This is a genomic window from Mesorhizobium opportunistum WSM2075 (genome assembly GCF_000176035.2).
GTDB classification, from domain to species: Bacteria; Pseudomonadota; Alphaproteobacteria; order Rhizobiales; family Rhizobiaceae; genus Mesorhizobium; species Mesorhizobium opportunistum.
This window is the reverse complement of record NC_015675.1, coordinates 4,507,988-4,565,658: the sequence shown is the minus strand read 5'-3', so window position 1 is coordinate 4,565,658 and position 57,671 is coordinate 4,507,988. Positions and strand designations below refer to the sequence as shown.

The 57,671-nt window shown below is 59.3% G+C and carries 41 protein-coding genes and 3 pseudogenes; 23 read left to right on the top strand and 21 right to left on the bottom strand.

Features of this window, described 5'->3' with window-relative positions:
* The first annotated feature begins 26 nt into the window (after positions 1–26).
* From MESOP_RS21885 to MESOP_RS36600, 5 genes are all read left to right on the top strand, one after another.
* Positions 27–320 (top strand): hypothetical protein, encoded by a 294-nt coding sequence (locus MESOP_RS21885; RefSeq protein ID WP_041164221.1) that lies wholly within the window; start codon positions 27–29, stop codon positions 318–320.
* Positions 321–335: 15 nt separating this feature from the next.
* Positions 336–2,156 (top strand): ABC transporter ATP-binding protein/permease, encoded by a 1,821-nt coding sequence (locus MESOP_RS21880; protein ID WP_013895525.1) that lies wholly within the window; start codon positions 336–338, stop codon positions 2,154–2,156.
* 292 nt (positions 2,157–2,448) lie between these two features.
* Positions 2,449–3,288 carry an enoyl-CoA hydratase/isomerase family protein gene (locus MESOP_RS21875; RefSeq protein ID WP_013895524.1) on the top strand — a complete coding sequence of 280 codons (840 nt, stop codon included), beginning with the start codon at positions 2,449–2,451 and terminating at the stop codon, positions 3,286–3,288.
* A gap of 48 nt (positions 3,289–3,336) precedes the next feature.
* Positions 3,337–3,729, top strand: a complete 393-nt coding sequence (locus tag MESOP_RS21870; protein WP_013895523.1) for a GlcG/HbpS family heme-binding protein — start codon at positions 3,337–3,339, stop codon at positions 3,727–3,729.
* Positions 3,730–4,694: 965 nt separating this feature from the next.
* On the top strand, positions 4,695–4,820 hold the full coding sequence (locus tag MESOP_RS36600) for a hypothetical protein (protein WP_280739547.1): 126 nt from the start codon (positions 4,695–4,697) through the stop codon (positions 4,818–4,820).
* A 90-nt stretch (positions 4,821–4,910) separates the two neighbouring features.
* Here MESOP_RS36600 and MESOP_RS21865 read toward each other — a convergent pair whose 3' ends face one another.
* The 4 genes from MESOP_RS21865 to MESOP_RS21850 form a co-directional block, all read right to left on the bottom strand.
* Complete coding sequence (locus tag MESOP_RS21865; protein WP_013895522.1) at positions 4,911–5,984, bottom strand: SLAC1 family transporter; 1,074 nt, start codon at positions 5,982–5,984, stop codon at positions 4,911–4,913.
* A gap of 50 nt (positions 5,985–6,034) precedes the next feature.
* Positions 6,035–6,778 (bottom strand): sensor histidine kinase, encoded by a 744-nt coding sequence (locus MESOP_RS21860; protein ID WP_013895521.1) that lies wholly within the window; start codon positions 6,776–6,778, stop codon positions 6,035–6,037.
* A gap of 117 nt (positions 6,779–6,895) precedes the next feature.
* The gene (locus MESOP_RS21855; protein WP_013895520.1) at positions 6,896–7,477 is read right to left on the bottom strand and encodes a HupE/UreJ family protein; all 582 of its coding nucleotides are present in this window, start codon (positions 7,475–7,477) and stop codon (positions 6,896–6,898) included.
* Between the two features lie 85 nt (positions 7,478–7,562).
* Positions 7,563–8,543 carry a DUF4331 family protein gene (locus tag MESOP_RS21850; protein ID WP_013895519.1) on the bottom strand — a complete coding sequence of 327 codons (981 nt, stop codon included), beginning with the start codon at positions 8,541–8,543 and terminating at the stop codon, positions 7,563–7,565.
* Between the two features lie 291 nt (positions 8,544–8,834).
* On the opposite strand from MESOP_RS21850, the gene MESOP_RS33935 reads away from it, so the two are divergent.
* Positions 8,835–10,598, top strand: coding sequence for an MOSC and FAD-binding oxidoreductase domain-containing protein (locus MESOP_RS33935; protein WP_013895518.1), 1,764 nt, complete (start codon positions 8,835–8,837; stop codon positions 10,596–10,598).
* A gap of 28 nt (positions 10,599–10,626) precedes the next feature.
* On the opposite strand, the gene MESOP_RS21835 is transcribed toward MESOP_RS33935, so the two are convergent.
* Together MESOP_RS21835 and MESOP_RS21830 are read right to left on the bottom strand one after the other, a co-directional pair.
* The gene (locus tag MESOP_RS21835) at positions 10,627–11,679 is read right to left on the bottom strand and encodes an alpha/beta fold hydrolase (protein WP_041164934.1); all 1,053 of its coding nucleotides are present in this window, start codon (positions 11,677–11,679) and stop codon (positions 10,627–10,629) included.
* A 139-nt stretch (positions 11,680–11,818) separates the two neighbouring features.
* Complete coding sequence (locus MESOP_RS21830; protein WP_013895516.1) at positions 11,819–13,111, bottom strand: epoxide hydrolase family protein; 1,293 nt, start codon at positions 13,109–13,111, stop codon at positions 11,819–11,821.
* On the opposite strand from MESOP_RS21830, the gene MESOP_RS35785 reads away from it, so the two are divergent.
* Positions 13,071–13,388 carry a hypothetical protein gene (locus tag MESOP_RS35785; RefSeq protein ID WP_167313529.1) on the top strand — a complete coding sequence of 106 codons (318 nt, stop codon included), beginning with the start codon at positions 13,071–13,073 and terminating at the stop codon, positions 13,386–13,388. The genes MESOP_RS21830 and MESOP_RS35785 overlap by 41 nt on opposite strands.
* A 70-nt stretch (positions 13,389–13,458) precedes the next feature.
* Here MESOP_RS35785 and MESOP_RS21825 read toward each other — a convergent pair whose 3' ends face one another.
* On the bottom strand, positions 13,459–14,052 hold the full coding sequence (locus tag MESOP_RS21825) for a VOC family protein (RefSeq protein ID WP_049802472.1): 594 nt from the start codon (positions 14,050–14,052) through the stop codon (positions 13,459–13,461).
* 787 nt (positions 14,053–14,839) lie between these two features.
* Here MESOP_RS21825 and MESOP_RS21820 point away from each other — a divergent pair.
* The 4 genes from MESOP_RS21820 (at position 14,840) to MESOP_RS21805 (ending at position 19,455) form a co-directional block, all read left to right on the top strand.
* Complete coding sequence (locus tag MESOP_RS21820; RefSeq protein WP_013895514.1) at positions 14,840–15,139, top strand: hypothetical protein; 300 nt, start codon at positions 14,840–14,842, stop codon at positions 15,137–15,139.
* A 246-nt stretch (positions 15,140–15,385) separates the two neighbouring features.
* Complete coding sequence (locus MESOP_RS21815) at positions 15,386–16,459, top strand: MBL fold metallo-hydrolase (protein ID WP_013895513.1); 1,074 nt, start codon at positions 15,386–15,388, stop codon at positions 16,457–16,459.
* A gap of 351 nt (positions 16,460–16,810) precedes the next feature.
* The gene (locus tag MESOP_RS21810; RefSeq protein WP_245264933.1) at positions 16,811–17,863 is read left to right on the top strand and encodes an HlyD family secretion protein; all 1,053 of its coding nucleotides are present in this window, start codon (positions 16,811–16,813) and stop codon (positions 17,861–17,863) included.
* Positions 17,860–19,455 carry an MFS transporter gene (locus MESOP_RS21805; RefSeq protein WP_013895511.1) on the top strand — a complete coding sequence of 532 codons (1,596 nt, stop codon included), beginning with the start codon at positions 17,860–17,862 and terminating at the stop codon, positions 19,453–19,455. Before MESOP_RS21810 ends, MESOP_RS21805 begins: the two co-directional genes overlap by 4 nt.
* A gap of 69 nt (positions 19,456–19,524) precedes the next feature.
* Here the strand turns inward: MESOP_RS21805 and MESOP_RS21800 are convergent, their stop codons facing one another.
* The 8 genes from MESOP_RS21800 to MESOP_RS21765 form a co-directional block, all read right to left on the bottom strand.
* On the bottom strand, positions 19,525–20,328 hold the full coding sequence (locus tag MESOP_RS21800; RefSeq protein WP_013895510.1) for an MIP/aquaporin family protein: 804 nt from the start codon (positions 20,326–20,328) through the stop codon (positions 19,525–19,527).
* A 96-nt stretch (positions 20,329–20,424) separates the two neighbouring features.
* The gene (gene fumC, locus MESOP_RS21795) at positions 20,425–21,822 is read right to left on the bottom strand and encodes a class II fumarate hydratase (RefSeq protein ID WP_210160825.1); all 1,398 of its coding nucleotides are present in this window, start codon (positions 21,820–21,822) and stop codon (positions 20,425–20,427) included.
* Positions 21,823–21,889: 67 nt separating this feature from the next.
* Positions 21,890–22,849, bottom strand: a complete 960-nt coding sequence (locus MESOP_RS21790; protein ID WP_013895508.1) for an enoyl-CoA hydratase/isomerase family protein — start codon at positions 22,847–22,849, stop codon at positions 21,890–21,892.
* A gap of 293 nt (positions 22,850–23,142) precedes the next feature.
* Entirely contained in the window at positions 23,143–23,802 is a 660-nt protein-coding gene (locus MESOP_RS21785; RefSeq protein ID WP_013895507.1) for a response regulator transcription factor, read from the bottom strand.
* Between the two features lie 41 nt (positions 23,803–23,843).
* A complete protein-coding gene (locus MESOP_RS21780; protein WP_013895506.1) occupies positions 23,844–24,218 on the bottom strand; it encodes a response regulator in 375 nt (124 codons plus the stop codon).
* The gene (locus MESOP_RS21775) at positions 24,215–27,295 is read right to left on the bottom strand and encodes a PAS domain-containing protein (RefSeq protein ID WP_013895505.1); all 3,081 of its coding nucleotides are present in this window, start codon (positions 27,293–27,295) and stop codon (positions 24,215–24,217) included. The genes MESOP_RS21780 and MESOP_RS21775 overlap by 4 nt, the downstream gene beginning before the upstream one ends.
* Position 27,296: 1 nt before the next feature.
* Positions 27,297–27,953, bottom strand: coding sequence for an MEDS domain-containing protein (locus MESOP_RS21770; protein ID WP_031249958.1), 657 nt, complete (start codon positions 27,951–27,953; stop codon positions 27,297–27,299).
* 293 nt (positions 27,954–28,246) lie between these two features.
* On the bottom strand, positions 28,247–28,537 hold the full coding sequence (locus MESOP_RS21765; protein WP_342447485.1) for a response regulator transcription factor: 291 nt from the start codon (positions 28,535–28,537) through the stop codon (positions 28,247–28,249).
* Between MESOP_RS21765 and MESOP_RS35780 the strand changes: the two genes are divergently transcribed.
* From MESOP_RS35780 to MESOP_RS21755, 3 genes are all read left to right on the top strand, one after another.
* Positions 28,526–28,789, top strand: a complete 264-nt coding sequence (locus MESOP_RS35780) for a hypothetical protein (RefSeq protein WP_013895502.1) — start codon at positions 28,526–28,528, stop codon at positions 28,787–28,789. The genes MESOP_RS21765 and MESOP_RS35780 overlap by 12 nt on opposite strands.
* A gap of 610 nt (positions 28,790–29,399) precedes the next feature.
* Positions 29,400–32,909, top strand: a complete 3,510-nt coding sequence (locus tag MESOP_RS21760; protein WP_167313570.1) for a PAS domain-containing protein — start codon at positions 29,400–29,402, stop codon at positions 32,907–32,909.
* Between the two features lie 482 nt (positions 32,910–33,391).
* Positions 33,392–33,988 (top strand): redoxin domain-containing protein, encoded by a 597-nt coding sequence (locus MESOP_RS21755; protein ID WP_013895499.1) that lies wholly within the window; start codon positions 33,392–33,394, stop codon positions 33,986–33,988.
* A gap of 392 nt (positions 33,989–34,380) precedes the next feature.
* Here the strand turns inward: MESOP_RS21755 and MESOP_RS21750 are convergent, their stop codons facing one another.
* A complete protein-coding gene (locus tag MESOP_RS21750; protein ID WP_013895498.1) occupies positions 34,381–35,679 on the bottom strand; it encodes an epoxide hydrolase family protein in 1,299 nt (432 codons plus the stop codon).
* A 546-nt stretch (positions 35,680–36,225) separates the two neighbouring features.
* On the opposite strand from MESOP_RS21750, the gene MESOP_RS21745 reads away from it, so the two are divergent.
* The 9 genes and pseudogenes from MESOP_RS21745 to MESOP_RS21705 all read left to right on the top strand — a co-directional run bounded on the left by MESOP_RS21745 (position 36,226) and on the right by MESOP_RS21705 (position 52,771).
* Positions 36,226–37,770: an FAD-dependent oxidoreductase gene (locus tag MESOP_RS21745; protein ID WP_013895497.1), complete on the top strand. Its 1,545-nt coding sequence runs from the start codon at positions 36,226–36,228 to the stop codon at positions 37,768–37,770.
* 411 nt (positions 37,771–38,181) lie between these two features.
* A complete protein-coding gene (locus MESOP_RS21740) occupies positions 38,182–38,946 on the top strand; it encodes an alpha/beta fold hydrolase (RefSeq protein WP_041164919.1) in 765 nt (254 codons plus the stop codon).
* Positions 38,947–39,401: 455 nt separating this feature from the next.
* Positions 39,402–40,409, top strand: a complete 1,008-nt coding sequence (locus tag MESOP_RS21735) for a LacI family DNA-binding transcriptional regulator (RefSeq protein ID WP_041164215.1) — start codon at positions 39,402–39,404, stop codon at positions 40,407–40,409.
* Positions 40,410–40,441: 32 nt separating this feature from the next.
* Entirely contained in the window at positions 40,442–41,761 is a 1,320-nt protein-coding gene (locus MESOP_RS21730; protein WP_013895494.1) for an ABC transporter substrate-binding protein, read from the top strand.
* 90 nt (positions 41,762–41,851) lie between these two features.
* The gene (locus tag MESOP_RS21725) at positions 41,852–42,697 is read left to right on the top strand and encodes a carbohydrate ABC transporter permease (RefSeq protein ID WP_013895493.1); all 846 of its coding nucleotides are present in this window, start codon (positions 41,852–41,854) and stop codon (positions 42,695–42,697) included.
* Positions 42,694–43,527: a carbohydrate ABC transporter permease gene (locus MESOP_RS21720; RefSeq protein WP_013895492.1), complete on the top strand. Its 834-nt coding sequence runs from the start codon at positions 42,694–42,696 to the stop codon at positions 43,525–43,527. The genes MESOP_RS21725 and MESOP_RS21720 overlap by 4 nt, the downstream gene beginning before the upstream one ends.
* 26 nt (positions 43,528–43,553) lie before the next feature.
* Entirely contained in the window at positions 43,554–45,662 is a 2,109-nt protein-coding gene (locus tag MESOP_RS21715; RefSeq protein ID WP_013895491.1) for an ADP-ribosylglycohydrolase family protein, read from the top strand.
* A 28-nt stretch (positions 45,663–45,690) separates the two neighbouring features.
* A pseudogene (locus tag MESOP_RS21710) lies at positions 45,691–46,769 on the top strand (ABC transporter ATP-binding protein).
* 473 nt (positions 46,770–47,242) lie between these two features.
* Positions 47,243–52,771: an ATP-binding sensor histidine kinase gene (locus tag MESOP_RS21705; RefSeq protein ID WP_013895490.1), complete on the top strand. Its 5,529-nt coding sequence runs from the start codon at positions 47,243–47,245 to the stop codon at positions 52,769–52,771.
* A gap of 197 nt (positions 52,772–52,968) precedes the next feature.
* Here the strand turns inward: MESOP_RS21705 and MESOP_RS35775 are convergent, their stop codons facing one another.
* The 5 genes and pseudogenes from MESOP_RS35775 to MESOP_RS21690 all read right to left on the bottom strand — a co-directional run bounded on the left by MESOP_RS35775 (position 52,969) and on the right by MESOP_RS21690 (position 57,377).
* On the bottom strand, positions 52,969–53,127 hold the full coding sequence (locus MESOP_RS35775) for a hypothetical protein (RefSeq protein WP_167313569.1): 159 nt from the start codon (positions 53,125–53,127) through the stop codon (positions 52,969–52,971).
* Between the two features lie 487 nt (positions 53,128–53,614).
* Entirely contained in the window at positions 53,615–54,841 is a 1,227-nt protein-coding gene (locus MESOP_RS21700; protein ID WP_013895489.1) for an MFS transporter, read from the bottom strand.
* Positions 54,838–56,225, bottom strand: a pseudogene (locus MESOP_RS21695) (NAD(P)-binding domain-containing protein). The gene MESOP_RS21700 and the pseudogene MESOP_RS21695 overlap by 4 nt, the downstream one beginning before the upstream one ends.
* A gap of 43 nt (positions 56,226–56,268) precedes the next feature.
* Positions 56,269–56,406: pseudogene (locus MESOP_RS36250) on the bottom strand (ArsR/SmtB family transcription factor); the annotation flags it as partial.
* A 149-nt stretch (positions 56,407–56,555) separates the two neighbouring features.
* Positions 56,556–57,377: a DUF4336 domain-containing protein gene (locus MESOP_RS21690; RefSeq protein WP_083833280.1), complete on the bottom strand. Its 822-nt coding sequence runs from the start codon at positions 57,375–57,377 to the stop codon at positions 56,556–56,558.
* Between the last annotated feature and the right edge of the window lie 294 nt (positions 57,378–57,671).

Here is a 57,671-nt window from a genome sequence, read left to right as displayed (position 1 = left end):
GTGTCCCCGAAAAGCTACCGCATTGAATGGTGACGCTGAAGCTGCTTGCCGACACCAAGGTGCTATGGACGGTGTCAGTCAGTACCGGCATCGTGTACGCGTCGTTAAACCGATGTCCAAGTGACGAAGACCTGTCGCCGATAACGCTTGGGGTAAGCATCAGGCGCCGCAGTATCGTCTCGCTCGATGAAGCCCACGTCATCATGATGAAAACTGCGGTTGCGCGGCGTCCCCGGTTTCTCTGCGGCGAGTGTATTCGCGGGCTGTTGGAGCGCCGGATGCCTTCAAGTCCCTTCATCTGGTTTGACCAACGCTGTTGACGCAAGGACAGGGCCATGGCTGACGAACCGGATACAAACGCGGCCGTTCAGCCCGTTGCCGTGGAATCCAGCAGTCTGCGCGACCAGGTGACGACAATCAGAGCGGCGCTGGTCGGCTCGCCGGTCCGCAAATGGTTGCTGTGGACATCGGTCGTCATCATGGCCGTCATCGTCGCGACATCGATAGGCCAGGTGCTGCTCAACAGCTGGAACCAACCCTTCTACGATGCGCTGGCGCGCCGCGACATGGCGGCCTTCCTGCACCAGCTCATGGTGTTTGCGATGATTGCCGGCGGGCTGCTGGTGCTCAACATCGGTCAGACCTGGCTCAACCAGATGTTCCGGCTGAAGCTGCGCCAGGCGCTGACGCTCGACCTGATCGACCAGTGGATGCGCCCGGCGCGCGCCTTCAGGCTGGCCAACGCCGGGGCTATCGGCGTCAATCCCGACCAGCGTATGCAGCAGGACGCCGCGCATCTTTCCGACCTGTCGACCGACCTTGGCTTCGGCCTGCTGCAGTCGTTCGTCCTGCTCGTTTCCTTCGTCGGCGTGCTTTGGCAATTGTCTTCCGGCTTCGTCTTCCACGTCGGCGGCTATTCGCTGGCGATACCGGGTTACATGGTGTGGGCCGCGCTCATCTATGCCGGCATCGCCTCGTGGCTGAGCTGGCTGGTCGGGCGCCCGCTGATCCGGCTCAACAGCGATCGCTACACCCGCGAAGCCGAGCTGCGCTCATCCATTGTGCGCGTCAACGAGAATGTCGATGCCATGGCGCTCTACCATGGCGAAACCGATGCCAAGCGGCGGCTCGAAATCGACCTTGGCACGGTGCTGGTCGCGATGCGCCGCATCTATACCGCGCAGATCACTCTGTCCTGGGTGACCGATACCTATGGCTGGATCACCGTCGTGGCGCCGATCCTGGTTGCCTCTCCGGTCTATTTCGCTGGTGACATCAGTTTTGGCGGGCTGATGATGGCGGTCGGCGCGTTCAACCAGGTTCACTCCTCCTTGCGCTGGTTCGTCAACAACATCGGCAGCATCGCCGACTGGCGCGCCACGCTGATGCGCGTCGCTGACTTTCACATCGCGCTCGATGAAACGGATGTGCTGCACGATCAGGAAAGGCGCATCGAATTCGGCGACAACGCCAATGGCAGCCTGACATTCGAGAAGCTCCAAGTCGCCTCGCCAGAAGGCTGCATCAGGCTCACCGACAAGCATGTCGAAATCCGGCCCGGCGAGCGCGTCATGATCACCGGCGAGCCGAGCGCCGGCAAGACATTGTTCTTCCGCGCCATTGCCGGCCTGTGGCCCTGGGGCGGGGGAAAGATCGGGCTCCCGGGTGGAGAAACCCTCATCTTCGTGCCGCGTGTGCCTTATTTGCCGGCGGGCACCTTGCGCGGGGTCCTTAATCACGCGAATGGGCATGCGCCCGCAAGCGATACCGATATCGCGGCGGTGCTTGCCGAGATTGGTCTTGAACGGCTGGCGTCCTCACTCGACCGGGTCAGGCGATGGGATCATGAATTGGCCGATGACGAACAGCGCTTGCTGGGTGTGGCGAGGCTCGCCTTGCGACAGCCGAAATGGGTGATCATCGACGAGGCGATGGACGCGTTTGAAGGGCCCGTGCTTCGGCGCGTGCTGTCGATGCTGGAAAAGCACCTGAAGGGTGCCACGATCATCAACATCGGGCGCGGCCAGCATCACAACCGGTTCTTTCCGCGTGGCCTGACAATCGTCAAGGATGCCGGTGCCAAGCCGCTGAAACCTGCTCGCGTCAGGGCCGGCGCGATTGATCCGCCGCCGGCTGCCGTCGGCCGCGAGCATTAGACCGATTTCACAATCGCGCCGGCCGGCGCTATCGCCTCTTCGGTTGGCCACCCGCTAGATCCCTCTTTTGCGCGATGACCAAGCGTTCGCTTGAAGCAGCGCTTATCCCGCAGAGGATCTGCAGACCAGAAGTTTGCAGCGCGATTGGGGCGTGCCGTTTGATCACCGAGGGAAAGGCCCTGCCCCGGCAGACCGACACCATGGTCTTGGCGACACGTTCGTCCAATCGCGGGCCAGCAGCCAATGCCTCATCTTCTAGGCACAGAGTAGGTAAACATCCAAGGAGCTTCCAGTGGACACCAAGGTAACTACCTCGCAGATTCGCCTGACACGCCGGACGCCCAGCTATTGGCGTGTCACGTTCGAGAATGCCCCGCTCAACGTCATGGGTCCACAGATGGTGCAAGAATTCACACATCTGATTGACGCCATTGAGGCTGACGAACACGTTCGGGTGGTGGTGTTCGACAGTAGCGTCGATGGATACTTCCTCAACCATTCAGACTTCAAGGCGCGGATCGAGGATATGCTCGCGCTGCCGCCAGGGCCGACAGGTCTGCCGCCATGGCCGGATTTTCTTGTGCGCCTGACGCGCGCGCCGGTGGCATCGATCGCCCTCATCAGAGGTCGCGCTACCGGTAACGGCAGCGAAATCACCCTCGCCTGCGACATGGCTTTCGCTAGCAAGGAAAAGGCCATCATTTCACAGTGGGAGGTCGGCGTGGGTATGGTCGCCGGCGGGGGACCGATGGCCCGCCTGCCTCACCTGATCGGTCGCAATCGCGCCATGGAGGTTCTGCTGACCTCCGAGGACATCCGTGGAGAACAGGCCGAGGCATATGGCTACGTGAACAAAGCCCTGCCCGACGCAGATCTCGATGCGTACGTTGACGCGCTCGCCACTCGGATTTCCAGGTTCGACAAATGGGCGATCGGGCAAACCAAGCGCTTGGTCAACACCAGTCTCACGCCAGATGTGGAGCTAGGCGCCGGCTGGGAAGCCTGCATAGCCTCGCTGGGCCGACCCGCCGCTCAGGAAGGAATAAAAGCGCTGACCGCAAAGGGCTTCCAGGCCCCGGGAGACGTCGAGAATCGGCTGGCTTTCCACCTGGGCGAGTTGCCGGCGCGGTAGACCGCTGTCGATGGTAACGGCGCTCCCTCATAAATAAGGATATCCCCCATGGATCTGCTCACCAAAGCGAAGTCGGTTGCCCAACGTGTGGAGGCAGAGGCGACAAAGGCCGATGTCCCTGTCGCAGTCTGCATCATAGACGTTCACGGCAATCTTGTGCTCCAACACCGGATGAACGGCGCGCCTGTCTTCGCGCTCGAGATCTCCGAGCGCAAGGCGTATACCTCGGCCCTCGTGCGCCTGCGCACCGCGGACATCCTGCCGTTAGTACAGCCGGGGCAATCGCTGTATGCGTTGCCTACGGTCGGCGGCGGGCGCTTTTGCCCCATGGGTGGAGGTATCCCTCTGGTCGACGAGGACGGTAAAATTTATGCAGGTGTCGGCGTCAGCGGCGGCACTGCAGAAGAGGATGTCGCCATCGCCGAGGCTGCTGTCGGTTAGCCACTCTTCGGGCTGGTTCGTCAGAGCCTGGGCGAAAGGTCCCCGGATCACGATCCAGCCCGACGTAGTTTTCTTTTGCGAAAGACAGCTGTCCCGAACTTTCCTTAAGGTGACATACCCCCTGCTGTGCATGAACGCGCTCGCCGTGGTTTGATGGCCAGCATCACCATCGACAAGGGCCACGAGGCATATGGTCCGTTCGAGATGCTTCCTGGCGTCTCGGCCGACGTTTCCGAACGCAAGTGGTGCTCGTCCGCCGCAACGGGTGCGGAAAATCGACGCTGCCAATGATCCCTGGTGTGAAAAACATGACCCGCGGGACGGTGGGCATGGGGGGCGGGCGTTAACGAGCTGCCGCACAAGGTAGCGCGACATCTCCACGGTGTTCCACAACTCCGCGCTCTATCCGTATATGTCGGTGGCCGAGAGCATGGCCTTCTCACTGACGCTGGTCGCTCCCACCGCGTGGCGATGGACCTGTCGATCGTGCCGGACCGAAGGTTTTCCTGTCCGATGAACCGCTCTCCGAAGGCAAAATCTGCGCGTGCCCATGGGCGCCTAAATCAAGAGCTTGCACCGCAGGCTCGCCACCCTCGTCACGTGACCACGACCAGATATCGAAGCCATAGACTGATCGATCAGACTGTGGTTGTGAGCGGGGGCCGTATAGAAAAGCTCGGCCGGCCGCTACATCTCTATCATCACCGCAGAGGATGGTCGTTACCGAATTCATCGGCTCGCCGGCGATGAACCTACTAAACGGCCGCTTCGAAAGCACCGATGGGTGGCCCGTTTTGTCGACCGATCACCGCATCGTGCTGCCGCTGCCCGGCAGCGTTCCAGGCCTTCCGGCACGGACTCGTTCCACAGTGTCGGTCGGAATATTTCGCCATCTCCGGAAGGGTCCAGCATCCCGGCCCAAATCGTGGTCGTCGAGCCGCTCGATTCCGAAATGAAGCTAACGCGTGACCGTAGACGCACAGACAGTGCTGACGATGTTCCACGAGCCGATCAACGGGCAACCTGACGAGGATCTGCTTGCCGTTGTAGGCCATCCCATCCGCCTACTCGAGACCAAGGACGACGCCTAAACGAAGACTCTGTCAAGAAATTTGGGTCATTCCCGCGAACCGCCTTCTGAAGGGTAGCTCCACCGCATCGACGTTACGTCATGCAGCTGGCTACTGCCCCTCTTTCCCCTCTGGGGGAGCTGGCAACAATGAGCCGGTCACTGCCAGAATGATTGTTCTAGCGGCCAGCCAGATGATGAGCAGGTTTGCGGCCGCAAAAATTGGAAGAGCCAAGACGCCAGCCAGGCCCGTGTCGCCGCGGATGGCCAGCTTTTCAACCGTTGTCGCCAATGCCGTGGCGCCGAAGCTGACGCTCCAGAGGCCAGCGGAAAAGCGGCGAACGATCCGGGGAAGCACGCCGCCAAGGACAACTGCCTGCAGCATCGCGTAACCGATGAGACAGTGAACAAAGACGTCTCCAGAGGTACCCGACGCGTTGACATAGGCTAGCGAGCAGACCGCCGGAGGGGCGAGCTGGACCCCAAGGGTCGGCCGGATCTGATTTCTAAGCGGCTCGCCAAAATAGAGCCGGTAGAACAAGACGGAATCGATTGTAAGCCATGAGAAGAGCCCAGCGCCCAGAGCCAATTGGGCCCACTCAGATCGCCCAAGTGCCGATAGCCCGATGCTAAGGACAAACGACGCGGCGGCGACAGGCAGGTACAACGCCGGCGTAGCGTCCGATAGAGCGATTGCCGCTTTCCAGATCATTTGCGAGTGCCAGAACCCGAATCCAACCGCGAACAGCCCACCGATGCCCAGGAGGATGGTGGCCGCTGTCGCGCTGAACGGCAGCACGCTCACCGCGGTTAGCATAATCCCGACACCCGCCAGGCCAGGAAAGCAATTCTGAACGGGATCCGCGAGTTCGGCGCGCAGCGCCAATGGGGCTAGCCAAAACTTGAAGGCGTAGAGGATCAAAAGAGCGACCCATACGCATATGGCCAATATCACCATCGCTACAGCAATTCCTTTGGGAGCCGCCCACAATTGACACGCAACCTGCCACATGACGGCAAAAGAACTTGTCCCGAGGCCGATGGCGAAGAACGAGGCCGGAAACCGGGCTATTAGAGATGGCTCTGTCGGCAGATGGAGCACGGGCTGACGCTCCAATACCGCCATTCCTTCGGCTGGCACTCCACTCACTTGGAGGACGCCGTCAGATTCGAGCAACTTTTTCATAATTGCACCTCACGGATCTGCCCGTAATCGCTGAGCCTTCCAACCAACGTCTAGCGGCCCGAGCCCATCGAGCCGCTACGTATCGCGGGCAATTTCAGCGTCACGACTGTGCCTGACCCGAGGGTGCTTTCAACATCGATGCTCCCTCCCGCTTCTTCAACGAAACGTTTCACCATCGGCAATCCAACGCCGCCAAGGCCGTCGCCTTTTGTCGTGAAGAAGAGATCGAATGCCCGGACCATCGTCTCGCTTGTCATTCCAATTCCATGGTCTTCAACGCAAAGATCCACGTGGCTGGAATTTGCCGATACAGAGGCACGAACTGAGATTAAACCGCCGTCAGGCATGGCATCGCGCGCATTAAACAGAAGGTTGAGGACCGCATTTTGCAAGCCAACCCGATCGCACGTTACCAAAGGAAGGTTGGAGCCGACGCAAATCTCGAGATGAATGTTCTCATTCCAGGCGCTTCGAACCAGGGAATGGACGTCCGCCAAGCAAATGGCCACGTTTGCGTGCGCAATGACGCTTTCGATTTCTCTGGCTGTCCTGATGGTTTGCCTGACAAGGCAACCAGCTCTTTCCAACGCGCTTTTGGCACCGGCAATTACGGTCACCGCTCCCGGAGCCGTTGCAATGTTCGGGTCTCGACCCAGGTGGTTCAACGCCGACGAGGCGACCTGGATGAGATTCCCCAGATCATGAACGATGCCGGCGGTCGACATCTGCAGGGCCAGACGATCCCGGGGAAAATTCGTCCGGCCGGCAGATACATCTATCTCTGTACCCGACATTCCATTCCTCCGTTTGCTCGGTCGACAGTACTCGCGTTACAGGCGCACACGCCGTCTCGACCGTCCTGGTTGAGGGCAGTCTAACTGGATCCAGACGCACTCTTCTCTGGGGCGGGTTCAAAGAACTCCCGCGCACAGTCCGGCCCCGACGGCCACGCAGATCACGCCAGCAATGCGATTGATTGGACCCGGGGCCACGCGTTGCAGACTGACCCCCAAACCGATGCCGACCGCATGCAGGATGGCCGTTGCGAGCAAAAAACCCGCGATATATTCCAGCCCATTCGCGCTATGAGCGACCTCCGCTCCGTGAGCATGTCCATGCAGCAGCGCAAAAACACCAACGATTGCGGCGCCGACCCATACCGGCGGATTGACCACCAACGCCACCATAAGTCCCAGCATGACGACTGAAGCCAGAATGCCGGCCTCAACGAAGGGGACGGCAATCTGCGCCAGGCCAAGCAAGCCGCCGACCAGCATGATTGCGACGAAAGTAGATGGCCACACCCAGAGAGCGCGTCCTCCTTTGACGGTTGCCCATAGGCCGACTGCCGTCATAGCAGCGATATGATCGAGCCCGCTTATCGGGTGTGCGACTCCGGCTGCGAAGGAGGCGCCCAAACCGATGCCCGGATGCGCCGAGGCGGACGTCACGAAGGCTAAGGTTAGAACTATCCAAGTCGAGATCACGCGCATTGTAGTCTCCTTCGGTTGAACAGATGGAAAGTCGTTACGCGTCTCCTTTCAGAAAGGGGCACGTAGACATCACAGGGCACTGCTATTAATCGTGAGCACTGTGAGGGGGACCCAAATAGGGGAACTCAGCTAGCAGATCGCTATGCGGCCCAACCCCGTCTTGCGGCATCTTGCCGTTGGTAAGAATGGCCATAAAAGCATCCGCGGCATCATCCGTAAGGGTCCTGCCATTTTCGGGAAAGGACGCAGGCCGCCTCGGGTCATAGGGCATGATGTCTGGGAGCAATGTTCTTGCCACCCGCTCGGCTTCGTCCGGCACATATCCACCCGTGTGCTCCAGCGCGTGCGCGAATGTTGCGACAAACCGGGCATCATCTGCAGGTTCGCCTGCAAGGTAAGCGCCTTGCTCCTCACCGGGCAGAAACACGGCCTGCTGAGGGCGCGCGCCCCGTTCAACCTGCACCCAGCCCTCACCCTTCTTGTCCAGCGTGCGTGCCCACAGGCCAACCGGTTTGGTTCCCAGCGTGGAGTTGGGCACTTCCAGAACGATGCTGCAGACGTCTTTGTCGGCAAAGAAATCAGCACCACTGAAATGCAGGTCGTTCACGGCACCCAAGGTGTCAAAGAAAAATGGTTCACTTCGCCAGCCCGCGAAAAAACGATAGCCACCGGCCTCGGTCACCTGTGCATCCCTGCCTGTCGACACCAGAGCATCCTGAAAGAGAAGCTCTCCACCGTCGTCTGTCCCAGCGGCCAGTGGGCCATCAACGCGGCGTACCGTGGCGATCTGCATCCGTCCTTGTAAGGAGGAGACGCGGACACGAAACGCAACGTCGGCGACCGCATCACCATTGGTGTCAATCTTGATCTCATAGAGGCCGTCAGGCGAGAACGGTTCGTTGGTCGTAGGCTCCGGATCGATTACCGTAGAGGACGGATGCACATTCATGATCAGGATCGACTTCTCCGGGTCCCCCGGCTTCGTAAAGGCATAGAGATCCGTGAGGTCCAGGCGTGCGTCTGCACTGGGGAACCCGAAATTGGGACCTGAATAGTGATGTGACATCGTGATATCCTCCTCGGGGGAAATCGAGCAACCCAGCCGAGATCCGAAACGACAGTCTTTTGCGTCGTCCAAATTCAGCTGCTTGCACCGATAACAATCAACAGCGTTCAACTAATAGAGTACTGACAGCGGTCAAAGGCCGGATATATTGAACGATGGTATTCCCGATACTTTGGTGTCGATCGCTTCGGTGGCCCGATGTGCTAGTTTCCATTTGGTGGGCGCTGACGCTGAGCATGAGGGCTCGCCGAGCGCAACTGGCTGGTGGTGGCTGGCAGAAAGGACGTAGTGATGGCTCGCTTGTTGTCGGTCAATGTGGGTTTGCCGCGTGGCATTCCTTGGAACGGAAGGACCGTCGACACCGCAGTCTGGAAAACATCAGTTCAGGGCCCACGCCAGGTACGACGGCTCAACGTCGATGGCGACCGGCAGGGAGACATGGCAGGGCACGGCGGCGAGCAGCGGGCCGTTCTGGTCTATCAATCGGAATCCTACCAGTATTGGCAACGCGAGCTGGGCCGCAACAATTTTTCCTACGGACAGTTTGGCGAGAACTTCACAATCGATGGCCTACCGGACCATGATGTGTGCATCGGCGATCGCTACCGGATTGGGAGCGCCTTGTTCGAAGTGACCCAACCGCGCGTCACGTGCTATCGGATCGGCATTCGCATGGATGAGCCGCGTATGGCCGCGCTGCTGGTTGCGCGAGGCAGGCCCGGCTTCTATCTGCGCGTCCTGGAAGAAGGCCAGGTCGAGGCTGGAGACGAAATCGTCCAGGTCGGGAACGGCCCTGAGCAAATGACCGTGTCGGAGGTCAATGCGCTGCTATATTTGCCCAGTCACCCTCGCAGCCAGATCGAGCGAGCATTGCGCATACCCGCGCTCAGCGAAGGCTGGCAGGGATCCTTCCGGGCGTTGCTCGCACAAAACAACGACCGTGATGCCACGACAGCCAATGCCGGGCTTGATCCGATGTCTGAACCACCTCCTGCGTGGACAGGATTTCGCCCGCTGCGTGTGGTGCACAAGATCCGCGAGAGCATCAGTGTGATGTCGCTGGTCCTGGAGTCCGTTGATGGGTCTCGCCTCACAGCAGCGCTTCCTGGACAGTTTGTCGTGCTGCGCCTGCAAGTGACGCCCGACGCCCCGGCCGTTATGCGCAGTTATTCTTTGTCGAGTGAACCTGGTGAGCCCTACTACCGAATAAGCGTAAAACGGGAAGTCCAAGGTGTGGCGAGTGCCTACATTGATGACCGGGTCGAAATGGGAGACGTGCTGGACGTCAGCGCACCACGCGGCAGCTTCACTCTGCGCCCAGGCGATGGTCCAATCGTGCTTCTAAGTGCCGGGGTGGGTGCAACGCCCGTGATTGCGATGCTCCATGCGTTGGCCGCAACGGGTTCGACAAGGGAAGTCTGGTGGCTCCACGGAGCTCGATGTGGCAACGAACATGTTTTCGCTCAAGAGGTTCGAGACTTGCTGAAAGACCTGCCGCACAGCCACAGCCATGTAAGCTACAGCGCGCCCGATCGCGAGGACACGAAAGGTGTCGATTTTGATTCCGCAGGACACCTGAATATCGAGGTGCTTCGAAAACTCGACGTTCCGCGCCATGGGAATTTCTATCTCTGCGGGCCATCTGCGTTTATGGGCGACCTGAGCGCAGCGCTTGCAGCCTGGGGTGTCGCCGCAGACGCAATCCATACGGAGCCGTTCGGCCCAGGTCCTTCGAGTACACCGGGTATTGCTACATCCCCGAGCCGGCGGCCCCATCCACCTGCGGAATCGGCCGGCACGGGACCTCTGGTTTCGTTCGCACGGAGTGGCTTGAGCGTCCATTGGGGGGCAGGATTCCAGAGTCTGCTTGAACTCGCTGAAGCCTGCGACGTCCCCACGCGATGGTCGTGCCGCACGGGCGTTTGTCACATTTGCCAAACTGGCCTTGTGGCTGGAACGGTTGCCTTTCGGCCTGATCCAATCGAGCCGCCGACAAGCGGCACCACCTTGATCTGCTGTTCCCAGCCCAGTGGTGACGTCGTCCTTGATCTCTAAAGGTAGCCAGACAGGACTTGTCGGACAGTCATGTCCCCGCACCGACCTCGATTACTGCCTCGGCGAAGGCCCGCGGCGCTTCCTGCGGTAGATTGTGCCCTATGCCGCCCGTGACCAGGCGGTGAGAGTACCTTCCTGAGAACATCTTCGCGTAGGCGCTGGCTTCCGGGTGAGGCGCACCATTAGCGTCGCCCTCCAGCGTGATTGTAGGCACGGTGATGACGGGCGCCTGCGCAAGCCGCTTCTCCAGGTTCTCATATTGAGGTTCGCCCTCCGCGAGGCCGAGACGCCAACGGTAGTTATGTATCACAATCGCCACATGATCGGGATTGTCGAAGGCGAGCGCGCTACGGTCGAAGGTCGCATCGTCGAAATCCCATCGCGGCGAGGCGAGACGCCAGATCAGCTTTGCGAAATCGCGAGTAAATTTCCCATAGCCAGCCTGCCCCCGATCGGTCGCAAAATAGTACTGATACCACCATTGCAATTCCGCGCTCGGTGGCAGCGGCTGCCTGCCTGCCTGCTGACTGCCTATCAGATAGCCGCTCACCGAGACCATGGCCTTGCACCGTTCTGGCCATAGCGCTGCCACTATGTTGGCCGTTCGGGCGCCCCAGTCACAGCCGGCAATAATTGCCCGTTCAATTCCGAGGGCATCCATCAGCGCAACGACGTCCAGGGCAACTGCCGACTGCTGACCGTTGCGCATCGTATTGTCCGAAAGGAACCGTGTTGTGCCGTATCCGCGCAGATATGGAACGATCACGCGATAGCCTTTGGAGACCAACAAAGGCGCGACACCGGCATAGGTCTGGATGTCGTATGGCCAGCCATGGAGCAGGACCACCGGCGCGGCGGTTCGCGATCCCATATCCGCGTATCCGACGTTAAGCATTCCGGCGTCGATCTGCCTCAAAGAACCCAACAACTCTTGTGCCGCTTTGGTCGCGAGACCTTTGCTTGTGTGATCGACCGAGGATCTCGCCGCCGCAGGCCTCTCTGTCCCGAGCTCGAACGCAGTCATAGCCGCAACGGCCGTGCCGAGTAAGCGGCGGCGATTGTGGTCAATTTGTTGGGGCATGCCATTCATGTTCAAGCCTCCTCAGGGAAATGATCCGTGTCTTCTTGCCTCACCTGCAACTCAAATGCGCGGCCGGGCGGGAGGCGACCCGGCCGCGCTACTGGGCGAAGGCGATGGGGGGAGGATCGCCTCTTTCGCCTCAGATTGATCGGCGTAGCGATCTGAACGCCTCTCTTAGCTCGGCACAGAAAACGTAAGGCTGCTCCCACGCCGCGAAATGCCCGCCTCTATCCACTTCATTCCAGTAAATGAGGTTGCGGAAGCTTCTCTCGCCCCAACTCCGCGGTGCGCGGTAGATCTCGGCCGGATACACGGTGACCGCCACAGGGACCTTCGGGATGTCAAACGCGTCGAACGGGCCACCGCCTGCTTGCGCGCCTTCCCAATACGATCGCGACGATGAGGCTCCCGAGTTGGTAAACCAGTAGAAAGAGATGGCATCCAGCATCTCGTTGTAGGTGAAGATCCGTTCTGGCTCTCCCTCGCTATCCGTCCACTCGGAGAATTTCTCGTAGAAGTAAGCTGCCATTGCGACCGGAGAGTCGCAGAGGGCATAGCCGATGGTCTGCGGGCTCTGGTTCATCATCGCCGCGTAGCCAAAACCGTCGCGATAGAAGTGCAGCAGCCGATCGTAGGCACTCTTCTCCCGGTCCGATAATTCCGCCGGCGCCGGGTCGAAATTGCGGAGATGCCGAATAATGTCGAGAGGTACAGTCCCTGGCATATTAATGTGAATGCCGAGAAGACCTTTCGGAGCCTGAACGGCCAACGACTGCGAGACAATCGCGCCCCAGTCGCCTCCCTGCGAGACGTACCCGGTGTATTCCAGCCTGAGCATCAACTCATGAAACGCGGCAGCCATCCGCGCCGGAGCCCAGCCGGTCGCGGTCGGCTTACCCGAGAAGCCGTAACCCGGCATAGTTGGAAGCACGAGATGGAATGCATCTTCTGCCCGCCCCCCGTGCACAGTCGGATTGGTCAGCGGACCAACGACCTTCAAAAACTCCACAATCGAGCCGGGCCAACCATGGGTCATAAGCAAGGGCATTGCCCCTTCGTGCGGTGAGCGAACGTGCGCGAACTGAACATCCAATCCGTCAACGCAGGTGATGAACTGCGGCAACTTGTTCAGTTTGGCCTCCACCTTGCGCCAGTCGTACCGGCTGCCCCAGTAGTCAACGAGCGTTTGAAGCTTTGCCAGTTGGACGCCTTGCGATCGATCATTGACGGTCTCCCTCTCCGGCCATCGTACCGCTTTGATGCGCCTGCGGAGATCTGCAAGCGCCCAAGTCGGGACATGGATACTGAACGGGCGGATGGATTCTTCTCCGGCCGCTGCCCGCAACGCTTTTGGCACCAGATTGACAGCTCCAACTGCGGTAGCTCCAACAATGACATCGCGCCGAGTTGGTGATAGCGATATCGCTGACATTATTTCTTCCTCGGTCGTGTTTTATACGGACAGCAATTGGAAGATCTATATCCGAGGTGCGCAAGTCTATCGCACCATGGTATCGGCAATACTTTCTGGTCAGTCAGAGAAAATCGTCAAATCCTCTGCAGCCGTGACGATTTCATTCCCGGACGTACGCAGCGTGTATTATTCAGGAAAATACAATCGCTATGCATCGATACCATCTTCCGATGACCATGATGCCGACCGGCGAGGAGCAGCGACTCCATCGCCGGAACACTACAAACTTCGATGATCGTCCCCGCATCCTCAGACGCGTTCGTGGGCATCGTCCCTGTCGCCCGCGTGCGCGGCTACACCACCGCTCAGGTCGGCAGCGGTTTACCGGCCTGTTCCGCTACCATGTACTCGGCGTACCAATCGGGCCAGTTCTCATCCCTTTGTCCTCCGGTCCGCTTCTCATGCTCACCATGGGCTCCCGCCGCGCGTCGGAGCGCGGCTGCAAGTTCGGCCGGCGCGGTAAACCTGGTATCGGCATCGATGCGTCCGGGGAGTCTCGTGGTGATTTCCTGTAACAGCCAGGCATTGCCGTCGGGATCGTTGAACGAAGTGAAAGAGTTGTAGGTTCGCCGCTCCGGATCCTTGCCTTTGATCGCCGGCTGTCCAGGCCCTGTACGGTATGACACTTCGCTCGCGTCGACCCCGCGAGCCACGAGTTCGGCGTGCGCCGCTTCGATATCGGAGACAACGAGATAGAGCCCCTGTACCGAACCGGGCAAGGCGGACGTGAGGCCGATACCGAAGTGGATTGAGCTTGGCGAGCCGGGAGGCGTGAACTGGACGACCCGAAATGTGTCACCGACGGCAAAGTCGGCGTCGAGCCTCCAACCCAAGTTGCCGTAGAACCGCTTCGCCCGGTCGACATCCGAAACAGGAATGACCACGACCTCGAGCTTCATGTCGACTGCCGCCGATTCCTGGCGCTTTTTCGCGGCTTCGGTGCGCACCACATCATTCCTCAGATCGAGCTCCCTCGGTTCGGCGGCAATACCCGCCCAAACGCTAATACGAGAGCAGAGCAGCGCAACCGCATCAATTGCCCGATGGTATCGGTGTGCGGCCTTCCACTGCACAATATGACTGGAGGGAGCAGCCACCTCACCATGGCGCACGCCCGCTCGCGCAGAGTCATCTTCGATCCATATCTTGAGCGTTCCGGGAGGGGCGCCGACGATCCCCACGGTCGCCAATGCCGCAAGGAACTCGCGCTCTGCAGGCAACAATGATCTCCTTGACATGACTCCAGCCTCATCCGATCGATGGAGAACAAAACCGAGATCTGCCGCTGGGGTTACCCGCGTAGATGAAACGATGTCCCGCTCGCACCGGAATTGTGGGTCGCTCGAAGTACGAGGTCCATGACGCTTTGGTATCGGCCGTCAGGCGGCGTGGCATTGGCATTGCGCCAAGGACGTTCCTGCACATGGCGGGACGCAATTGGAGAGCTGAGCAAGAACGGTCGATCGTTGCGAATCCTTTCGCGGCATCCGGCCCGCGCACCTCGGATCAGCATTTCCCGACCGATCGATGCTAAAGTATCGGCAATACCATCGAACAATAGATTTACGACGATCTACAGATACATAACAATTCATCCGGTTAAGTTCTGACCGGGGGAGATTAATAGTAAATCGTCATCGCGGTCGTCGATCCGGCGACTGCCTCATTGAGGAGAAGGAATTCGTCATGAACATTAAAGCTAAATGTCTCGTCACAGCGTTTGCACTCTCAATAATCGGGGGAAGCGCATTTGCCGGCGCACTTGATGTCATCGACCCGATCAACCAGCAGTCGTTTATCTACACCAGTTCGATCAAGGGTCCGACCCATACCGATCCGGTTATGAGGAGCAGGTTCAGAGCAGCCCTGGAAACCCTGCCGATGGCCAAGCGCAAGGCGATGATAAGAGAATGCCAGGACGCGGGGATGACCAAACCTTATGCGGAATTCTGTGCTGATCTGAATGCTCTTGGCCACGGCCATTGAAAGCCGTTCCGACCGGACAGTGGTGGGCTCACTGCCCGCCACTGTTGTTCGAGGTACCAGGTGAATCGGCCTATCGCATCGGTTCGAGCGGATTGCCGGGTCAGTGAGTTTCGCTTTCTCACAATCGTGACGAGTTCGTACGGGAATTTTGAAATCAAAGTATCCGCGATATCCGAGACCAGCAAAACCTTTGATTTACCGACAAATCGTCCCCGACAAACAATATTCAAAAATAGGAGATTTGTTATGCTTCTCTACCGTTCCGCTCTCTCGAGGGCAGCGGCGAACGCCGGTTGCCTTATGCTCACTATTGGATTCGGCTTGGCGCCAATCGGCGGCGCCTGCGCCGACACCTTGCCAGGACAGCCTGGCGCCCCTTACCAAGGCATGCCGTCGTTGGCGCCGATAGGCTCGCGCGTCGATCACTACCTTCCGATCCCCAAGGAAGACGTAACCCCGGCCATCGACCCGAAGAAGGGATACCGGAGCCAAAAGCTGGGTCGTGGCCTCTACATGGTCACCGACAACGGGTACCAGTCGATGTTCCTGGTGTATGAAACGGGTGTGGTTGTGATCGACGCCCCTCCGGGGTACTCGGCTCACATACGCCAGGCGATCGCCGAGGTGACCGATCGGGCTATCACACATGTGGTCTACAGCCATGCGCACGTGGATCATATTGGCGGCGCGAACGATCTCGGCGGCCATCCAATTATCATCGCCCAGGAAGAAACCCTGAGGCTGCTCGAACGGGCGAAAGATCCCAGGCGCCCTCTACCGACCGTCACCTTCAAGGATCACTATACCTTGAAGGTCGGAAGTCAGGTTCTTGAGCTGAGCTATCCCGGCAGCAGTCCCCATGAGCCGGGCAACATCTTCATCTATGCTCCAGAACAGAAGGTGTTGATGGTGGTGGACGTGATCTTTCCCGGCTGGATGCCCTGGCGTCGCTTCGCACTTGCCAAGGACATCCCCGGCTACTTCGACCAGGTGGCCTATATCGACACGTTGCCGTTCGAGACCCTTGTCGGGGGTCATGTCAATCGCGTGGGCACGCATTCCGATGTCCGTACCCAGCTCCAATTCATGAATGATCTGAAGGCCGCGGCCGCTGCTGCGCTGAAGTCAACACCCCCCGGCGAAGAAATGGAAGCAGAAGACAGGGGCAACCTCTGGGCGGTCTACGACAACTATATCGATCGGGTCGTCGTGAAATGCGTCAATGCGGTCACGCCCAAGTGGCAGTCCCGACTGGCCGGGTATGACGTGTTCATCTGGGACCAGTGCTACGCGATGGAGCAGAGCCTTCGTATCGACTGAAGGCTTACAAATCCGAAGGTTAAGGCCGCGTGGTCGTTATGGGCGGTCCCGCCGGGAGGTGGTGCGGGTGGTCCAAGGGATTTACCGGAGCAGCAGCTGACATGGCGACTGGTCGGTGATCCCGGGAACCACCACGCAAACTTGCAAGTCGACTAGCCACATGTTGGAGATTGGATCGTTGAGATGCTCCGAGTTGAAGGCTTTGTACCCGCGCAACCGCCGTTGGAGGGTGATGACCAATCGCAACCAGCGGCATCTCGCGCATTCGGTCCTGTGGCCTCGCCTGCATCAACGCGGGCGCCGATAGGTCGGGCCCGGAAGGTCGCTATCCTGGTGGTCGCGGCTGTAACGATGTCGCTGTCGGCAGCCTGGGCCTGGCAATGGTATTTTCACGGCCGTTTCGAGGAAACCACCGACAACGCTTATCTGCGCGGCGATATAACGAGCATCGCGCCCAAGCTCTCCGGCTATGTGGTGGAAGTCCCGGTTGGAGACAACGCCGGCGTTCGCAAGGGGAATTTGCTGTTTCGCATCGACGACAGTGATTACCGCGCGAAACTTGACCAAGCCATTGCCACTCTGTCCACGCGACAGGCCGATATCGCAAACATTGAAGCAACGCAGAAACTGCAAGATGCATTGATCGGACAAGCGGCGGCACAGGAGCGGTCGGTCTCAGCGGATCTGCTGTTCGCGAGAGCCAATCTTGACCGCTACACCGCGCTCCAAAAGAGCGGAACGGCCAGCGAACAAAAACTCCAGGATGCGCAGACCGGGTTCGCAAAAGCCGAGGCTGCGGATAAAGCCGCGGCGGCCAATACTCTGGCGCAGAAGCTCAGGCTTGGCGTGCTCGAGGCGCAACTTGCCGGCGCCCAGGCAGCGATGGCTCAGGCGAAAGCGTCTGTCAGCCTGGCCCGGATGGATCTTGCCAACACTCTCATCCAGTCGCCAATCGACGGTGTCGTCGGCAACCGGCAAGTTCGCGTCGGGCGGTATGTCACTCCCGGCACCCCGGCGATGGACATCGTTCCGGTACAAGATGTTTGGGTCGTAGCCAATTTCAAGGAGACCCAGCTAGATCGAATGGAAATCGGGCAGCCAGTTCGGGTGATGATTGACGAGTACCCTGGTGTTCAGATTGATGGTGTCGTCGACAGCTTCGCCCCGGGTAGCGGAGCTGCCTTCAGCGTGCTGCCACCGGATAATGCGACCGGTAACTTCATCCGCGTCGTTCAGCGCGTTCCAGTCAAGATAAGACTTACACACAATCCGTTGCCTGGTCGGCTGGTTCCTGGACTTTCAGCTCGCATTGCTGTCCGGGTGGGCCGAGCAACCGATCCCGCAACCACCTCTTCGAACCCGGCCGGCGACGTTGCCGGAAAGCGGCCCGGTGCGGCACAATGAGCCGTCAGGTCGAACCGCGACACTTAGTGGCGAAGCCCGGAGCGCTGGGCGACGCGTTGGTCTTGATCGGAGTTGTGCTGACCGCCGTCATGGATTCGATCGCCAGCACGGCGCTCTCTATCGGGCGCCTGGATATGCTGGGCGACATACATGCCACGAGCGACGAATTCGCGACTTTCGACATCGCCTTTCTCGCGGCCAAGCTGACCGGTTTTTTGGTCGCGCCGCTGTTTGTTGCCGCGCTGAAGCCTACGCCCTGTTTGCGCGCCGGCGCGGTCGCGCTTCTCTTGGCGTCCGCTGCAATGATCTCTTCCGCCGATATTGCCTGGATTGACTTCTGCCGCATCGTTCAGGGTTTTGCCGGCGCGACTGTGCTCGTGGCAGGCCAGACGCTGCTGTTCTTGCGCTTCCCGAGCCGTCAGCAACCGATAGTGCAAGCTGTTTTAGCCCTGGGCTCGGTCATGGCCCCGACAACCGTGACGCCAGCGCTGCAAGGTTGGCTTGTCGACCACTTGTCATGGGACTGGATATTCCTGAGCAACGTGCCGGTGGGTATCGTCGCCCTGGTCATGCTCGCGGCGGACCGCAGGCAAACGTTCCGCGACAAGATCCGCCTCCCCTATCCGCAGGTCGCGCTAGCTGGACTCGCCGCCGCATCCTTGACGTATGTGTCGCAGCAAGGCAGCAGGTTCAATTGGTTCGACGACGGGCACATCACCCTTTTCACCCTGAGCGGCCTGCTGGCGGTCATCCTCCTGCTGCTGTGGGAATTTGAATTTACATCGGACCGTTCGATCCTCCCCACGTCGCCTTTGGGTGATCCCGACTTTCGCTTCGCACTTGTCGTCAGTCTGGTAGCCGGATTCGCCTTGTCCGGCAGCGCCTTTCTCATCCCGGCCTTTGCCCTAAACGTTCTCGCTTTCACGGCTACAGATGCTGGAACACTTCTCTTGCCGAGTGGAGTAATCTTGGGTTGCACACTGCTGGTTGCTGGACTCGGCGTTCAGAAATGCGGAATAAATCCGCTTGCTTTGGCCCCTGTCGGCGTCGTGTTTTTCGCCTCGTCAATGGGGTTCCTGTCGGGGTCGACAAGCGACAGCGGGACTGTGGATCTGGAGTTTCCACTGCTCCTGCGCGGCTTTGGGCTGGGTCTCCTGTTCATCAGCCTGACGCTGTTTGCCTTAATGCGGCTTCCTGCCAAGGCCCTGCCGTTCGGCATCGGTCTTTTCGCTCTTGGCAAACAGGTTGGTGGTCTGACGGGCACCGCTCTGCTGCAAACTTATCTTGATCGACAACTTGCCTATAACAGGACAATCCTGACGTCCCATCTGGCCATTGGCGACGTCTCCCTCGAAGAGCGTCTGAAGGCCGTGGCGGGCCAACTTGCCGCCAGGGGCCTCGACAGTGTTGTCTCTGGTAGGGCCGCGCTATCGCTTCTGCGGCAGGCTGCCGACAGGCAGGCGATCGCCATTTCCTTCAATGAGGCCTTCTTCGCGCTTGTCCTGTTGTTCTTGATCGCGGCGCCTTGCCTGGTCATCGCCAGGAGGGTTCTTGGCCGTCGATCTTCGGCCCAAGGTTTATCGAGGATCTAGGCTGCTATTGCTGGGAAACGCCGGTGAGACATGTGTCCTCAACGGACGAGAAAAAATAGTCGACCTGACTCAGGCCTCGTCCTGCGGCGTTCCCATAGCCGCCTGGGCTTCCTGAGCATTGGCTGGGCCTCGGAGAACCTTGGCAGCCAATACGGCAACAATCATGCCGACGACCGGTCCCACGACGTAGACCCACCACGTGGACAGATCGCCTCGCGCCAGGTCGGGTCCGAAAGCACGGGCAGGGTTCATCGCCGCTCCTTCGTAGGGGCCACCCAGGGTTCCTAGCGACATCACGTACGCACCCACGGCGATAGGGATAAACTGGCCATTGAGCTTCGGGCCGTTTGCCATCGAGATCACCATCAAAACCATTCCAAATGTCAGAATGGCCTCGAAGAACACCGCTTGGATGAGTTGTTCAGGTTGCGGAATCGTGGCCGCGAGATTGCCTTCGATGCCGAAGAATGAACGAGCAAGAAATGATCCCGCCGCCGCGGCAATGAGCTGCACAACGACGTAGGCCGCGCACATCGGCCAACCCATATCGCCGCGCAAGGCAAACGCTAATGTCATGGCGGGATTAAAGTGCGAACTAATGTCGCCGAGAAAATAGATCGCTGCGACCAGCCATAGTGCAGAAATCGCCGACAGAATGAAGGCAGTGACGATGGGCTCAACCTTTATCCCGCCGTGCAAAACCAGAATGGCTGCACCGGCTGACAGCACGAATGTCAATCCTGCAGTACCGATAAATTCTGACAATAGGCGCCGGAACCGATGTCCGGGACTTTTCCAGTCTGCGTTGAACCGAGGCTCGCCGATCTGCAGTGCGAGAGCGGCCTCGCCGAGGCCAACAGGATGGGTGCTCATGGATATCCTCCTGGGAATAACTAACTGAAGGTGATGAACGCCTTGGCCAGGCCGGCAGCGGCCGCCTGTACGTTGTGTGGACGAGCGAACGCTCACCTATGCGGATGTCGCGACGTAGGGTCTCACCATCATTTCTGGTTCAACCACGCGGTCGAACACTGCTTCGGAAACGAGGCCAAGCTTCAGAGCAGCCGCCCTCAGTGTGAGATCGTTGTCCATCGCATAGTGCGCAATCTTTGAAGCTTTGTCATAGCCGACCACAGGCGAGAGTGCGGTAACGAGCATCAGCGAATCGCGGACATCCTGGGCAATCTTCTTCCTGTTGGGCTGCGTACCCTCGACCAGGAACCTACGGAAGTTCGTGCAGCTGTCGGTGACGATCGTGATCGAGTGGGTGATGTTGTGGATGATCAGTGGCTTATAGACGTTCATCTCGAGATATCCGCCGGCACCGCCGAACCCCACTGCAACATCATTGGCCATCACCTGCACGGCAGCCATGGTTAGCGCTTCGGCCTGGGTGGGATTCACTTTGCCGGGCATAATCGAGGAGCCCGGCTCGTTCTGCGGTATTACAAGTTCGGCAAAGCCTGTTCGGGGTCCGCACGACATGAGACGAATGTCGTTGCCTATCTTGTAAAGTGAAGTTGCCAGCGTGCGCATCGTGCCAGAAAACTGTACCAGGGCATCATGTGCGCCCTGGACAGCGAACTTGTTGGGCGCGGTTACAAACGGAAGCTGGGTTTGCCTAGCGATTTCGGACGCGGCGGCTTCTGCGAAACCTGGTGCGGAATTGATCCCGGTGCCAACCGCCGTCCCGCCGAGGGCGAGCCGATAGATGCCGCCCAGTGAACTCTCGAGCCGATCCAGGTTGTCGGTAAGCATTTCGGCATATCCAGACCATTCCTGGCCCAAAGTCAGCGGCGTTGCATCCTGCATATGGGTGCGGCCGATCTTGACGATGTCTTTCCACTTCTCGGACTTGGAGCGGATAGCTTCCGCAAGCTGCTTGACAGCCGGGATCAGGCGCCGTTTGGCGTTGGTCGAGGTCGCGATGTTCATCGCGGACGGAAATGAATCGTTCGACGATTGCGCCATATTGACATGGTCGTTTGGATGAACTGGTGTCTTACTGCCGAGGACGGTCCCGGCCAGCTGGCAGCACCGGTTAGAAATCACCTCATTAACGTTCATGTTGAACTGAGTGCCGCTGCCCGTCATCCACACGTGGAGCGGAAACATGTCCTGATGCTGCCCCGCCAAGATCTCGTCACATGCCTGGACAATCAGTCGATGGACTTGAGGATCGAGCCGTCCGCCTGTATGATTGGCGTTGGCAGCGGCTTTCTTCAGCACCGCATAAGCTGTTATCATTTCGCGCGGGATCAAATCTCTGCCGATGGAAAAATGATGGAGAGACCTCTGCGTCTGGGCTCCCCAAAGCTTGTCGGCTGGGACGTCTACCTCACCCAGACTGTCGGTCTCCTTGCGCATGCGAGTCACGGTCCGTCCTCTTCACAACCCTTGACGTTGCTCCGTCGATTCCCAGTCTCCGCAACCGCTACCGATACTTGGCTGTATATTCGTTGAGGTTTCTCTCGACGTTCCCGGGCCGCTGCAGTCCTTCCTCGACGAGCACCTTCAGACGCGCCTGGGCCGCAGGCCGTTGTACGGAAGTGATGAACGCGTCCCACCCCGGCTGCATCTCAGAATCCGGTGGCAGGCTAGCTTGGTTGATCAGAGTCTTGGCGTCGGCAATCGCCTGCCCGTCGAACGACGCAATTCGCGTCGCCAAGGCGTCGACAAAACTGTCCAATTGTGAATCGGGCAACGCCCGATTCACATAACCGTAGCGCTCGGCAAGTTCGCCATCAAAGCCCTCGGCACCGATCAACATCTCCATGGCGCGGCCGCGGCCGACCAGCCGAGGCAGCCGCGCCATAGGGCCGCCTCCAGGAACAAAGCCGGCGCCGACTTCAAACTGCGACACAACCGCTTTCTCTCGGCTTGCAAAACGCATATCCGCCGCGAGCGCAAGCTCGCTGCCTATGCCACTCGCCCGCCCCCGAATTGAAACAATCGTCGCAGCCTTCAGCCGGCTTATGCGTACCATGACGTCAGGCACGGGATGCATACCCGTTGGCCCGGGCTCCATGCCGGTGGAATCCTTAAGGGGACCTAGTAGGTCGTAGTGAGCGATGAAATAGCCCGGAACCGCGCTGTCAAACACCACGACCTTGACCCTCCCGTCGGCTTCGATCTGACCAACAATTTTTGCAAGCTCGCGGACTTCGGACGGGCCGACGATATTGAGTGGAGGATTGTTGAAAGTGACTTCCCAGTAGGCCTCGCTCTTGCGTGTCAGTCGGATCTTCTCCGTCGTTGTGCTCAGTGTCGCTGCAGGCGGTGCGCCAGCAGCACTGGGCAACTTTGATTCCTCTCCGAAAACATGCGCGGACCCTTGCAGGACGGCGACAACGGAAAACAACAATACCGACTTCTGAATCTTACAATACGTCATAGCCACTCTACCTCGCCAATGTTAAAACCCGCAACATCCGCCATGATCAAACAACGGCGCCATAGGCTGCGTTAAGTCATCCCGATACGTAAAAACCATCCGCCACGGCGTCTCATCGCCAGCCCTAAGTCCGATCTTCAATTAATATTTTAGTCTATCTTGCCCATCAAAATAGATGTACCAAGATCGCGCGCGCGACCATAGTACGATGGTATCGTCAATACCTTGGGATTGATGGGCTTCCCATTGCGCGATGTCGTTTGAATCGAGGCGCCAGGCGCGGTGAAAAGTCTCTACTGAGTGATGCCCAGTCGGGCCGCCATATGCACCAGCTGGGCCAGTGAGCGAGCCTGCATTTTGCGCATAGCTTGGCCACGATGCGCCTTGACTGTGATCTCGCTGATACCGAGCTCAAAGCCGATTTGTTTGTTCAATAGACCCGAGACAACCAGCGTCATAACCTCTTGTTCGCGTCGGCTAAGCGACGTATGGCGATCCTTGAGGGCCTGGAATTCAGAATCGAGAGCAAGCGCGCTCTTGCTTCTTTCAAGTGCCAGCTTGATCGCACTCAAAAGTTCCTCGTCGTCGAATGGTTTGGTCAAAAACTCGATAGCCCCAGCCTTCATCGCCTTGACTGTCATTGGTACGTCGCCGTAGCCGGTTATGAAGATGATGGGCATAGGGGTACGCTCGTTAGCCATCAGACTCTGCAGGTCGAGCCCACTCAGATCCGGCAGATTGACATCCAAGATGAGACAGCTCGAAACCAGGGCCATCTGGGGTCGATCGAGGAAATCTTTTGCTGAACCGAAGGTCTGCGGCCGCCAACCCGACGAGCAGATTAGCAACTCTAACGATTCGCGCACCGAAACGTCGTCGTCTACAATAAACACCACGGATGCTTCGTCCGACATTGCGACGCTGCCCAGTTCAGCTGCTCCACCCGTGTACATGGCAAATTATCCTTCTGGACCGGCATTAACAATCACCACCTTCAAGGCTTACAGACCGCCAGTTGGAGAGCCTCGTGAAGGGCCCTGTCGCTGAACGGCTTGAATAAACACTCGACCGCACCCTGTTCGATGAGACGAAGCCGCATGGCGCTGCTCCGCTGCGCGGTAATGTAGACGATCGGAATCTCTTGCCCGCGACGCGCTAGTTCCTCTTGCAGTTCGGGGCCTGTCATGACGGGCATGGTCACATCGAGAACCAGGCACTTGGTTTCATGGATGCTGTCAGACGCCAGAAACTCCGTTGCCGAAGCGAACGTGTCCACCCTGAAACCCAGCTCCTTGAGCAAATCTGGTAAGGACTCGCGCACCGATTTATCGTCGTCAACAACTGAGACCAGTGCACCCGCAGGCTTCATCTCGCTCCCACCGATCTTCGAACACCACCGACCGCGGACGCCGTACCAACACTCACATCCTGCACAGACGATCGCTCTCTGGAGTATTCGGGCACAGAAAACGTGAACGTCACTCCCGGGCCGTCATTTGCCGCCGCCCATAGACGCCCGCAGTGGCTCTCGATGATGGAACGGCTAACGGACAATCCCATCCCCATGCCTTCATTCTTGGTGGTGTAGAAAGGTTCAAAGAGCCGCTCCGCACTATCTGGGCCGAAACCCGTGCCGGAATCCCGTACAGATAAGCGCACATGATCATCTTCATCGGGCTCGGTCTTGATTATTAACTTCCTGGGGCGATCATCGACCCCGTTCATGGCGTCCACTGCGTTGCGCAGCAGATTCATGATCACCTGCTGAAGCTGGACACGATCTCCCGCAACGAGCGGCAGACCCTCCGCAAATTCAGGCTGAAGAACCACGCGACTGCTCTGAAGGTCACCCGACGACAAGGCGATCACCTCCCTTGCCGCCTCGTTCAAATCCACCGACTGAACGGTAGGAGCTCGCTTGCTGAAGAGAGCGCGCAATCGCGTTATTACATCTGAGGCTAGATTGCCGTCGCGTATGGTTCGCCGGGCGGTTTCGCGTGCGCCGTCAATGTTTGGAGGATCGGCTGCCAACATGCGGAGGCAGGTGCTGGCGTTGGTGATGATCCCCGACAACGGTTGACTGACTTCATGGGCAATCGAAGCGGTCAAGACTCCGAGGCTCGAAACCCTGGTTACATGTGCGAGTTCAGATCGGGCCCTGCCAAGTGCTTCTTCAGCCTGCCGCCGCTCCGTCACGTCCTGAACCGCGGTGAGGCATTCCATGCGGTCATCCTGATGACGAATGACCCTGCCAAACGTGCGTAGATATTTGACCCTGCTATCCGGCATCCGCAGCCGGATCTCATAGCCCAGATAACTCTGCCCGGCGCGAACCCGAGCCATCTGGGCAGACAGCGACTGGAGGTCATCCGCGTGGATTCGCTCACGCAGGCGCTCAAGCGTCACAGGGGAGTTCGGATCGAGTTCGAAGATATGATAGAGTTCCTCGGAAAAGGCGATCTCGTCAGTGTCCAGCCGCCAGGAGAACGCGCCGGTGGAACTTAAGCGTTGTGCTTCCGAAAGCAACGTTTCGCTCCGCCGGAGCGCTGCCTCTATAAGGGAACGTTCGATCGCAATGCTGGCGATCTGTGTGGCGTGCGCGATGAGATCCTGATGGTGCGGCGAAGGGCTCGCAGGCTTCCGTTGGACGATGCAAAAGGTTGCAAGCACCCGCCCCTCTCTGGAACAAATCGGCGTGCTCCACACTGACCTGTATCCGTGCTTCAGAACATGTAGCCGCACAGGCGACGTATACCAGCGGGGATCGGATTCCATGTCCACTGCGACCACCTGCGTTTTTTGATAAGCCGCTATGCCACATGGCAACAGATCGCCGTCGACCGGCATGCCGGCAATCGGCGCGATGTAGTCGGGAGACAAAGAAGGAGCCACGGCATATTCGAATGTCGAGCTGCTCCAATTTATCAGGTGGACGTCACAGAAGCAGTCGGGGGCAGCGTCTTCGACAAAAACGCACAACGCGCTGAGAACATCCCGAAGCAAACTGCCCGACGCGATCATCTCCAGCAAATGCTTTTCGCTGGCGACAAAAGCTTCCGCCCTTTTACGACCCTCAATATCGTGACTGATGCCGTACCATCGGATCACTTTTCCAGCTTTGTCGTGGACCGGCACGCGACGGGCAATGTGCCAGCGATACGTCCCGTCACTTGCACGCACGCGGTACTCATGCTCGAACGGTTCTCCGGACGCGACACATTCGTACCATTTGCGCTCTTCGAGTTCGATGTCATCTGGGTGGATCGTGCTTCTCCAGCCACCACCCGCCAAATCGTCGGTTGAGAGCCCTGTAAATTCACGTCCGCGCTCGTTGATGAAAATACGCGTGCCGTCGGCCGCGAAAGCCCCAATCAGGGCTGGAATGCCGTCGACCGTTCGTTGAAGCTCGCGTTCGGCTTCAATTGCTTTTTCCTCGGCGCGTTTACGTTCATCGATGTCGACGTTCACCCCATACCATTTCACGACGTCGCCGCGTTCATCCCGCGTCGGATTGGCGCGGAGCAGAAACCACCGATAACTCCCATCAGATCCACGCAACCGAGCTTCAGCCTCCCCTCCTTCACCCGAAGTCAAGAAGGTGTTCCACGCTGCGAGCAGACCTGTTACGTCGTCAGGATGGATCGCAGCCGTCCAGCCCCAACCTTGCCCCTGCTCCGCTGAAAGCCCCGCGTAGTCGAGGTAGTGCTGGCTCAGAAACTCGGTATACCCATCTGGGCGAGTCGCCCAAGCCAAGGCCGGAATTGTATTGATAATCAGCTTCAGATCGTGCTGACTTGCCGCCAGGGCTTCCTCGCTTCTGCGCAGTGCTTCTTCCGTCCGGCGCCTGTCCTCGACTTCCTGAGTCAACGTTTGATTGGCCGCGACAAGTTCACCTGTTCGTTCCGTAACACGCCCGTCAAGTTCCGAGGCCAGTCGCTTCTGTTCGCCTAGTTGACGGGCCCCCTGCAGGGCAACGACAGCCTGATTTGCGGCAACTTTCAAGAGAAGCCCGTCGGTCTGGTTCGGAAAGTCGGAGCTCTGCGACCCGGTGACCACGACACCGACCTCTCCTTGCAGGCCGAGCAACGCCAACCCAGCGAAGAACTCGACGCCTCCAATATGGATCTGCCCGCTCGGCGGCCATTTCGACGCGGCATCGCCAAACATCTGATAAAGGGCTCGCCCAATCTCCTCCGGCTTTACTTGGACGATCGAATGAGCGAACCGCGCGATCTCGATCGGCCATTCCGTGTCCGCGTCGAACAGACGCACATAAATAAAATCAACCGGCAACATGGCAACAAGCACGTCAAGCAAGGTCTCAACGATCTGAGGAGGACTTCCTCCGGCCCAAATGGCGGGTAGAGCAAGCAGGCTCACCAAATCGTTCATCGAGCGCTTAAGCCGTTGAATCTCTTCGCCAAGGGTGGCCAGCGCAGGTTCCATGCTAGCTCGTCGTCTTGTCGGGCGACACCTGACCCAGCCGCCGTTGACGGAGCTCGCGAAGGAAGTCCTCAGGCGGCATAAAGAATGGATTCTGTTGCAAGATGCCGCCAATGACGATCATCGGATGGGTCCGCATGATGTCAACGACCGTATCGCCACCAAATTTTGCCAAGTCGTACACGCAGATAACCGCGTCATCGTGACGGGACCATACGTCGTTTACCCGAGCTTCAAACTCCACCAGGTCGTCAATATGCGACCTCACCTCGGAGGCCCAATCCATGTGGCAGACAATGCGACTGAGGGGAAATCCACTCTCGGCATTCCCGCTGGCCAGCGTTTCAAACACCTCCAGCATCCGGTCTTGATCGAACCGACCGTCCCGGAGGTAGGCTTCGGTGTTGGTGCGAAATTCAAGCTGACCGCTTTGCTCCGCAGTTGTCGTGTCGATGCCCGCCATCCTTAGTCGGTGCAAATGCCTGCAGCGCTCGCCTGGATTAACAATGTGAATGATTTTGTCGCCGCATGCGAAACCATCCTGCATGAAGGGAAACAACACACGAAAGGCATCATCGTCGCCGTTGAAAAATGCACAGGCATGACGCATGTCCCCAAGTTGGGATCCCGCAAAAGGAATGGGATGTGGGGTCTTCCTCATGAAGCGTCGCCTAGCGGAACGTGCCTACCTCCGAACCATGAATGCACCCGGCCGACACGAACGTCTATTATGCGTTGGTGTCGATTTTGGATGGGCGAGATCGACACCCTTATCGAAAAAGAGGGCTCCATGCCGTTTGGCGTCAGCGAGGTTCGGGTGCCAGCGCGTTATGATGGAAGCGTCACTGCTTCAGGGCGGCCATCGTGGTCGGGAAGACTATCCGTGGACAAGACCGAAGGCCTGGGATCCGGGCTGGAGGCGGACCGGCTCATGAGCGACGTCCGCTCGGGCGGTCAGCGCATTACAGCGTTGATCGCATCGAGTAGTGCAGTGTCCGTGAATGGCTTCAGCAGGCATTCGATTGTCCCGCTTTGGCGCAGACGACGGCAAAATTGCTCATCTCCATGGGCCGTTATAAAAACAATTGGTATCTGTCGGCCTTGTTGCGTCAGCTCGCGTTGGAGCTCGATCCCCGACATCCCTGGCATTGCGATGTCAAGGACCAAGCACTTGGTGTGATCGACTAGTCTCGAGGCCAGGAACTCTTCCGCGGAGGAGAACGCTTCGGCTCCGTGACCAAACATGCCAATGAGGTCAGGAAGCGCCTCGCGCACGGACTCATCATCATCGACAACAGCGATAATTGCGCGTTCCATCATCATACGCTTCCGATATTCTCCGCCAAACTCGGCGGCATGCCCCTAAAGCTGTTCGACGAAATTCTCACACTGCGCGAAAGAAACGCAAGCCACAAAGAAGAGGCAGAGTGCGTCAAGGCAAAACGCCCCGCCGCCGGCACGCTGATGCTGACTGCGACCGCCGCGCCAGCTTGGTAAGCCGAACGTACCCAGGACCGCTCCGGCAGAAAATGCGCACAATCGGGCCCGCGTCTGGTAAAAATGATTTTGAGAAATAGTGCGGCAACCTGATCGAGTTCGGTATGTAGGCCGCATAGCATGGCCATATTGTTTGCATCTTTGAGGCGGAGTGGAAGCTCTCTGTACTCAGCCAAGAGAGCGCCGGATGTCATCATTATCTCGCAGTTCGCTTAGAGCGCTCATTCATAGCCAGTATCGCCTGCAATGACGTCCTCACCACAGGTTAGGGTGCCCCTGCTTAGCCAGAGAATCCATAGCACTTTGGTATCGACCGGGATCTTTCCATGTTGCTGAGTGCTATTGGTTGGTGAGCCGACACCAAGGCATAATGGACCAGCGCACCGAGTGGGTGCAAACTCGCTCGCGCGTATGTGCCAGCATCTTGGGAGGGCGGGTACATGATACGACGGGGCACCGACACAAACGTCGCCGGCAGGGGTTTTTTCGGAGATCACAGTTTAACATGGGACGTCAACGCGAGGGCGCTAGCGCGGAAACTGAGCGTCTGTATCGGTGCATGAATAACCTAGCCAGGTTGGTTGAGGTTCCCATCTTGTTAAGCGGCGACATGGCTTCCGAAGTCGTTTGCAAATTGCTCGATACGCTCGTCGATATGCTGAGGCTCGATTTTGCTTACATTCGACTGAACCAATCGTCGTACGAGGAACCCGTCGAAGTGGCCCGTGCAGGCCAGCAATTTGCCGTCTCACCCGAAGCGATCATCCGTGAGTTTCACGGACTAAACGAGGTTGATCTGGCTGACTGGCCATTGCTGAACAGCTTTCAAGGAGACGTTCCTATATCGGTCGCGGCCTTGCGGCTGGGGATACTCGCCGACATCGGAGTTTTGTTCACAGGGTCAAGAAGGGTCGATTTTCCACTGCAGACCGACAGCCTTGTTCTGAACGTAGCCGCAAACCAAGCGGGCGTGAGGTTACAGGAGCTGAAACTGTCGAGTGACAGGAGACGTCTGGCCAAGGAATCCTATGAGATCGCGGCTGAAGAGCCATCTGAAGTGGCCGTCCGCGAAAATGAAGACGACGCCAAACTGATAGCGGACAGCATTCCGGCCGGAATTGCTGTTTTGACGCCGACCGGCGAGATCGAAGCCGTAAACAGCTATATCGCTGGATACTTCGGCAAACCTAAGGATGAACTAAAGGGATGGGGAACAGCGGAGACGGTTCACCCCGCGGATATTCAGCGCGTCGTCGAATCTTTCAGATATTCGATAAAGGCGGGGATGCCTTATGAAGTCGAGGCGCGACTTCTCGGCGCCGACAACAAGTACCGTTGGTTTCAGATTAGAGGGCTTCCACTCGAGGATCGAAATGGGCGCATCATGCGCTGGTACTCCCTGCACATTGATATCGACGAGAGGAAGCAAGCCGAAGAGGCACTGCGGGAGAGCGAGGTCAATCTCCGAAAGATCATCAATACGATCCCCACATCCGCATGGTCTACCCTGCCGGACGGGTATTGCGACTTCCTCAACGACCGCTGGCTCGACTATGCGGGGTTCACATCCGACCAGGCCGTGGGATGGGCTTGGGCGGCCGCAATTCATCCGGATGACGCCAGTGGTCTGGCCGAGTATTGGCAATCGTGCCTCGCATCCGGCACACCAGTCTCGACGGAAGCCCGCATTCGTCGATTCGATGGAGAGTATCGATGGTTCCTGTTTCTCGCTAATCCGTTGCGAGATGAGGCTGGTACCATAATCAGATGGTACGGGACGAATGTGGACATAGAAGATCGCAAACGCGCAGACCAGGCGCTGCGGGACAGCGAAGTCAATCTCCGCAAGATCATCAATACGATTCCGACATCCGCATGGTCTACCCTGCCGGACGGGTATTGCGACTTCCTCAATGACCGCTGGCTCGACTATGCGGGATTCACAGAAGACCAGGCGGTGGGATGGGCCTGGGCGGCCGCGATTCATCCAGACGACGCCAGTGGTCTGGCTGAGTATTGGCAATCGTGCCTCGCATCCGGCACACCAGTCTCGACGGAAGCCCGCATTCGTCGATACGATGGAGAGTACCGATGGTTCCTGTTTCTCGCCAACCCGTTGCGAGATGAGGCGGGTACCATAATCAGATGGTACGGGACGAATGTCGACATAGAGGACCGCAAACGAGCGGACCAGGCACTGCGCGAGAGTGAGCGCAACCTGAGACAGATTATCAACACGATTCCGACAGCTATATGGTCTACCCGTCCGGACGGCTACTGCGACTTCCTTCACGATCGCTGGCTTGACTTCACCGGTCTCTCGATGGAGCAGGCGGAGGGATGGGGCTGGCGGGTTGCAATCCATCCAGATGACTTTGACGAGCTTGTGCGATTTTGGAAGGCATCCCTCGCATCAGGCAGTCCAGGTGAAACCGAAGCGCGCATGCGCCGTTTCGATGGCGAGTATCGGTGGTTCCTCTTTCTCGGCGACACTTTGCGCGACGAAGCCGGAAACATCGTCAGGTGGTATGGGACGAACGTTGAGATTGACGATCGAAAACGCGCGGAGCAAGCGCTGGTTGAGAGCGAGCGCCAGTCACGGCTTATCGTCAATACGATTCCGGGTCTCGTGGCTATTTTTGACGAAGATGGCGAACCGGAAAGTCTCAACGAGCAATTTCTCGAGTATCTTGGCCAGACCCTGGAAGAATTCGCGCACTGGGCGACCAACGGCACGGTCCATCCGGATGATCTCAGCCGCCACATTGACGCTCTAACGCAGTCGCTCGGGACTGGTCGGGGGATTGACTTTGAAACCCGGCTTCGACGTTTCGACGGCACCTATCGCTGGTTCCAGCTCCGAGGCCAGCCACTTCGAGCCAGCAATGGATGCATCGTCCGGTGGTATGTGCTGATGACCGACATCGACGATCGTAAACGCGCCGAAGAAGAGCTCCGGCGCAGCGAGGCGTTTCTAGCCGAGGGTCAGAATCTTGCACGAATGGGGAGTTTCTCCTGGGATGTCTCGAAAGCGGAGATGGTGTGGTCGGAGCAGCTCTATCGTATCTTTGATCTGCAGCCGGGCCTTCATGTGACTTTCCAGCTGATCGCGAGCCGCTTCCATCCCGAGGACATGCCAATGCTAGGCGATATGGTTGAACGGGCAGAGCGCGGTGAGAATGACCTGGAATACCGGCACCGGATCATCACGTCCGACCGGTCTATCAAACACCTGCACCTCATTGCACATGGCGTGCGAAACTCGATTGGCGCGATGGAGTATATTGGCGCGGTCCTCGACATCACACAACGTAGGCTCTCTGAAGAGGCGCTTGAGAAGGTGCGAACAGAGCTTGGATTGGCTATGCGGATCATGAGCCTGGGCGCCCTGACCGCATCTATTGCACACGAGGTCAACCAGCCACTGGCTGGCATCATTACGAATGCCGGAACCTGTCTGCGGATGCTGGCCGACGACCCACCAAACATAAATGGCGCTCGCGAAACGGCACGCCGGACCATCCGCGACGGCAATCGTGCGGCCGACGTGATAACGCGACTGCGAGCGCTCTTTAGCAAGCGAGCGGCCGTCATGGAACCCGTGGATCTGAATGAGGCGATCCGCGAAGTGATTGCGTTGTCCTTGGGAGAACTTCAGCGAAACAGCATATCACTTATTACTAAACTTGCCACCGGACTCCCAATGGCGGCCGGCGATCGTGTCCAACTTCAACAGGTCATCATGAACCTGCTGCGCAACGCGATAGACGCCGTGATGACCGTCAGTGATCGCCCGAGGCGGGTGGTCATCGCGACCGAGCTTGGCGAAGACGGCAACATCCGGCTTTCCGTAGAAGATGCCGGTATTGGCTTCGGCGCTCAGGACATGGAGCAAATTTTTGAAGCCTTTTACACCACCAAAGCCGACGGCATGGGCATAGGGCTTTCGGTTAGTCGTTCAATCATCGAGAACCATCGCGGCCGCATTTGGGCAGAGGCGAATGATGGCTCAGGCGTAACCGTTTGCTTTTCAATTCCCGAATTCCTGGAGGATCGGACATCCCAAGTTGATGGACGCGTGCCGACGCCAGGCGGCGCCGGCATGCAGAGGGGATTTTAGACCAGTTGGGACCGTCCCGATCTGGCGATAAGATCGGCCTGCGAGAGGAACTACCCCTCGCCGGCAATGCCGATGACCATACGATCTGAGCATCACCCTCCAAGGCCGTCACGACCTGTCCGAATTCCCAACGACTTCCGGCTCCATTACATTCAGAGCGGGCTGTGAAAAGTCGCTCCCTAACACGACGGTGAGAATGGAGAGAGGCGAATCTGCGGCGTCTTCGCATCCATCTAAAGGCCTCTGCGCTGACGCGGTGACAAGGTGTGGATTTTGTGGCTGATCGCGGGCGGCCACCATTGGAGGATCGTATTGCTAAGACCATATTTCGTACCAGAAGCTTCCATGTTACGATCACCACCTCATTCAATGGTATCGGCAACACTAACGTATAAATAGATTTGATCCCGCTCCCGCTTTGTAATCTCCTTTGTCTACAAGTTTGGTGACTCGAGTTTTGCGACTTGTCAGCGAGGATGAACATGCGGTCCAATGTCGTACCTGGCTCTATTTTCCCGGACTATGAGCTTTCGGATCACACCGCTGCACGGCGCAGGCTTTCCGAGTTGCAGGGAAGCGACCCTCTGGTCCTTGTCCTCGGCAGGGGTGGCTATTGCCCCAGGGATCGCCGGCAGGCGGAAGGGCTGGTCCAGCTGCATCGTGAAATGGAAGTGGGTTACTGCCGGCTTGTAACCATCACGACGGACAATCTTCTGGAGACGAACGAATATCGTTCCGGCGTAGGCGCCCATTGGTCTTTTCTCTCGGACCCGCGGCGCGTTGTACAGCAGGACCTCGATATTGCCGAGTACACGGATCCCGCGCACAACCCCATGATCCCTCACGTTATCGTCATGGAACCGGGGCTGATCGTTTACAAGATCTACAACGGGTATTGGTTCTTCGGGCGACCCACCGTGGAAGAACTGCGACAGGACATGCGTGCGGTTACGATGAAATGCCGGCCGGATTGGGATATCACCACGCCGGACCTCAGGAACGCGTGGCAGGCGGGTCGTAAGGAGCTCTTCTACCCCTACGGAAAGACTCGCGCTCAAACGCTTCGCGAACAGGAATGACTGGAAGATCACCCGCACGTATGTCGGGTGCATGTCAGCCGTTCAATCGCTTGTTCCGCCCGCCGCGACTGCGCTTGCGATCCGACGAGTGATGGATTGCTCCTAAACTTCCCAGCCGGGCCACCGATGCACGACAACGTGGATCAGCTCGGCGAAACTCAGCCCCCGCTTTACGACCCGTGATGCCAGGGTGCAGGGAGGTAGCTCATCATCCATGCAAGTCGTCGGCTGGCGATTGGCGTCGCTTGATCGGAGAGTGGACCAAGACCAGCCAGCAACGGCGAGCATACACACGTAAGGAGGCGCCGTGCTCGCCCCACCAAAGTGGAACGGCCACGGCGCCAAACGGCCCTGAAATTGGAGGACCGGAGCAGTTTTCTACACGGGCAGGATCAGGCGCTACGCAACGACCCGAACGCGGCCCGAAGCTCATTGGCGAAAACCTGCGGCTGTTCCCAAGCTGCGAAGTGACCACCTTTCGGGAGACGATTGTAGTAGATCAGCTTGGGATATGCCTTCTCGGTCCAACTCCGCGGCGCCGTGTAGATCTCGTCCGGAAACGCACTCACTGCGGTGGGGAGAGGCACGCCTTTTGGCGCGAAGAAGGCCAGCTTGCTTTCCCAGTAGAGGCGCGCCGATGAGACCGCGGTATTGGTCAGCCAGTAGAGCGCGATGTTGTCGACGACGTCTTCCTTGGACAGACCTTCGGACTTTCCGTCGAAGACGCGAGCGATCAGGTCGTAGCTGCGTGCATCGTGGTCGAGCATCCAGGCTGCCAGCCCAATAGGTGAATCGGCCAGGGCGTACAGCGTCTGCGGTCGGTTCGCCATCTCTTGCGCGTAGGCCAACCCATGCTTCCAAAAGAAGTCGAGTTGATCCCAAGCATAGCGTTCGTCGGCGGCCAGATCAGAGGGCGCAGGGCCGCCCGCTGCGAGCGCGCTCGACACTTGATCCGGCAACGTGGCTGGCATGTTCGTGTGGATCCCGACAAGACCAGACGGCATCTGGAGGGCCATCTGCTCGGTAACGGCATTCCCCCAATCGCCACCCTGCGCTACATACCGCGTGTACCCGAGGCGGATCATCAGCTCGCCCCAGGCCCGCGCGATCCGGATCGGATCCCAGCCAGGCGCCGTCGGCTTTCCTGAAAACCCATGCCCCGGGAGCGAGGGGATCACCAGGTCGAAGGCGTCGGCAGCACTACCCCCATGGGCCGTCGGATCTGTCAGAGGACCGATGATCTTCAACTGCTCAATAATGGAGCCGGGCCATCCATGGGTAACGATGATCGGCAGCGCGTTCGCATGCTTCGAGCGAATGTGGATGAAGTGGATATCAAGCCCATCAATCTCAGTAACGAACTGCGGCAAACCGTTCAGATAAGTCTCGCATTTGCGCCAATCATATTCGGTCTCCCAGTAATGCGCGAGAGCCCGCATTGTCGCGAGCCGAACGCCCTGACTGGTATCTTTCACCGTCTCGCGCTCGGGCCAACGCGTGGCTTTGAGACGGTGCTTGAGGTCGACGAGATCCGCGTCTGCAACTTGGACGCGGAATGGACGAATGGCAGCAGTTCCGCCACTCGTCGAAATCGCTCCGGCGACACCCGGCGAGGTAACTATTGCAATAGCCCCTGCGGCGGATGCCGCGAGAACTTCCCGACGGGTGGACATTGAAGATAATGATGACATCTGTACCTCCTCATAACCTGACCAAAGCTGCTCGCGTCGAGACAGCATCAGCCCATGAGGCCAGTAAGTACCGGTAGGCTCTATTGAACGTTGGTATCGCCGATACGTTGGTATGCTCCGGCGTCAAGCGGATCTCTCGGCAAGCCGAGGATCCGCCACGCTGATGCGGAGGCGCTCGCGGCAGGACAGCGCCAATGGCGGCGTACCCACGTCGTCGCCGGAACAAAGGTATCGGCGATACCTGGGTCCAATGGATTTTGCGGGGCAGCGCGGGTCTGATAGCCGCGAAATGATAATTCGGCGGTGACGTCGATTTTCCGAAATGGATTTATGTTGAGTAAAGAAATCAAAGCAGCGGCGCTGACTCGTTCCTGCCGGGCCGCTGGGCATGGACCGGCGGTCCAATGACCGCCGTAAAATCCGCAGTATGTTGGCCGGGACGGAGAAACAGGCGAGCCTGACTGTCCGCTCCGCCCGCCTGGCCAAGGGTTGGAGGCAGGCGATGTCGGAGACGATTTCAATATTGCATCGGCAAGGGAGAAGAAGATGGCTGAAGATCATATCAAACCGAATGGACCGGATCTGGCCAACGGCATCGCCTTATCCGACCTTCCCGACGGCGGAAATCTCGTCGGCCATTCTGACGGTGAACGGGTGTTGTTGGTACGCCGTGGGACTGAGGTCTTCGCCGTCGGGGCGAAATGCACCCACTACGGCGGGCCACTCGTTGATGGTCTGGTGGTTGAGAACACGGTTCGGTGCCCTTGGCATCACGCCTGTTTCGACTTGCGCACGGGCGAAGCCTTGCGCGCGCCTGCCTTCAATCCACTCACTTGCTGGTCGGTGGAGCTGCGCGATGATCGGATATTCGTAAGAGAGAAACAAAAACGGACGACACCGAAGCAGCGCGCAGGAGGCTCCGGCCAGGCTCCCGGGAAGATCGTCATTGTCGGCGGGGGCGCGGCCGGTTTTGCAGCAGCCGAAAAACTGCGACGCGAACACTACCAAGGCAGTATCGTCATGCTAAGCAACGACGACGCGCCGCCGGTTGATCGGCCTAATCTTTCCAAGGACTATCTGGCTGGCAAAGCGCCGGAAGATTGGGTTCCGCTTCGCGACGAAAGCTTTTACGCAAAGAACGATATCGACCTGCGTCTCAATGCGGAAGTCGCCAGCATCGATGCACGCTCTCGCGAGGTTGTACTCGCGGACGGGACCCGGACACCTTACGACAGGCTACTGCTTGCGACCGGAGCCGAGCCGGTTCACCTGGGCATAGCCGGCGCAGACCAGCCACACGTTCACACGCTCCGGTCGTTCGCAGATTGCAAGGCCATCATCGAGCACGCATCGAGCGCGCGCCGCGCTGTCGTGCTCGGCGCCAGTTTCATTGGCCTGGAAGTTGCCTCGGCCCTGCGCTCGCGCGGTATCGAAATTCATGTCGTGGCGCCGGATAAACGCCCCATGGAACGAATTCTTGGTTCGCAAATGGGCGACTTCATCCGCGCCCTCCACGAGGAGAATGGTGTCGTATTCCATCTCGAGGACACCGCGATCAGCATCGATGGCAAGAAGCTGAAACTCAACAGCGGAAATACGCTTGAGGCGGATTTCGTCGTCGCGGGCATCGGCGTGCGACCCCGGATCGGGCTCGCCGAAAAGGCCGGGCTCAACATCGATCGCGGTGTCGCAGTAAATGCTTTTCTGGAGACGAGCGCACCTGGGATCTTCGCGGCAGGCGACATTGCGCGGTGGCCAGATCCGCATAGTGGCGAGAATATTCGTGTCGAGCATTGGGTGGTGGCAGAGAGACAAGGGCAAACTGCAGCACTCAATATGCTCGGCCATCGCGAGAAATTCCTCGCAGTGCCGTTCTTTTGGAGTCAGCATTACGACGTCCCGATCAACTACGTAGGTCACGCCGAGCGATGGGACGAGATCGTAGTTGATGGAGACATTGGCGCAAAAGACTGCCTGCTGCGCTTCAAGCGCGCAGGCCGTACGGTGGCCGTTGCATCGATCTTCCGCGACATCGAGAGCCTCGAAGCTGAGGCGGCAATGGAGCGGCAATTGAGTGTTGAAAGGCCGTAGGGGTTTCGGGACGACCCACAGCGCTTTCAGTGCGCGAAGAATCGCCACAGAGATGAGGCGGCGAGCGTTGCCGTCCAAAATCCTAAACGAGAGAAGTCTCCTCGAACGCCGCAGCGCATTTTCGCCATTGGGTAGGAGAGATTTCTCGGACGCTGGCTAGCTCGGGGTCTTCACATCTCCTTAAGACCGCAGTCGGCAGTGGCACTGAAATTCAAGCCAGGTTCACGTGTTTCAATGTTGAGAACCAGGCACGGCAAAAGGGCTGCTACGCGAGTCCGATCCTGCCATCCAACTGAGCACACCAACACCAAGGTATCGGCGACACTTTGGTGCGATAGATTTGGCGCCGCTCAGCGGTTCTGATGGTGAGACATTTATCAGAAAGGTTGGGTCATGTGCAGCTTCGTCAATATTGGTGCGATCGTTGGGGCATTTAGTCTGGCCGGCGCCACTGCCGCCCTCGCCGGCGAGCCGAAGCCCACCATCGTCTTGGTCCACGGCGCATTCGCGGAGTCCGCCAGCTGGAACGGCGTGATCGCGGATCTGACGCAAGATGGATTCACAGTGATCGCGGCGGCCAATCCTTTGCGAAGCGTCTCTGGAGACGCGGCTCATGTCGCAAGCGTCGTTGGTTCGGTAAAGGGACCGGTCATTCTTGTGGGCCACTCTTACGCTGGGACGGTGATCTCCGATATGGCGGGCCAGTTACCCAACGTGAAGGCACTCGTCTATGTTGCTGCCTTTGAGCCCGACGTTGGTGAGAGCAGTCTCGAGCTGACTGACAAATTTCCGGGAAGCACGCTCGGGCCCACCCTTGCGCCCCCAGTCAATCTGGCAAACGGTGAGCAGGATTTGTACATCCAGCAGGACAAATTCCATGCGCAGTTCGCTGCCGACCTCCCGGAGGTGGACGCGCGGCTGATGGCTGCGGCGCAACGACCGGTGAATCAGGCCGCCCTGGCCGACCGCGCAGTTCGTGCGGCGTGGAAGACCGTGCCGTCCTGGTCGATTTACGGGGCTGCAGACCGCAACATTCCGCCGGTCGCGATGGCTTTCATGGCTGGCCGTGCCCATGCGCGGAAAACAGTGGTCGTCCCAGGCGCTTCCCATTTGGTTATGGTCTCCCACGCTCGGGAAGTGGCTGCTCTGATCGAGGATGCGGCGAACGCAAAATGATAACGCGCAACGGCGCCGGAATAAGCGGTCGAACTTCGACGAACCTACACTGCAGCATTCGCAACACTGAATAGGGGCGCGACCCGGGTTGCTACGACAGCCCTCGATAGGCCCGAGTGGAGGCGGCGCTGAAGCTTCCCCGTACCGTCACGAGCCTGTTACTCGCTTCGTAAACCTTCGCTTCGCAGTGCGACAGGTCGGTCAAGAATCAAGCTATGCGTCCACTGGACAACGAATGTCTTTTTTCGTTGCCCACGAGGATCATTAAGCCCCGCACGTCGGAGCGAAATATAGGCCCGAAGACGCCGGCTCGAGGCTCTCGATAGCGCGATCAGCCCTCTCGGATGCATCGGCAAACCTCGGCGGTTGAACGCAAAACTTCGTCTTGACGCCCGATCCGATGCACTTTAATACGTATTAGGAGCTTATTGTTACGTATAAGGGACGAGTTTCACTTGCGTACGGGCCGGGCCACACAGAAAGACGTCGCACGGCTGGCCGGTGTGTCGCAGGCCAGCGTGTCGATGGTGATGAGCGGCGGCGGGTCTCCGGCGCTGTCGTCCGAGACCTGGCAGCGGATCACCAATGCGGCGGCGAAGCTCGGCTATACGCCCAATCGGTTCGCGCAGGCGCTCAAGACCAATCGCACCATGACCATTGCCTGCATCGTGCCCGACATCACCAACCCCTTCTATCCGGCATTGATGCGCGGCATCCAGTCGGTGGCCGAGGATCTCAACTATGACGTGATCGCGGTCAGCACCGATGGGTCGCCCGAGCGGGAGCGCCATTTTCTCGACTGGTCCAGGCAGGGGCGCGTGGACGGTGTGATAGGCGTGTTCTTCACGTTGCGCGCCGGCGACTTCAAGCCGCTGGTCGATGCGGGCGTGCCGGTGGTGCGCATCGAATCGAGCAAGAAACGCGGCGGCGATATCGCCATCGACGATATTTTTATCGACAGCTACGCCGCCGCCCTTGCGGTAACACAGTTTCTCATCGGCCGGGGCCATCGCCGCATCGCCATGGTCGCCGGCCGGGGCGGCCCCCAGGGCGTTCGGGTCGAAGGCTACCGCACCGCGCTCACCGAGGCCGGTGGCACGCCCCATATCGTGATCGACGAAGAATTCAGCGAAACCGGCGGAGCCCGGGCGGCCGAGACGGTGCTTGCCAGCGGCTATGCGCCGACGGCGATCTTTGCCGCCAACGACCTCATGGCCATTGGCGTGATGCAGGCGCTGCGCGATCGCGGCATCGCTATTCCGGGGGATATCGCCGTCGCAGGCTTCGACGATATTTCAGCGGCACGACTGGTCACGCCGTCGCTCACCACGGTTTCCCAATTCCAGGGCGACATCGGCATCAAGGCCGCACAGATCCTGATGGAACGGCTGCGCGGCTCCACGCCCGGCGCCGGCACCGCGCTCGAGATGCCCTTCAGCCTGATCGAACGCGGCTCAACCTGAAACAAGAAACGAGAAAGATCGGAGGAGAAAACATGGAACGCCGTACATTGCTCAAGACCGGCCTCGGCCTCGCCGCCCTGCCGCTGCTGTCGCGCCTGGCCTTTGCAGACGACAAGAAGCCTATCGGTTTCTGGTACGAATCCGCCTCGCCGGAAAACCAGGACAATCTCAAGACCATTCTGATCGACCCATTCAATGCCGCACATCCACAGGATGATCTTTCGATCGACTTCCGCGGCTCCGACCTCGACAAGCAGTTGCGCATTGCGATGCTCTCGGGCAATGGCCCCGATGTCGTCTTCACCGCCGGACCGAGCTATGTCGCGTCGATGGCGCAGGCGGGGCAGTTGCTGCCGCTCGACGACTATGCCGCGAAGCTCGGCTGGGACGACCGGCTGCTGCCGCTGTTCATGGAACTGGGAAAATACGAAGGAAAGCTATACGCGCTTGCCAAGACCTATGAGACGCTGGGCCTGTTCTACAACAAGACGCTGTTCGACAAGAACGGCTGGAAGGCGCCGACCACAATCGCCGAACTCGAGGCGCTCGCCGACGAGATGAAGGGCAAGGGCCTGGTCCCGTTCGGCTGCGGCAATGCGGACTGGCGGCCGGCCAACGAGCACCATGTCTCGATCGTGCTCAACTCGGTGGCCGGCCCCGACAATGTCTACAAGGCGCTGACCGGCGCCATTCCGTGGACCGACCCGTCCATTCAGGCGGCGATCGATAAGCTCGATGAGTGGTGGCAGAAGGGTTATTACGGCCCGAACTATTTTTCGCTGACGCTGGAGCAGGCATTCGCCCAGGTGGCGACCGGCCAGGCCGGGATGGCGCCGAGCGGCACCTGGAGTTTCACCAACATCCCGACCTATTTCCCGCCCAACAATGCCGAGCCGGCCTTCGTTGGTTTTCCGAGCACGAGCGGCCCGCCGGTCTATGCGCTCGGCATCGGCTCGACGCTCTCCATCAACGCGAAATCCGAAAATGCCGATGGAGCGGCGGCGGTGCTCGACACTATTTTCAGCGATAAATTCTACGGCGACATGAACTCGGTGTGGCAAGGCGAGTGGAACCTGCCGCTGAAGGATCTGTCGGGAGTGAAGCTTTCCGACAAGGTGTTGCCGCTCTACACCGAAACGATGAAGAACCTGTCGTCGGCCGTCGGCGCCGGCCAGTACGGCTACACGACATGGACCTTCCTGCCGCCCGCCACCGACACCTATCTGGTCAGCGGCATGGAGGAAGTCTGGCTGAAGAAGATCAGCTCGAAGGACTACCTCAAGAAGCTCGACGACGCCTTCCAGCAGGAAAAGGCGGCCGGCAAGGTGCCGGCGGTCCCGAAGCGGGCTTGAGGCCGGCACCGGTATCAGCCACGAACCATCCGAACCAGCGAAGGAGCGGCGCCTGACAGGGCGCCCTCTGAAAACCCAGGGCAATTGTCCATGCACCGGCTCTATCTCGTCCCGACGCTGATCATCAATTTCGTCATCGTGCTGGTTCCGGCATTGCTGACGGTCGTCCTGGCGTTCTGCAACTGGGACGGAATTTCGACGCCGACCTTTTCCGGGCTGGACAATTTCCGGGCATTGTTTGCCGACGGCGTCTTCTGGTCGGCGCTGACCAACAACATCATCTGGACCTGCATCTTCCTCATCGTGCCGATCGCCATGGGACTGCTGGCGGCCTCGATGCTGCTGATCGTCAGGCGCGGCAGCAATTTCTTCCAGGTCGTCTATTTCCTGCCCGTCGTCATCGCCACGGTCATCACCGCGCGCGTCTGGCAAGGCATGATCTACAGCCCCGTCACCGGTGTGTTCGGCATGCTGGCGCGCATGGGCTTGCCCGTGGCCAATCCGCTGGCGCAACCATCGACGGCATTGTTCGGCGTGGCGACTGTCGACCTCTGGCACTGGTGGGGATTTCTGTGCGTCATCTTCTTCGCGGCGCTGCGCCAGGTGCCGCAGGAGCACATCGAGGCGGCGCGCATCGAGGGCGCGAGCTATGGGCAAATGATGCGCTACGTGCTGCTGCCGGCGATCCGGCCGACCATCATGCTGATGATGATCATGACGGTGATCTGGAGCTTCCTCGCCTTCGACTTCGTCTACATCCTGACCCAGGGCGGCCCGGCTTTTTCGAGCGAGGTGCTGTCGACGCTGGCCTACCGCCACGCCTTCTACGATCTCAATGTCGGGCAGGCAGCCGCGGCGGCACTGGTCATCAGCCTGTTCGGCCTCGTCGGCACGTTCTTCTACGTACGCCTGCAGACGCAGGAGGGCGATCAATGAGAATGGTCGAAAGCCGGGCCACCCTGACGGTCTCCTACATGGTGCTGGGCATCGGTGCCTTCATCGCCCTGTTTCCGATCGCCCTGCTGGTGCTCAATTCGCTGAAGCCCGCGGCCCAGATCGTGCAGAGCCCCCTGGCGCTGCCCAATCCCATCCGCTGGGAGAATTTCGTCAACGCCTGGACCCACGCCAAGTTTTCGAAAACCTTCGTCAACTCGCTGCTGCTTTCAGGAACGACGATCGTCCTCGTCTGCTCGACGTCCTCGCTGTCGGCCTACGTGCTGGCGCGCAGGAAAATCGCTTCGTGGAAGATCTGGACGTTCTACCTGCTGGCGACGACCACGGCGCCGATCCAGCTCTACATTTTCCCGCTCTATTTCGGCTTCGCCAAGCTCGGGCTGATCAACAACGTGTTCGGCGTCGCGCTGATCTACACCGCCCTCTACAGTCCATTCGCGGTGATGCTGCTGAGGACGTATTTCATCGCCGTGCCGAAGGAACTCGAGGAGGCCGCGCTGATCGACGGCGCCACCTCCTGGCAGGTGTTTTCCAGGGTCATGCTGCCCATCGTGTCGCCCGGCATCCTGACCGTCGCACTGATCATCGGGCTCAACTCCTGGAACGAATTCCTGATCGCGGCGACCTTCCTGCAGAAGGCGGACAAGGTCACCGCCGTGATCGCCTTCTACCTGCTCAGCGGGCAGTACAGCTCGGACTGGGGTGAGATCATGGCTGCCGCGCTGATCATCGTGGTGCCGGTGGTGGTGCTGTTCGTCGCCATGCAGAAACGGTTCATCGAAGGCATGGCGGGCGGCTCGGTAAAGGGCTGAAATTTTTCGATTATCTGGAGCAGAACATGCAGTTGCCAAACGACTATCTGGAACGGGTCTATGCCGGCGTGCTCGGCAAGCTGGTGGGCGTCTATCTCGGCCGGCCATTCGAGGGTTGGACCTACCAGAAGATCATGAAGGAGCTCGGCCCGATCGACTACTACGTGCATGAGCGCCTGAACCAGCCGCTGGTGGTCACAGATGACGACGTTGCCGGCACCTTCACGTTCATCCGCGCGCTCGAGGATTACGGCATCTCGCCCGATCTGCCGGCCGAGGCCATCGGCAAGGCATGGCTGAACTATATCGTCGAGGAGCGTTCGATCCTGTGGTGGGGCGGCAGCGGCAACTCGACCGAGCATACTGCATGGCTCAATCTCAAGAAGGGCATATCGGCCCCGCATTCGGGTTCCATCGCCACCAATGGTGCGACCGTCGCCGAGCAGATCGGCGCCCAGATCTTCATCGACGGCTGGGCGATGGTGGCGCCTGGGCAGCCGCAACTGGCGGCAAAGCTTGCCGAACAGGCCGGCAAGGTCTCGCATGACGGCGAATCCGTCCATGCGGCGATGCTGTGGGCGGCAATGGAGGCCGAAGCCTTCGTCTCCAGCGACATCGACCATCTCATCGACACCGGCCTGTCGGTCATCCCGCGCGACAGCCTGATCGCCAAACTCATCGCCGACATCCGCGGCTGGGTGAAGGCACATCCCGACTGGCACGACACGCGCCAGAAGATCGAGGACAAATACGGCTACGACAAATATCCAGGCAATTGCCACGTCGTGCCCAACCACGCGCTGATGGTGATGGCCGTGCTCTATGCTCCTGACGATTTCCAGAAGGCGCAGATGATCGTCAACACGTCGGGCTGGGACACCGATTGCAATGCCGGCAATGTCGGCTGCCTACTGGCGCTGATGCTCGGCCTCGACGGCATCGAGGCCGGCCCAGACTGGCGGGGGCCGATCGCCGACCGCCTGCTGATCTCGTCGGCTGATGGCGGCAACTCGATCAACGACGCGGTGCGCACCGCCTATTACATCGCCAATCTCGGCATGACGCTTGCCGGCGGCACACCGCTCGATGCACCCAAGGACGGCGCACAGTTCCATTTCTCGCTGTCCGGCAGCCAGCAGGGTTTTCGGCCCGTCGAAGGTCATGGTTCGGCGATCGGCGTTCGCGTCGGCAATGTCGAGTTCGAGAATGCCCGTGCGCTGACCATAAACTACGAGGCACTGGCGCCTGGGCTGAGCGCCGCGGTGACGACGCCGACATTCTCGCCGCGCGAGGTGCTGTCGATGCGCACCTACGATTTGATGGCGACGCCGCTGGTCTATCCCGGGCAAGTGGTCAAGGCGCGCGTCGTCGCCGATCGCCACAACAAGGGCGCGGTGTCGGTGCGGCTGCGCATCCGCGCCTTTGATGGCGAGGATCGTCTGCGCGACATCGATGGCGATGCGGTCACCCTGAAGGCGGGCGAAGAGCGCGTCCTGTCTTGGCGCCTGCCGGATCTGGACGGCCAGCCGATCGCCGAGATCGGCATCGTGCTCGCCAGCGACGGCAGGCGCGCCGATGGCAGCGTGCTGCTCGACTACCTCAAGTGGGACGGAGCGCCGGAACTCACGCTGCACCGCCCCGCCGGCGACTGCGATTTCTGGCGCATGGCCTGGGTCAATGGCGTCAGTTTCTTTTCCAAGCGCTATCCGCCGAGCTTCCGCGTTTCGCAAAGCCGCGACGAAGGGATCGTCATTCACGGCACGCGGCAATGGACCGACTACAAAGTTTCGGGCGACATCGTCATTCATCTCGGCAATTACGGCGGCGTCTGCGCGCGCGTTCAGGGCCTGCGGCGCTACTACGCCGTGCGCGCCACCCGCGACGGCAAGCTGCAGATCGTGCGCACACGGGATGCCGACACGGTCGTGCTGGCGGAGACGACTTACGACTTCGTCTTCGAACAGAGGATCCCGGTGGCGCTGACCGTCAAGGGCAGCCGAATCAAAGCGTTGTTCGGTGGTGTGGCGATCGAGGCTGATGACACCAGCGCCGAGGCGTTTGCCAACGGTGGCATCGGACTGCTGATTGCCGAAGGCGCGCTGTCCACCGATGAATTGCATGTGAGCGGCGCCTGAGCGTCCCACGATCACAGGGAAGACCTCGATGGCTTCAGTCGAAATCGACAATGTCCTCAAATCCTACGCCGGGCACGCCGTGCTGCACGGCGTCTCGGTCAAGATACCGGACGGCCAGTTTGTGGTGCTGGTGGGCCCCTCGGGCTGCGGCAAGTCTACATTGCTGCGCATGATCGCCGGACTGGAGGACATTTCGGGCGGAACGATCAGCATCGGCGGCAAGGTGGTCAACAATCTGCCGCCGAAGCAACGCGACATCTCCATGGTGTTCCAGAATTATGCGCTCTACCCGCACATGACGGTTGCCGAGAACATGGCGTTCTCGATGACGCTTGCCAAGGCGCCCAAGGCCGAGAAGGACGAACGGGTCGCGAAGGCGGCGGAAATCCTCGGCCTGACGCCGCTGCTCGATCGCTACCCGCGCCAGCTGTCAGGCGGCCAGCGGCAGCGCGTCGCCATGGGCCGCTCCATCGTGCGCAACCCGCAGGTCTTCCTGTTCGACGAGCCGCTGTCGAACCTGGACGCCAAACTGCGCGTGGCCATGCGCGCCGAGATCAAGGCGTTGCACCAGCGCCTGCGCACCACCACCGTCTACGTAACGCACGACCAGATCGAAGCCATGACAATGGCCGACCAGATCGTCGTGTGAACAACGGACGGGTGGAGCAGATCGGCACGCCGCTCGATCTCTACGATCATCCGGTGAACATGTTCGTCGCGACATTCATCGGCTCGCCGTCGACGAACATCATCAGCGGCGTGGTCGCACGCGACAACGGCGCGCCAGTGGTGCGAACAGCTGACGGAACGCCACTGCCGGTCGGTTCAGCCTTTAGCGCGCCAGACGGAAAGCCGGTCCAATACGGGTTCCGGCCAGAGCATTTGAGCGTCTGTGCACCGGGCAAGGGGACCGCCGCGTTGGTTGGCGTGGTTGAGCCGATGGGTTCGGAGACCCAGGTTCATCTGACAATCGGCGGCGAACCGGCGGTCGCCGTGTTTCGCGACAGAATCGGCGCCCGTCCCGGGGAAATCCTCTTCGTCGCTCCCGACATCGCCAAGTTGAACCTGTTCGACGCCGAGACCGGTCAAGCTTTGGATCGATGGTAACGAGGTCTCGCCTGGCCAGATGCATTGTCTCGAGATCAAAAGAGCGTGTCGCGACTGATCGGCCTCACATCACGCAGTTTTGAAGAGTTTCGAGTAAGCCATTTCGCCATGCGCCCCTGTGGCGAACCAGTTGTGTGGCGCGGTCCTTCCTGTGCAAGACTCATCGTCGAGAATGACGAATTGCCGGGGCGACGGTTCGGGAGCGAGCTGCGCCGTGCCGAGTTGCGGGATCAGAACGGTTCGCTTCATCAATGCGCCGGACTTCTGACACGAGGAACTCCAGGACAAAAGACTCTTTGTGGAGAGTGGCGTTTTGTCCGGCAAGGCTAGGATCGGGCCGCAGCGCATTCGCAGCAAACCAATAAAGATTGGACGCTCCGGCAGATTGACAGTAGGGTCGTGCTCGACTTCGGATTTCGCGGGCCAATCTCTTTCTGTGACAAGGGCTCATTCTCCTAGCAACAAGAAGCTTGATGGCCGAGGATTCCGAGTACGCCTTGGAGGTGCTTCGCGAAGGGCCGGAGTTCACGCTCTACCGCGGCAAAGAGCTCGGCAACCAGACACCGATTCTAGCGGTGTCGGTCGCTGCTGAGCAGCCGTCACTTCAGAGTATCCGGCGGCTCGAACACGAATACGCGCTGGCGAGCGGACTTGATGCAGCATGGGCGGCCCGGCCCCTCGCCATGGCTCGCCACCGAGGACGAATGCTCCTCATCCTTGAGGATTCAGGAGGTGAACCCTTAGATCAAGCAATAGAGCAGCACAAAGAACTCCCCATCGATTTATCCCGCTTCCTGCGTATTGCCATTGGTTTGGCAGTGGCGCTCGGCCAAGTCCATAAACGAGGGCTCATCCATAAGGACATCAAGCCGGCGAACGCACTTGTAGACGAGCGCGGTCGCGTTTGGCTTACCGGCTTTGGGGTTGCGTCTCGGCTTCCGCGGGAGCGTCAGCAGCTTGAAGCGCCCCAATTCATCGCTGGATCGCTTCCGTACATGGCTCCCGAACAGACGGGGCGTATGAACCGGTCTATCGATTCCCGGAGCGATCTCTATTCTCTTGGTGTCACGCTGTACGAAATTTTGACCAGCCGGCTCCCGTTCACCGCTTCTGATCCGATGGAATGGGTGCACTGCCATATTGCGAGGCGTGCTGTGTCGCCCACTGAGAGGATAAGCGAAATTCCTCAGGTGCTCTCGTCAATCGTGATGAAGCTTCTCCTGAAGACGGCCGAGGAGCGCTATCAGACCGCAGGGGGGGTCGAGGTCGACCTGCGTCGGTGCCTGGTGGAATGGCAGCTACATGGTCGCATCGAACCATTCCCGCTAGCCATCCACGACACATCGGGCCAGCTGATGATCCCGGAGCAGCTCTATGGGCGCGAAACCGAGATCGACTCTCTGCTCGCGTCGTTCGATCGGGTAGTGGTCGAAGGCACCTCCGAGCTAGTATTGATATCCGGCTATTCCGGTGTCGGCAAATCCTCGGTGGTGAACGAGTTACACAAGGTCCTCGTTCCATCGCGGGGACTTTTCGCTGCAGGCAAGTTCGACCAGTACAAGCGCGATAGCCCATACTCAACCCTGGCACAGGCCTTCCAGACCCTGGTCCGTCAGATTCTCGTCAAGAGCGAAGGGGAAGTGGATCGGTGGCGGCGTATCTTGTCAGATGCGGTCGGTGTGCACGGACAGCTGATCGTCAACCTCGTTCCCGAACTGGAGTTCATCATCGGGAAACAACCGCCCGTTTCCGACCTGCCATCCCAAGAGGCACAAAACCGATTTAAGGCTGTGTTCCGTCGCTTCCTTGGCGCGTTTGCCACGCCGGAGCACCCACTCGTGCTGTTCCTAGATGATCTGCAATGGCTGGACGCAGCCACACTCGACCTCATCGGGCACCTGATCACGCATTCGGAAGTGCGCCACCTTCTGCTGGTTGGCGCCTATCGAGACGACGAGGTCGGTCCCGCTCACCTGCTTTTGCATACGCTGGATACGATCAAAAAAACGGATGCGAGGGTCGGTGAGATAAAGCTGGGTCCCCTCCGGTCCAACGAGATCGGCCAGCTTACCGCGAGTGCAATCCGCTGTGACATCCAGCGGGCGCGGCCTTTGTCGCAGCTGGTTCAGGAGAAGACCGGGGGAAACCCATTCTTTGCAATCCAATTTTTGACGGAATTGGCCGACGAGGCATTGCTCACATTTGATCCTGTTGCGCAAGCTTGGCATTGGGAAATCGATCGCATACACGCCAAGGGCTATACCGATAATGTGGTGGATCTCATGGTGGAGAAGCTGAAGCGGCTTTCTCCCCCGACCCAAGACGTGTTGAAACAACTCGCCTGTCTTGGCCACGCCACCGACGTCGCCATCCTGACTCTGGTTCAGAAAGAGACAGAGGAAGCAATGCACGAGACGCTCCGGGAAGCCGTCTATGCTGGTCTCATCGATCAGCAGGATGGCGCGTACAGGTTTCTGCATGATCGAATTCAACAGGCGGTTTATTTGCTTATCCCCGACGAGCATCGAGTTGACGCTCACCTGCTCGTGGGCCGCACGCTTCTAGCGAACATGACTGATGACCAGCTCGTCGAGCACCTGTTCGATGTCGCCGGCCAGCTCAATCGGGGCGCTGGACAACTGATTGAACCTCGGGAGAAATCCCAGTTGGCGACGCTCAACCTGCGCGCAGGGAGAAAGGCCAAAGCGTCCGCTGCCTACGTGTCCGCATCCGTGTATCTAGCGGCCGGCATGGCTATGCTCGACAAAACAAGCTGGAACAACCAATACGAACTGACATTCGGCCTCTGGTTAGAACGTGCGGAATGCGAATTCTTGAGCGGCAACTTCGAAGAAGCTGAGCAATTGATAATTGATTTGCTGCAACGCGCGGCATCGAAAGTCGACCTGGCGACTACCTATCGTCTGAAAGTCCTGCTCCACACTCTGAAATCGGAAAACGCCCAAGCCGTCGACAGCGCACTCTCATGCCTGCGCCTGTTCGGCATTGACATCTCGGCGCACCCGACTGAGGCGCAAGTCCAGGCCGAATACGAAACGGTCTGGCAAACTCTTGGCGGACAGCCGATCGAAAACTTGATCGATCTGCCAATGATGACGGATCCAGAAATGCTGGCCGCGATGGATGTGCTGTCAGTGCTCCTCTCCCCTGCTAATCATACCGACTTCCATTTGTGGTCGCTGCTCGCGTGCCGGATTGCGAAGATGACAATGCTGCACGGAACCTGCGGCGCATCGGCCCATGGCTATGCCGATCTCGGCCAAATCCTCGGACCGGTATTTCGCCGTTACAGAGACGGTTATCGATTCGCCGAGCTCGCCTGCGATGTTGTCGATAAGCAAGGTTTCGTCGCGTACCGCGGGAAGGCCTATCATGCGAAAGGCGTTGTCGCCGTCTGGACCCAACCGATCGCAACCTCGATAGATTTTCTGCAAACGGCCTTTCGCATAGCAACTGAAACCGGTGATCTGACTGTCGCCTGCTACTGCATGGACAAGTCGATAACGAATTTTCTGGCGCGGAACGATCCGCTGGAGGCAGTGTGGCGGGAGTCGGAAAGGGGCCTGGATCTTGTCCGGAAAGCTCGGTTTCATGACGTCGCTACCGTGATCGAGGCCCAGCAACGCCTCGTTGCGACCATGCAGGGCCGAACCTTAACTTTCTCTACCTTCAGCGATGCGCAATTTGACGAAGTGGATTTCGAAGCGCAAATCACCGCAAATGGGACGGCCACGGCGGCCTGCCTGTACTGGATCTTGAAGTTACAAGCCCGGTTCTTGTCAGGCGATTACGTCGAGGCGCTCGCATCAGCCGAGACGGCGAAAGAATTGTTGTGGGCTGCACCGGTCCATTTCCAGCGACTCGATTATATTTACTATACCGCGCTGACCTTGACCACGCTCTATGAAAACGCTTCGGTCGGCGAGAAGGGAGCATGGAATGATCTGCTGGCGCTGCACCTGGAGCAACTTAGAGAGTGGGCCGAAAACTACCCACCGACCTTCGGAGACAAACACGCACTCGTAGCTGCAGAGATCGCCCGTATCGAAGGACGGGACGCTGACGCCATGCGGCTCTACGAGGAGGCAATTTCCTCTGCTCACGATCAAGGGTTCGTACAGACCGAAGGCTTGGCCTATGAGTTGGCCGCGAGGTTTTACAATGCGCGCGGCTCACAGATTTCCGCCATCGCCCATCTGCGTCATGCTCGGCGGTGTTATCTCCGCTGGGGCGCCGAGGGCAAGGCGCGGCAGTTAGACCGGCTTTATCCGCACCTGGCCCCTTCGGAAGCGCAAGGTCGTGACGTGGCCACCGGCTCCCGGGTTCAACATCTGGACGCAGAGAGTGTCATAATAGCCTCTCAGGCTTTGTCTGGCGAGATCGAGTTGCCCAAGTTGATCAAGCGGCTGATGAGAACCTTGATCGAGAACGCGGGCGCGGATCGCGGGCTTCTTATTCTGCCCTCAGGCGGTGAGTATTTGATCCACGCGGAAGCGCGGGCCGCCGGAAATCAGATCGAAGTCGCGCTGCATCAAGAGCCGATCACCCCAATCACGTGTCCAGAATCCCTCGTCCGCTACGTCATCCGTACACAGGAAAGCGTTATTCTCGACGATGCCTCGAAACCTAACCTGTTCTCCGTGGACGACTATCTGAGCCATCGACAATCGAAGTCAATCCTGTGCGTTCCGCTGATCAAACAGGGAGAGTTGACCGGAATTCTGCTCCTGGAAAACGCGCTGACGTCACACGCGTTCACGCCGGCTCGAATCGCGGTGCTGGAACTGCTGGCGGCGCAAGCAGCGATCTCTCTCGAGAACACACGCTTGTACAGCGATCTCCAAGAACGGGAGGCGAAGGTTCGACGCCTTGTCGACTCCAATATCATCGGAATATGTATTTTCGATCTGGATGGTCGCATTACGGAAGCCAACGAGGCCTTTCTGCAAATCGTGGGATATGGCCGGGACGATGTTACTTCGGGCTCGTTGCGCTGGAACTCCTTGACACCCTCCGAATGGAGCGGGGCCGACGAACGAGCATTCGCGGACATGGCTTCCAGTGGAACCTGCAGACCGTACGAGAAGGATCTTCTTCGGAAAAATAACGATCTCGTGCCCGTACTTGTGGGTGGAGCGACCTTCGACGAACTGCGACATCGGGGCGTGGCCTTCGTTGTGGACCTGACGGAGCGAAAACGTGCCGAGGCAGAGCTGGCGCACGCCAACCGCGTAGCGACAATGGGACAACTTGCAGCCTCCATTGTCCACGAAGTCAATCAACCTATCGCTGCCACGCTTACGAATGCTGGAACCGCGATGCGCTTTCTCGCTCGTCAGCCGCCAGATTTGGAAGGGGCGAAGCACGCCATCGACCGCATCATCAGAGACGGTAAGAGGACCGCCGATATTGTGAGCCGGATTCGTGACTTTTCCAAAAATGCGCCGGCTCGGAAGGAAAATTTGGAAATCAACGAAACAATTTTGGAAATTTCGGCTCTAGCCCGTATTCCAATGTCAGAGAGGGCCGTCGTAGCGAAGATGCAACTGGCAGAAGGGTTGCCACGCATTTTAGGGGACAGAGTCCAATTACAACAGGTGATCCTGAATTTGATTATGAACGCCATCGAAGCCATGAGCGAGGGTGGGCAGCCACTGCGCGAATTGTCGATCAGCACCAGCAAGGCTGACTCGGACGCCGTGCTTGTCGCGGTAAGTGATACGGGTCCGGGCCTGTCTCAGTCCAATCCCGACAGCATCTTCGAGGCGTTCTACACGACCAAGTCCAGTGGGTTGGGGATGGGATTGCCGATCTGTCGCTCGATCGTGGAAGCGCATGGCGGCAGGCTATGGGCAACGCCGAACAAACCTCATGGCGCAGTGTTTTCCGTTTTGCTGCCAATCGGCGAAAAATCGCTAGAGAACCCACCTGAGACTCTGGCTGAGTTCCCACCCATCGTTGCGCAGTCGGAGACAAGATAAGGTTTGCGGCACCAACGGGAGCTGCGAACCCGTGCCGCGAAACTTTCCCCGCGATAAGTCCGCCCGCTAGCGAATTCGGGTCGGTACGAGAAGAATGGACCCGCGACAAGCTCGCCGGCAATTCAGGCGTGGATCCGTTGGTCATCGAAGAATTCGAGCGTCGGATCACCCTCCTCAACCGGGACATCTGCGACGAGCTACAAACCGCGCTCGAAAACACCGGTGCCGCTTTCATTGCGGAGAACGGTGGCGGTATCGGAGTTCGCCTGAAGCTCAACCGCTGCGAAGTCAGACGGATCGACGTTCTGGAAAATGAAGGCGCCATCGTCGGGATAGATGCCGTTCCATTGGCTCAATTGCTTCGAAGTTCGATTGACCTACAGGAGCCATCGGTTTGCGACCAAGGAGATCCTATCAGTGGCTATGACCGACAGCGCACTGTACCTTTCGCCGGGGAGTCCCCTCCACCGCGGAGAGAGGAGCGGCAGCGGGCCCTGCCCCGACTTCGAGCCTGAGAAGTGAGTCTCGTCGGCTGATCGCGTCACCGTGGTCGTACGCTGGCGTGTGGCCGCGTATCCCTTCGACCTGAAGCCGGTTACCGGACAAGCCCCAGCAGATCATCGTGCATTCAGGGTGGCCTTGGCGCATCCTCTCGTCGAAACAGAAGCAAATTTAGAGGGTGAGACCTCGTGTGCACGGCGTGTGCACGGTGCAGTCTAAGTGGTTGTTTCTGCTTACCTCTCTGTCCAATCCATCATCCGATTTATATCCGGCCCTATCCGCCGCTACCCGCCATGGAACGCGAGCTTGTCGGTCCAGCACATGGCTCGTAAACAACCGAGGCTATTGCGGCTGAATTTGAAAGCCACGCCGACTGAAAACCAGCCAGCCCAATGCGCATGCCAAGCCGACGTTGATCAGTGCCAGGCCGGTGAGCGTGGCCAGTGTGCCGTAGGCGCCAAAGCGTTGCAGCAGCAATGCGCCAATGGACGGTGCTGCTGCCTGGGCGATCAGGCTGGGCATGGCAAGGCGGCCCATCAGTTGGGCGTATCCGTTAGAGCCGAACAAGGCGAGCGGTAGCGTACCGCGAGCAATGGACTCCAACCCGATGCCCGCCCCGTAGAACGCGAGCGCCAACGGCACGATCGGCATGCCGACCCAGAGCGCCGAGACCCCGATTGCGACGAAGGCCACCGACGCGAACTTGGTCCAGATCGGGTGATGAAAGCGCGCGATCATCATCTCGATTGTGCGTGCAGCGACCTGGGAGGGACCGACGAGCGCCCCAAGCGCCACGGCCGCAGTGAGAGTCTTGCCGCTCTTTTGCAGGATCGTTAGAAGATGCGCCGACAAGGTCGAGGAGATGACGGCGGCAAGCGTAAGAGTCGCGGCCAGGACAACCATGATCGTGAGATGGCGGCCGATTGGCAGAGCCGGCGTCGCTGCCGCGTTCGGTCCGGCTTGGGCAGACGGTTGAGGCACGCCGCGAGGCAGGATCACGAGGTAGAGCGGCAAAGCAATGAAAAGCTGAACGGCGGCGTAAACCAGACAGGCGCCGCGCCAACCAATCTCGCCCAGCAGAAACGCCGAGATCGGCCAGCACACTGTGCTCGCAAAGCCACCGAACAGGGTGAGCGTCGTGATGGCGGACCGCGCCCCATGACCGTAGAGCCGGCCAAGCGTCCCAAACGCGGCGTCGTAAAGCCCTGCCCCCATGCCGAGGCCGATCACCAGCCAGGCCCCGATGTACGCGGCCAAATTGGGCGCGACCGCAAGTCCGATCTGGCCAAGGCCGATGCATCCCGCGCTGAATGCCAAGACGTTTCGGCCGCCGTGTCGTTCGATCGAGGAACCGACATGCGGCGAGATGACTCCCGCCGTGAGCAATCCAAGAGACAGGCCTCCGACGACCCAGGCCAGAGGCCAGCCGGTATCCGCAGCGACTGCCGGCGCAATGACCGCGGGGAGATAGTACGATGATCCCCACGCCATGATCTGTGTGACGCCAAGCGTGGTGATGATCGTGCGCCGGCTGCGCACGGGGGTGGTCGGCTGAGGCGAAGAGGTCATGCCGCGGCGCTGCAGCCGCAGCCAGACTTGCCACTCTCCTTGGCCTGGACATCCGCAACACAGCAGGCATCAACCGCCGCTGGCGCCGGGCCACCGCAACAGCCTTCGGCTGACGAGCCGAAAAAGGATGCCGGCACCGTGCAAACTCCCGTCTCCGGCAGAACCAGTTGAACGGCATCGGCGGCCGCCATGTCACCGGCGATCGCCGCCGCGACGGAGCGGGCCTGCTCGTAGCCCGTCAACAGCAGGAATGTCGGAGCGCGACCGTAGCTCTTTATGCCGACGGTATAGAACCCCGGTTCGGGGTGGCTGAGCTCGCGGTGGCCATGCGGCGGGACGTCCCCACAAGAGTGCTCATTGGGATAGATGAGAGGACCGAGGGCCTTCACGCTTTCAAGCCATGGATCGAGGTCGAGCCGCAGCTCGCGGGTCAAGGCAATGTCCGGGCGCTGGCCGGTGGCCGCGATAATCCTGTCGACGGGACCGATGGTTTGAATACCGTCTTTTGTTTGCCCTTCCACGAGCAGGCGGCCGTCAACCTCCCGGATTGCTGTCGTGGCAAAGCCCGTGACAAGTTGGACGCGACCGCTTTCGGCAAGCTCCCTCACTTCGGAGCCGAGTTCGCCACGTGCCGGCAACGCGTCGGCATCGCCACCACCGTAGATGCGGACTAGGTCAGTGCTGCGCGTCGTCCAGATTGCTGAAGTGCCCGGGGCGCTTTCTGACAGCTTGGTCAGTTCCAGCAATGCGTTGGCTGCGGAATGACCAGCCCCCACCACGAAGTCGTACGCCCCGCGTAGAGATGGCGGTCCCGGCCGAGTACATCAGGTATGCCGTAGGCGATCCGGTCGCCGAACTCGTTTTCGCCTTCGGCGGACGGGCCTCCGGCGCCAAGCGGGTTGGGTGTTTGCCATGTGCCCGAGGCGTCGATTACAGCGCTGGCCGCATCCCGGCGCCGGCCGCCGGCAGTTTCGACCATCAGCATAAAGGGCTTAGTTGCACGCTCTTTGCTGACAACCTTGTCCGCACCCCATCGGGACACCGCGACGACGCGAGCATTTGTTTCGATGGACGGGGCCAGTTCCGGAAGTTGCGCGAGCGGGCTGATGTATTGGGCGACGATCTCACCGGCAGTGGGGAATGCCTCGGGCTCGGGCATTCTCCACCCATGGCTTTCGAGCAGCTGCCGGGCGACGGCATCGACGCAATAGCGCCAGGGCGTGAAGACCCGCACGTGCCCCCAGTCCAAAAGGTTCGAACCGGCATGCGAGCCGGCCTCGTAAACCTCCACCTTCAGCCCGCGGCGGATCAGTTGGGCTGCCGCGGCCAAGCCGACCGGACCGGCGCCGATGACTGCCACCGGTAGATCTGCGATTGCGTCCATTTTTCGATCCTTCCAGTATCTTCGAATTACGCAGGTAAAAAAATCAGGCCATGGCTTTGCTGGCCGCGGGCGCACATTTCGCGTCGGCACAGCACTCGTCGGCCAAATAGCCAATCAACGCATTCATCCCGGGATAGTTGGCGCGGCAGATCAGCGTCGTCGCCTGGCGTTCTTGCGCAAGCCCGGCTGAAGCCAGGCCAAGGTTCCAAAGCGTTCAGGAACCTTTCAGTCGCAATTGCAGAACTTTCGAACCTCAGAGCGAACTATCTCGTCTCGCGCACAGATCAGCAGATAAAGGCCGTTCGGCGACTGTCCGCTCTGACGTTGGGGCTAATGGAGCAACCATGAAAACGCCCGCCGCAAAAATGCTTCGCCACCCGTCCTGACAACCTCACCGTGCGCCACGACGACGTGCTCGGGGTGCTTTCCGATCAGCTCACGAATCTTTGGGCGCGCTGTTGAGCGGTTGCGGAAACTGACCCGATAGTCGATCGGGGGATAACCCCACCCTTCGATCATTTTGGAAACTCTTGCGATTGCTCGCATCCACCAAGGCCAATGGTGTTTCAAGAACGTCGCGCTGAAGGTCTGAGAGAGGTCGGCGATGATGGCGGTCCGCGACGCGCGGTGAAAGAAGATCAGTTCGTCCATGAATGGCGAATTGGTGAAGTAGAATTGGTCGACCTGCCCGTTCCATTCGGCGGGCGGATTGTCGGCCAGTACCCCGCAAAAGCGGAGCTGCCTGCACTTTGCGATTGTCGTCGCCGTCGCCCACACATTCGCATCCGGGAATGCGGCCTGCCAGTCCTCCAGAAACAGATAGTGCAGCTTGTCGGGGCTGACGATATGCCGAACAGGACCCAGGGACCGAATCTCGGCCTCAATTGCTGCCGTTCTTTCGACTGGCGACCATAGCCACAGTCCGCCGTCGGCAAGACGCACGACGACCATGCGTGTTGGATAGTCGAAGCCTTTGAACGATACGACTCCGCCATCCGCAAACCAAAGATCCGATCCTAGCGGCTCCAGCATGTGGGGAAATCTAGTCCGCCAGATGAACGCTTTCCACCCCCTCAAGGGCGTCATGGTGCGATCGAGGCGGTATCGAAAGCGATCGCCCGACACGGCCGAACAACCGCTTTCGCCCTGCATATCTTTTCACAGTCAGGTCCGCAGGCCATTCTGTAAAGTTCCTCACGACCTGCTTGGGCATACCAAGCCGATCCAGGATCGCGCGGGCATGTGGTTCGCGAGCAAACGCTCTGCCTGTGCACACGACGATCCCAAAGCTACGTGAAGCCCGCCTCGGAAAGAGCAGTCTCCATCTCCGCGGCAATCAAGGCTTCGTCGTCGACGACCAGGACGAGAGGTTTGTCCATGTGAGGCACGGTGGTTTCCGTCCGAGCTCAGATTTGCATGCCTCCACAAGCTCAATCAAGAGGAGCG

Coding starts and splice junctions, on each gene's coding strand:
- MESOP_RS21885 (WP_041164221.1), top strand. CDS start 27: ATGGTGACGCTGAAGCTGCTTGCCGACACCAAGGTGCTATGGACGGTG.
- MESOP_RS21880 (WP_013895525.1), top strand. CDS start 336: ATGGCTGACGAACCGGATACAAACGCGGCCGTTCAGCCCGTTGCCGTG.
- MESOP_RS21870 (WP_013895523.1), top strand. CDS start 3,337: ATGGATCTGCTCACCAAAGCGAAGTCGGTTGCCCAACGTGTGGAGGCA.
- MESOP_RS21865 (WP_013895522.1), bottom strand. CDS start 5,984: ATGAAAAAGTTGCTCGAATCTGACGGCGTCCTCCAAGTGAGTGGAGTG.
- MESOP_RS21860 (WP_013895521.1), bottom strand. CDS start 6,778: ATGTCGGGTACAGAGATAGATGTATCTGCCGGCCGGACGAATTTTCCC.
- MESOP_RS21855 (WP_013895520.1), bottom strand. CDS start 7,477: ATGCGCGTGATCTCGACTTGGATAGTTCTAACCTTAGCCTTCGTGACG.
- MESOP_RS21850 (WP_013895519.1), bottom strand. CDS start 8,543: ATGTCACATCACTATTCAGGTCCCAATTTCGGGTTCCCCAGTGCAGAC.
- MESOP_RS33935 (WP_013895518.1), top strand. CDS start 8,835: ATGGCTCGCTTGTTGTCGGTCAATGTGGGTTTGCCGCGTGGCATTCCT.
- MESOP_RS21835 (WP_041164934.1), bottom strand. CDS start 11,679: ATGCCCCAACAAATTGACCACAATCGCCGCCGCTTACTCGGCACGGCC.
- MESOP_RS35785 (WP_167313529.1), top strand. CDS start 13,071: ATGACATCGCGCCGAGTTGGTGATAGCGATATCGCTGACATTATTTCT.
- MESOP_RS21830 (WP_013895516.1), bottom strand. CDS start 13,111: ATGTCAGCGATATCGCTATCACCAACTCGGCGCGATGTCATTGTTGGA.
- MESOP_RS21825 (WP_049802472.1), bottom strand. CDS start 14,052: ATGAAGCTCGAGGTCGTGGTCATTCCTGTTTCGGATGTCGACCGGGCG.
- MESOP_RS21820 (WP_013895514.1), top strand. CDS start 14,840: ATGAACATTAAAGCTAAATGTCTCGTCACAGCGTTTGCACTCTCAATA.
- MESOP_RS21815 (WP_013895513.1), top strand. CDS start 15,386: ATGCTTCTCTACCGTTCCGCTCTCTCGAGGGCAGCGGCGAACGCCGGT.
- MESOP_RS21810 (WP_245264933.1), top strand. CDS start 16,811: ATGTCGCTGTCGGCAGCCTGGGCCTGGCAATGGTATTTTCACGGCCGT.
- MESOP_RS21805 (WP_013895511.1), top strand. CDS start 17,860: ATGAGCCGTCAGGTCGAACCGCGACACTTAGTGGCGAAGCCCGGAGCG.
- MESOP_RS21800 (WP_013895510.1), bottom strand. CDS start 20,328: ATGAGCACCCATCCTGTTGGCCTCGGCGAGGCCGCTCTCGCACTGCAG.
- fumC (WP_210160825.1), bottom strand. CDS start 21,822: ATGCGCAAGGAGACCGACAGTCTGGGTGAGGTAGACGTCCCAGCCGAC.
- MESOP_RS21790 (WP_013895508.1), bottom strand. CDS start 22,849: ATGACGTATTGTAAGATTCAGAAGTCGGTATTGTTGTTTTCCGTTGTC.
- MESOP_RS21785 (WP_013895507.1), bottom strand. CDS start 23,802: ATGTACACGGGTGGAGCAGCTGAACTGGGCAGCGTCGCAATGTCGGAC.
- MESOP_RS21780 (WP_013895506.1), bottom strand. CDS start 24,218: ATGAAGCCTGCGGGTGCACTGGTCTCAGTTGTTGACGACGATAAATCG.
- MESOP_RS21775 (WP_013895505.1), bottom strand. CDS start 27,295: ATGGAACCTGCGCTGGCCACCCTTGGCGAAGAGATTCAACGGCTTAAG.
- MESOP_RS21770 (WP_031249958.1), bottom strand. CDS start 27,953: ATGAGGAAGACCCCACATCCCATTCCTTTTGCGGGATCCCAACTTGGG.
- MESOP_RS21765 (WP_342447485.1), bottom strand. CDS start 28,537: ATGTTTGGTCACGGAGCCGAAGCGTTCTCCTCCGCGGAAGAGTTCCTG.
- MESOP_RS21760 (WP_167313570.1), top strand. CDS start 29,400: ATGGCTTCCGAAGTCGTTTGCAAATTGCTCGATACGCTCGTCGATATG.
- MESOP_RS21755 (WP_013895499.1), top strand. CDS start 33,392: ATGCGGTCCAATGTCGTACCTGGCTCTATTTTCCCGGACTATGAGCTT.
- MESOP_RS21750 (WP_013895498.1), bottom strand. CDS start 35,679: ATGTCATCATTATCTTCAATGTCCACCCGTCGGGAAGTTCTCGCGGCA.
- MESOP_RS21745 (WP_013895497.1), top strand. CDS start 36,226: ATGGCTGAAGATCATATCAAACCGAATGGACCGGATCTGGCCAACGGC.
- MESOP_RS21730 (WP_013895494.1), top strand. CDS start 40,442: ATGGAACGCCGTACATTGCTCAAGACCGGCCTCGGCCTCGCCGCCCTG.
- MESOP_RS21725 (WP_013895493.1), top strand. CDS start 41,852: ATGCACCGGCTCTATCTCGTCCCGACGCTGATCATCAATTTCGTCATC.
- MESOP_RS21720 (WP_013895492.1), top strand. CDS start 42,694: ATGAGAATGGTCGAAAGCCGGGCCACCCTGACGGTCTCCTACATGGTG.
- MESOP_RS21715 (WP_013895491.1), top strand. CDS start 43,554: ATGCAGTTGCCAAACGACTATCTGGAACGGGTCTATGCCGGCGTGCTC.
- MESOP_RS21705 (WP_013895490.1), top strand. CDS start 47,243: ATGGCCGAGGATTCCGAGTACGCCTTGGAGGTGCTTCGCGAAGGGCCG.
- MESOP_RS21700 (WP_013895489.1), bottom strand. CDS start 54,841: ATGACCTCTTCGCCTCAGCCGACCACCCCCGTGCGCAGCCGGCGCACG.
- MESOP_RS21690 (WP_083833280.1), bottom strand. CDS start 57,377: ATGCAGGGCGAAAGCGGTTGTTCGGCCGTGTCGGGCGATCGCTTTCGA.